The sequence below is a fragment of the Streptomyces aquilus genome, from assembly GCF_003955715.1.
Taxonomy (GTDB): Bacteria; Actinomycetota; Actinomycetes; order Streptomycetales; family Streptomycetaceae; genus Streptomyces; species Streptomyces aquilus.
The window spans coordinates 4,448,190-4,505,041 of the sequence record NZ_CP034463.1 but is presented as its reverse complement, the minus strand read 5'-3'; the positions used below and the strand labels follow the sequence as shown (position 1 = coordinate 4,505,041).

Sequence of the window (56,852 nt, the reverse complement as noted above, 5' to 3'; positions counted from 1 at the left end):
TCGTCCCCGGGCCTGTCGCGGGCCTTCGCGCGCGGAGCCGCCGCCCAGGGCGTCGACGTGACCGAGATCGGCCTGTGCTCCACCGACCAGCTGTACTACGCCTCCGGCGCGCTGAACCTGCCCGGCGCGATGTTCACGGCCTCGCACAACCCCGCGCAGTACAACGGCATCAAGCTGTGCCGCGCGGGCGCTGCCCCGGTCGGCCAGGACACCGGGCTCACCGAGATCCGCGAACTGGTCGAGCGCTGGACCGACACGGCCGCCCCGGCCCCGGTGGAGACGCAGGGCACGATCACGCGGCGCGAGACGCTGGACGACTACGCGGCGCACCTGCGAGGCCTGGTCGACCTGACCTCGATCCGCCCCCTGAAGGTCGTCGTCGACGCGGGCAACGGCATGGGCGGGCACACGGTGCCGACGGTCTTCGCGGGCCTCCCCCTCGACCTTGTCCCGATGTACTTCGAACTCGACGGCACGTTCCCGAACCACGAGGCCAACCCCCTCGACCCGGCGAACCTCGTGGACCTCCAGAAGCGCGTCCGCGAGGAGTCCGCCGACCTCGGCATCGCCTTCGACGGCGACGCCGACCGCTGCTTCGTCGTCGACGAGCACGGCGACCCGGTCTCCCCGTCGGCCATCACCGCCCTGGTGGCCGCGCGCGAGCTGGCCAGGAACGGCGGCGCGGGCGTGATCATCCACAACCTGATCACGTCCTGGTCGGTCCCGGAGGTCGTCAAGGAGAACGGCGGCACCCCGGTCCGCACGCGCGTGGGCCACTCCTTCATCAAGGCCGAGATGGCGAAGTCCGGCGCGATCTTCGGCGGCGAGCACTCCGCGCACTACTACTTCAAGGACTTCTGGAACGCCGACACCGGCATGCTGGCCGCCCTCCACGTCCTCGCCGCCCTCGGCGGCCAGGACGGCCCGCTGTCCGGCCTCGTGGCCGCGTACGACCGCTACACGGGCTCCGGCGAGATCAACTCCACGGTCGCCGACCAGGCGGACCGCCTCGCCGCGATCCGCTCCGCGTACGAGGGCCAGGAGGGCGTCACGCTCGACAACCTGGACGGCCTCACGATCACGACCGCCGACTGGTGGTTCAACGTCCGCCCGTCCAACACGGAACCCCTGCTGCGCCTGAACGCGGAGGCGAGGGACGAGGCGACGATGACGAAGGTCCGGGACGAGGTATTGGCGATCATCAGGGCGTGAGGTGGGTCGGGGTGCTGCCGCGCGCGTCCTCCACCCGCACATGACGCCGCCCAGCACCGAACCCCGGTTATCCACAACCCCGGCACCCGCCTCCCACCGGCGGTACGCTGACCAGGCACATCCGCGCAAGCAGCCGTACCGCCCCCGAAGGGAACCCCTCATGCCGCTCGAAGCCGGCCTCCTGGAGATCCTCGCCTGCCCGGCCTGTCACGCCCCCCTCAAGGAGCAGGACACCGAGCTGATCTGCACCGGCCAGGACTGCGGTCTGGCGTACCCGGTCCGCGACGGCATCCCCGTCCTCCTCGTCGACGAGGCCCGCCGCCCCGCGTAGCCCCGCGCCCGACGGGGCCGCGCGCGTAACCGACGAACCCGGCGATCGGAGGAGTCTCCCGCCCATGCTCGACGAATCGCTGCTCGACACCCCAGAGGCGCTCTCGGAGGCCGACCGCCGCGGCCTGCTGCGCGGCGCCGCCGAGGCAGGCGCCCGCGTCCGCACCGCGGCCCGGCACGCCGCCGAGGCCGGTGTCCACGACCTCAAGCCCGACGGCCGCCCCCGCGCGGTCCTCATCGCGGGCCCCGGCGCCGCCGCCACCGGCGTAGCCGACCTCCTCGGCACGCTCGCCGGCCCCGGCAGCCCCGTCATCCGCCTCGCCCCCACCGGCGTAGCCCCCGCCGCGGGCGCCCTGCGCTGGGAGCTGCCGGGCTGGACCGGCTCGGTCGACCTGCTCCTGATCGCCACCCCGGACGGCACCGAACCAGGCCTGTCCCTCCTCGCCGAGCAGGCCTACCGCCGCGGCTGCACGGTCGTCGCGGTGGCCCCCGCCGGCACCCCGCTCACCGATGCCGTCGAGGGCGCCCACGGCCTCTTCGTACCGCTCGCGACCGCCCCGTACGAGCAGGACGAACAGCAGCTCACCGCGTCCGCCCCGGGCATCCTGTGGGCGCTGTTCACCCCGCTGCTCGCGATCCTCGACCGCACCGGCCTGCTCGCCGCCCCGCCCGACGCCCTGGAGAAGGTCGCCGACCGGCTCGACCACATCGCCGAACGCTGCGGGCCCGCCATCGCGACGTACAGCAACCCGGCGAAGACCCTCGCCGCCGAGCTCGCCGACGCGCTCCCGGTGATCTGGACGGAGGGCGTCTCGGCCGGTCCGGCGGGCCGCCGTTTCGCCGCCGCGCTCGCCGAGCTCTCCGGCCGTCCCGCCCTGGTCGCCGAACTGCCCGAGGCGCTCGCCGCCCACAGCGCCCTGCTCGCCGGACCGCTGGCCGCCAGCGCCGACCCCGACGACTTCTTCCGCGACCGCGTGGAGGAGCCTCCCGCGCTCCACGCGCGCGTGGTGCTGCTCCGCGACCGCCCCATCGGCGGCCTCACCGCCGCGCCCGCCGCCCGCGACCTGGCGCTGAGCCACGACACCCCGATCAGCGAGCTGGAACCGGAGGAGGGCGCCGAACTGGAGACCCTCGCGGAACTGATCGCCATCACGGATTTCGCCGCGGTTTACCTGGCGCTCGCCTCCGGAGCCTGATCATGCCCGGGACTCCCCGACCGTCGTACGGATCGACCCACGGACCGACGTACGGGACGCCCTGACCGTCGTACAGAAAGAACCCGATGGACCGCCTCGACAACACCATCCGCCCCTACGCCTGGGGTTCCACCACCGCCATCCCCGAGCTCCTGGGCGTCGCACCGAGCGGCGAGCCGCAGGCGGAGATGTGGATGGGCGCCCACCCCGGCGCGCCCTCGCGCACCGCGCGCGGCACCCTCGTCGAGGTCGTCGAGGCCGACCCGGAACGCGAGCTGGGCGCGGCGGCCGTCGCGAAGTTCGGCCCGCGCCTGCCCTTCCTGCTCAAGATCCTCGCCGCCGGTGCCCCGCTGTCGCTCCAGGTCCACCCCAACCTCGCGCAGGCGAAGGAGGGTTACGAGGACGAGGAGCGCCGCGGCATCCCCGTGGCCGCCGGACACCGCAACTACAAGGACGCCAACCACAAGCCCGAACTCATCTGCGCACTCACCGAGTTCGACGGCCTGTGCGGCTTCCGCGACCCGAACCAGGCCGCCGCACTGCTGGCCGGCCTCGGCGTCGACTCCCTCAAGCCGTACGTCGACCTGCTGCACGCCCACCCCGAGGACGCCGCCCTGCGCGAGGTCCTCACGGCCGTCCTCAGCGCCGACCCCGAAGAGATGGCCCGTACGGTCACGGAGGCGGCCGCCGCCTGCGCGCGCCTCGGCGGTGAGTACGCGCCGTACGCGGACATCGCCCACCACTACCCCGGCGACCCGGGCGTCATCGCGGCCATGCTGCTGAACTTCGTCCGACTTCAGCCCGGCGAGGCCCTGTTCCTCGGCGCCGGCATCCCGCACGCCTACCTCAGCGGCCTAGGCGTCGAGATCATGGCCAACTCCGACAACGTCCTGCGCTGCGGCCTGACCCCCAAGCACGTCGACGTCCCCGAACTCCTGCGCATCGTCCGCTTCGAGGCCGCCGACCCCGGCGTGCTGCGCCCGGAGGCATCCCCCGACGGCGAGGAGGTCTACGAGACCCCCATCGACGAGTTCCGGCTGTCGCGCTACGTCCTCCCCGAGGGCGGCACCGCCCACGACCTGACCCGCGCGACCCCGCAGATCCTGCTCTGCACGGCGGGCTCGATCCGGACGGGGGAGCACGAGCTGAGCCCCGGCCAGTCGGTGTTCGTCCCGGCGGGAGAGAAGGCCGAGGTGTCCGGGACGGGCACGGTCTTCCGGGCAACTGTGATCGTATGACCGGGCCTGTGGACACCTGACGAGGCGACACCCGGAGAGGCTGCAACAATGGCCCACCGGCAAAGCACGGGCAAAGGCGGAGAGGGCCGCGCCCGGCACGGCGTACGAAGGGACAACGCGAACACATGAGCGCGTCAGGCGGCACCAAGGCGATCGTGGCGGCACTCGGCGCCAACCTCGCGATCGCGGCATCGAAGTTCGTGGCGTTCGCGTTCAGCGGTTCCTCGTCGATGCTCGCCGAGGGCGTCCACTCGCTCGCCGACTCCGGCAACCAGTTCCTGCTCCTGGTCGGCGGTAAGAAGGCCCAGCGCGAGGCCACCCCGCAGCACCCGTTCGGCTACGGCCGCGAGCGCTACATCTACGCCTTCCTCGTCTCCATCGTCCTGTTCTCGGTCGGCGGCATGTTCGCCATCTACGAGGGCTACGAGAAGATCAAGCACCCGCACGAGGTCGAGCACTGGTACTGGCCGGTCGGCGTCCTCGTCTTCGCGATCATCGCCGAGGGCTTCTCCTTCCGGACCGCCATCAAGGAGTCCAACGAACTGCGGGGTTCCCAGACCTGGTCCCAGTTCGTCCGCCGCGCCAAGGCGCCCGAGCTGCCCGTCGTCCTCCTGGAGGACTTCGGCGCCCTGATCGGTCTGGTCCTCGCCCTCGGCGGCGTCGGCCTGGCCCTGATCACCGGCGACGGCGTCTGGGACGGCATCGGCACCCTCTGCATCGGCATCCTGCTCATCCTGATCGCGCTCGTCCTGGCCGCCGAGACCAAGTCCCTGCTGCTCGGCGAGGCCGCGGGTACCGACGAGGTCAAGAAGATCGAGACGGCGATCGTCGACGGCGACACCGTCACGGGCATCATCCACATGCGCACGCTCCACCTCGGCCCCGAGGAACTCCTGGTCGCCGCCAAGATCGCCGTCCAGCACGACGACACGGCCACCGAGGTCGCCAACGCCATCAACGCGGCGGAGGCCCGCATCCGCGAGGCCGTCCCGATCGCCCGGGTCATCTACCTGGAGCCGGACATCTACAGCGAGGCCGAGGCCGCCAAGGGCCCCGACCGCGAGGCCACGCCCGGGGGACCGGCCCAGCAGCCCACCGCCGGACACTGACGACCGAGGGCCCGCCGCATGCCGGCAGGCCCTCAGTCACTCCTCGCCCCTCACACCTGCATCGCCCACGGCGGCGCAGGCGGCACAGCGGCCCGTGCCCTGCGCCGTACGACGAAGGCGGCGATCCCCAGTCCGACACCCACCAGCACCATCACGGCACCGGCGATGATCACCACGCCCAGCACCCCCAGCGCGGTGTAGCCGTCGAGGACCCGCCCCTTGATCGCGGATGCCGGGAGCGTCCCGCCGTGGTCGGCCAGGAACGCCCGTGAGTCCGCGGCGCTCGCGCGATGATCGCCCAGCAGAAACAGCCGCCCCTCGGGCACCCGCACGTCGTAAGGCAGGGGGTACCCGCCGTACACGTCCCCGTCCTTCAGGTAGGGCTCCTCCAGCGGCTTCCCGTTCACGGTGATGCGGGCCCCCGGCCCGTCCCCCGTACAGCACTTCACCCGGTCACCGCCCACACCGATGACCCGCTGCATCACCAGACCGTCGCTGTGGTACCGGTCCGGCGCCGAGAGCATCACGACATCCCCGCGCCGCACCTCGCCTCCGCCGACCCGCTCGTACAGCACCCGGTCGCCCGGCCCGTACGTCGGCGTCATGCTCTCGCTCGACACAGTGGCGGCACCGAACGCGTGCCGCGCATAGCCGACACCCCCCAGCGCCAACAGCAGCCCCACGAGCCCCACCACGATGGCTGCGATCCCCAGCCCTCGCCCCTTGCCGGACATTGCGTTCCTCTCCTGGCGGCCCCTCCGCGCGCGCAGAGCGTAGCGGGCGTCTGTGAAGGGGAGGTGCCAGGGTGACAAGGGCATGGAGGGCATGGAGCGACGGGTTAACTGACCTCGCGCAACACCTCAAGCACCGCCGACTCGTCGACCGCGGCCGAGAGCCGCTCCCGGAACCCGGGGTCCATCAGCTTCCGTGACAGCAGCGCCAGAATCCGCAGATGTTCGTCTCCCGCGGCCGCCTCCGGCACCGCGATCATGAACACCAGCTTGGCCCGCGTACCGTCCAGGGACCCCCACTCGATCCCTTCCGCGGACCGCGCGAACCCGACGACGGGCGCGGTCACCGCATCCGTCTTGGCATGCGGGATCGCGATCTCCTCACCGAGCCCGGTGGTGCCCTGCTCCTCCCGCCGCAGCGCGGTCGCCACGAGCTCGTCCACATCCGCGACCTTGCCGCTCCGCGCCAGCAGCCCGGCCATCTCACGAATGGCGGCCTCCTTGTCGCCCGCGCCGAGCCCGACGCTCACGGTCTCCTCGGTGAGATACCCGGAGAGCACCTCGACATCGGCCGAAGCGGCGGGCTCGACTGACTCAGCGGGCTGGACCGAAGCAGCAGGCTCGACCGGCGCGGCAGACGAGGTGGTCGGCGCCGGAGCTGTGGCCACGCTCCTTTGCGCCACCACGCCGACGGCGCCCGGCGCCACGCCCGCACCCACCAACACCGGCTCGCGCCCGGCCGCCGATGTCCCGACGCCCGACTCCCCGTGCCGCCTCCGCTCGCTCAGGTCGACGAGGACGACCGTGCTCAGCGCGGTGACGACCGTGCCGATCACCACGGCCACGAAGAACATCGGCACCCCGCTCACCGCGCCCAGCACCGCCACGATCGGCCCGCCGTGCGGCACCGCGTCCTCGACCCCGGCGACCCCGGCGATCGCACCGGCCACCGCCCCGCCCAGCATGTTGGCCGGAATGACCTGCGCGGGCCGCGCCGCCGCGAACGGGATCGCACCCTCGGAGATGCCGAAGCAGCCCATGAAGAGCGAGGCGAGCCCGGTCTCCCGCTCCTGTTCGGTGTAGAGCCGCTTGCGGATCAGCGTCGCGAGCCCCTGACCCAGCGGCATCACCGGGATCGCGGCGGCACACATGCCCATGACCGTCTGGTTGCCGGTCGCGATGAGGCCCGCGCCGAAGAGGAACGCCGTCTTGTTGACCGGCCCGCCCATGTCGAACGCGATCATCAGCCCGAGGATCGCGCCGAGCAGGATCGCGCTGGTGCCGGTCATGCCGCTGAGCCAGTCGGTCAGGTGCTCGAACACCCAGGAGATCGGTTTCCCGAGGACGTAGATGAAGAACAGCCCCAGTGCCGTGGTCGCCACGATCGGGATCACGATGATCGGCATGATCGGCTGCACGAACTTCGGGACCTTGACCTTCTTGATCCACAGCACCAGATATCCGGCGAGGAAGCCGGTCACGATGGCCCCGATGAACCCGGCGCCCGCCTTGGAGTCGTAGAGCGAACCGGTGTTGGCTATCCAGCCACCGATCATGCCGGGGACGAGAGCGGGGCGGTCGCCGATGGCGTACGCGATGTATCCGGACAGGATCGGCACCATCAGCGTGAAGCCGATGACGCCGATGTTGTTCACGTCCATCCAGAAGGAGTCCTTCGGGATGACCAGACCGCCGGACGGGTCCGTGTGCCCGCCGAGCGAGAGCGAGATCGCGATCAGCAGCCCGCCGACCACCACGAACGGGATCATGTAGCTGACCCCGTTCATCAGCGCCTTGTACCCGACGCTGCGCTCCTTGCCGCCGGACGACGACGACGCCACCGCCGCCGCTCCGCCGGGCTGGTGGACCGGCGCCGACCGCACCCGCTCGATCAGTTGCCCGGGATCGTGGATGCCCTCCGCCACCCCGACCTTGAGGACCCGCTTGCCGGCGAAACGGCTCAGGTCCACGTCTTTGTCCGCGGCGACGATGACGCCGTCCGCCGCTCTGACATCGTTGTCATCGAGAACGTTTTCGGCCCCGATCGATCCTTGCGTCTCCACCTTCATGTCGATGCCGCGGCTCTCGGCGGCCTGTTGCAGCTTCTCCGCCGCCATGTACGTGTGCGCGATGCCGGTCGGACACGCGGTCACCGCGAGCAGCCTCACCCTCTGCTGCTCGCCGCTGCCGCTGCCCGTGGGGGGAGGGCCGGCCGGACTGGTCACGTCGATCTCCTAACGCCTTTGTCATACGGAACGCCGTCCCGGACGCCCCGCGCGATCGATCAGCTGGTCCCGATCTCTTCGCATCCTTCACCACGCACCGGGCGGGCCCGAGGAGGCAAAAGTCCCTGTTCGCCCCTGTCTGTAGGCCCCTGTTCCATCTGTAGACCCCTGTTCCGGCGATCGTGGGTGTCCTGTTATCGCTGTCCCGTCCACCGCTTCCCATGCCTGAACATTCCTTGAACGACGCTATGGGTTCGGAGGTGGACTGGGGGCGGCCGGTCGTACCGGTGTAGCTTGGGACGAAGCCAGACGTCGCTGCTGATGGCGGTCGGGCGGTCCCACCGCGGACCGGCCGAGGGAGAGAGGGCCTCCGACGGACTGCGCTGCGCGCACGCGGGCATGCCTGTGTCCTCTTTCGGGCACCCCTGTGTCCGCCGCCGCGCAGACCAGCCCTACCCACCTCGCCCCAACCCCGAGGAGCAGCTCGCAATGACGACTGTCGACAACCGACAGGACTTCAAGGTCGCCGACCTCTCCCTGGCCGAGTTCGGCCGCAAGGAGATCACCCTCGCCGAGCACGAGATGCCCGGCCTGATGGCGATCCGCAAGGAGTACGCCGAGGCACAGCCGCTGGCCGGCGCCCGCGTCACCGGCTCCCTGCACATGACCGTGCAGACCGCCGTCCTCATCGAGACCCTGGTCGCCCTGGGCGCCGAGGTCCGCTGGGCCTCCTGCAACATCTTCTCCACCCAGGACCACGCGGCCGCCGCCATCGCCGTCGGCCCGAACGGCACGGTCGACAACCCGCAGGGTGTCCCCGTCTTCGCCTGGAAGGGCGAGACGCTGGAGGAGTACTGGTGGTGCACGGAGCAGGCGCTGACCTGGCCGAACACCCCCACCGGCGGCCCGAACATGATCCTGGACGACGGTGGCGACGCCACCCTCCTCGTCCACAAGGGCGTCGAGTACGAGAAGGCCGGCAAGGTCCCCTCGGTCGACACCGCCGAGAACGAGGAGCACCGCGTCATCCTCGAGCTCCTCAACCGCACCATCACCGAGGGCTCCCAGAAGTGGACCCAGCTCGCCTCGGAGATCCGCGGCGTGACCGAGGAGACCACGACCGGTGTCCACCGCCTGTACGAGATGCAGCGCGACGGTCAGCTGCTCTTCCCGGCGATCAACGTGAACGACGCCGTGACGAAGTCGAAGTTCGACAACAAGTACGGCTGCCGCCACTCCCTGATCGACGGCATCAACCGCGCCACCGACGTCCTGATCGGCGGCAAGACCGCGGTCGTCTGCGGCTACGGCGACGTCGGCAAGGGCTGCGCGGAGTCGCTGCGCGGCCAGGGCGCCCGTGTCATCGTCACGGAGATCGACCCGATCTGCGCGCTGCAGGCGGCGATGGACGGCTACCAGGTGACCACGCTGGACGAGGTCGTCGACAAGGCCGACATCTTCATCACCACGACCGGCAACAAGGACATCATCATGGCCTCGGACATGGCCAAGATGAAGCACCAGGCGATCGTCGGCAACATCGGCCACTTCGACAACGAGATCGACATGGCCGGCCTGGCGAAGATCCCCGGCATCGTCAAGGACGAGGTCAAGCCGCAGGTCCACACCTGGAAGTTCCCTGACGGCAAGGTCATCATCGTGCTGTCCGAGGGCCGTCTGCTGAACCTGGGCAACGCGACCGGCCACCCGTCGTTCGTCATGTCCAACTCGTTCGCGGACCAGACGCTGGCCCAGATCGAGCTGTTCACCAAGCAGTCCGAGTACCCGATCGGCGTGTACACGCTGCCCAAGCACCTGGACGAGAAGGTCGCCCGTCTCCACCTGGACGCGCTCGGCGTGAAGCTGACGACGCTCCGCCCGGAGCAGGCCTCCTACATCGGCGTCGACGTCGAGGGCCCGTACAAGCCGGACCACTACCGCTACTGAGGCACTCTCACCTCAGCGGCAGAACCTCCGAGGCAGGCCCCCGCACCCCCGTGCCGGGGGCCTGCCCCTTTGGCCGCCGTGGCCGGACAGCCCGCGCCGCCACGCCCGGACCAGCCCGTCACAACCCAGGACCCCCATGCCCCGCGGCCGTTATTCGCTCCACGATCCGCACGATCACACCCCCCTCGCGGAAGAGCACTTCCACTGCGCCCCCGGCCCGTCCGGCTGGCGCTACGTCTCCCAACTGACCACCCCCGCGGGCGATCACGCGGGCTCCGTCGACCTCGCCCTCGACGAACTGGGCCGCCCCATCCGGCTGGAACTCCACGCCGCCGCCTGGCAGGTACGCGGAGCCGCCCTCGACGGCGTCACCTGGGTTCGCACCGACCCCACGGGGACGTACGCCACGGAAGGCAATGTCCGCGCGCACGCCTTCACCGGCACATCCCCCGCGTTCCTCGTCGCCACCGCCCGTCTCCTGCGTCTCACCCCTTCCTCCTCAGCCACCCGCGTACGGCTCGTCGCCTTCACGGATCCGGTCCTCGCCCCGCGCAGCGTGGACCAGTCCTGGGCACTGAGGAAAAGCGAAGCACACGCCACTGACAACGGCCCCCTGACCGTGGACGAATACCAGGTCACAGCCCTGGACACCGGCGAGCAGCACACCGTGCACATCGCCGGCGACGTGGTTCTGTCGGCCCCCGGAATCGAACTCGAAGACCTGGAATCGCCGCCGTCTGTGTTCCCCTGAGACCGAGCCCGGCCGAGGCGGCACGAAAGAGGTCAGGCGGGCGGAGCAAACCCGGTACGGGGAGCCTCGGGCGACGGCACTTCGCCGGGCTCGGACTCACGCACGACGGCAGCGTGAGGGGCTGTGACGGCAGGAGGCGGAGGCACCTGGGCAGGCGCAGACGCCTGGACCGGCGAAGGCCCGTACGCCCCCGGCGCCCCGTAGCCCCCCGGCGCCCCGTAGGCCCCAGGCGCAGCGACCACGGGAGCAGCCACCCCGCCCGCCGCTGCCGGACCGTTCGCGAAGGCCCGCCGAGCCTCCCGGGCCTGTCGCTCCTGCACCACGGCCGCCAGATACGCCGCCGCCGGAACCCCGTACGGCGCCGGCGTGCCCGTGCGCGCGACGAGATCGGCGGCCAGCCGCTCGGCCATGGCCGAGCCCACCTGCGGATCGAGCTGCCGCATCCGCACCAGGTACTGACGAATGGCAAGCCACAGCCCGTCGGGAACCGCCGACAGATCAAGCCCGGAGAACCGACCGGCCAGCCAGGGCGGCGGAGGAGGCAGAAAGCCGGAGGGCGAGACAGGCACGCGTTCCCGTACGACGAGAGTCCCCGCGAACACGTCCCCGAGCCGGCGCCCCCGCGCGGACACGAGGGAGGCGACACAGGCGACGACCCCGAACGTCAGCAGGATCTCGATCACCCCGATCCCACCCCGCACGAGAGCATGCCGGAACCGGATCGGCCCGCCGTCGTCCCGCACCACCCGCAGCCCGCACGCCATCTTCCCGAGCGAACGACCGTGGCTGAGCGTCTCGACCGCGATAGGCCCGCCCACCATCACGAGCACGAACGCGGCGAGAGACACCGCGAACTGCGCCGCCTCGTCCAGCGAGGCCGTCGAAGTCACCAGAGCGACGGTCACGACGATGTAGACGACAGTGGCCACCACCAGATCGAGCAGCACGGCCAGCGCCCTGCTCGGCAGCCGCGCGGGACGCAGTTCCAGCGCCACCGCCTCGCCCGTCACCAGCTCACTCACGCCCGCCGTCCTTCCCTGGCCCACCCCGAGAACCGCCAGTCTGCCAAGCTGAAGGCGCATCGCGCGCCAGTACGACAAGCTGACACCACGACGAGCCGCCGACGACCAGCCGAGGAGCAGCCGAACCGATGGACCTCGACGTCTTCGTCTCCGCCCACAGGGCGGAGTGGGACCGCCTGGACGCCCTGCTCCGCCGTCAGCGCAGACTCACCGGCGCCGAGGCCGACGAACTCGTCACCCTCTATCAACGTACGGCGACCCATCTCTCGCTGATCCAGTCCAGCGCCCCCGATCCCCAGCTGACGGGCCGACTCAGCCAACTCGTGGCACGCGCGCGTGGCGCGGTGACGGGAACCCGCCGCGCCTCCTGGCGCGACGTGACCCGCTTCCTGACGTACGGCTTCCCGGCAGCGGTCTACCGGGCGCGCCACTGGTGGGTCCCCACCGCGCTCATCTCCACGGCGGTGTCGATCCTCCTGGGCTGGTGGATAGGCACGCATCCCGATGTGCAGTCCTCCATCGCGGCCCCCAGCGAGCTGCGCGAGCTCACCCGCCCCGGCGGCCAGTACGAGACGTACTACTCGAGTCATCCCGCGGCCTCCTTCGCCGCCCAGGTCTGGACGAACAACGCCTGGGCCGCCGCTCAGTGCCTGATCCTGGGTGTCTTCCTGGGGCTCCCGGTCCTCTGGATCCTCTTCCAGAACATGCTCAACCTGGGAGTCGGCTTCGGCCTGATGTCCTCCGCCGGCCGCCTCGACACCTTTCTGGGCCTCGTCCTGCCCCATGGCCTTCTCGAACTGACCGCGGTCTTCGTCGCCGCGGGCACGGGCCTGCGCCTCGGGTGGACGGTCATCGACCCCGGCCCCCGCACCCGGCGAGCCGCCCTCGCGGAGGAAGGACGCGCCGCGATCGGAATGGCGATCGGCCTCGCCCTGGTCCTCTTCGTCTCCGGCGCGATCGAGGGCTTCGTCACCCCCTCCGGCCTGCCCACATGGGCCCGCATCACCATCGGGATCGCAGCCGAAGTCGCCTTTCTCGCCTACGTCTACGTACTGGGTGGCCGTGCGGCCCGCACCGGTGAAACGGGCGACGTCGAGGCCGCGGAACGCAGCGCCGCCGTGCCCATGGCCGCCTGATGTGCGAGTGGGGCTGCTGAGCTGCTAGTCTCCTCTTCGCCCCACGGGAGCCGTTGACACGGAGCTTGCGGGGAGGTAGATTCGAACAGTTGCCTGGAACTGGATATGCTCCGGTCGGCGACAGTGAGTGTCTGTCTGCTTCTCGAAACGTCGTTTTCGGAGAAGCCCCTCCCGATGAATTCGGAAATGAGCAGCCGGTCAGACCGGCGCGAAACTTCTGATAAAGTCGGAACCGCCGGAAAGGGAAACGCGAAAGCGGAAACCTGGAAAGCACCGAGGAAATCAGAACCGGAAACGATCTGATAGAGTCGGAAACGCAAGACCGAAGGGAAAAGCCCGGAGGAAAGCCTGAGAGAGTCTCTCGGGTGAGTACAAAGGAAGCGTCCGTTCCTTGAGAACTCAACAGCGTGCCAAAAATCAACGCCAGATTAGTTGATACCCCGTCTCCGGCCGGTCATCGGTTGGGGCGAGGTTCCTTTGAAACAACACAGCGAGGACGCTGTGAACCATCGGATCATTCCTCCGGTGGTTCCGCTCTCGTGGTGTTCATCCCGATTACGGGAAAACATTCACGGAGAGTTTGATCCTGGCTCAGGACGAACGCTGGCGGCGTGCTTAACACATGCAAGTCGAACGATGAACCACTTCGGTGGGGATTAGTGGCGAACGGGTGAGTAACACGTGGGCAATCTGCCCTTCACTCTGGGACAAGCCCTGGAAACGGGGTCTAATACCGGATACCACTTCCACTCGCATGGGTGGGGGTTGAAAGCTCCGGCGGTGAAGGATGAGCCCGCGGCCTATCAGCTTGTTGGTGAGGTAACGGCTCACCAAGGCGACGACGGGTAGCCGGCCTGAGAGGGCGACCGGCCACACTGGGACTGAGACACGGCCCAGACTCCTACGGGAGGCAGCAGTGGGGAATATTGCACAATGGGCGAAAGCCTGATGCAGCGACGCCGCGTGAGGGATGACGGCCTTCGGGTTGTAAACCTCTTTCAGCAGGGAAGAAGCGAAAGTGACGGTACCTGCAGAAGAAGCGCCGGCTAACTACGTGCCAGCAGCCGCGGTAATACGTAGGGCGCAAGCGTTGTCCGGAATTATTGGGCGTAAAGAGCTCGTAGGCGGCTTGTCACGTCGGGTGTGAAAGCCCGGGGCTTAACCCCGGGTCTGCATTCGATACGGGCTAGCTAGAGTGTGGTAGGGGAGATCGGAATTCCTGGTGTAGCGGTGAAATGCGCAGATATCAGGAGGAACACCGGTGGCGAAGGCGGATCTCTGGGCCATTACTGACGCTGAGGAGCGAAAGCGTGGGGAGCGAACAGGATTAGATACCCTGGTAGTCCACGCCGTAAACGGTGGGAACTAGGTGTTGGCGACATTCCACGTCGTCGGTGCCGCAGCTAACGCATTAAGTTCCCCGCCTGGGGAGTACGGCCGCAAGGCTAAAACTCAAAGGAATTGACGGGGGCCCGCACAAGCAGCGGAGCATGTGGCTTAATTCGACGCAACGCGAAGAACCTTACCAAGGCTTGACATACACCGGAAACGGCCAGAGATGGTCGCCCCCTTGTGGTCGGTGTACAGGTGGTGCATGGCTGTCGTCAGCTCGTGTCGTGAGATGTTGGGTTAAGTCCCGCAACGAGCGCAACCCTTGTCCTGTGTTGCCAGCATGCCCTTCGGGGTGATGGGGACTCACAGGAGACCGCCGGGGTCAACTCGGAGGAAGGTGGGGACGACGTCAAGTCATCATGCCCCTTATGTCTTGGGCTGCACACGTGCTACAATGGCAGGTACAATGAGCTGCGAAACCGTGAGGTGGAGCGAATCTCAAAAAGCCTGTCTCAGTTCGGATTGGGGTCTGCAACTCGACCCCATGAAGTCGGAGTTGCTAGTAATCGCAGATCAGCATTGCTGCGGTGAATACGTTCCCGGGCCTTGTACACACCGCCCGTCACGTCACGAAAGTCGGTAACACCCGAAGCCGGTGGCCCAACCCCTTGTGGGAGGGAGCTGTCGAAGGTGGGACCAGCGATTGGGACGAAGTCGTAACAAGGTAGCCGTACCGGAAGGTGCGGCTGGATCACCTCCTTTCTAAGGAGCACTTCTAGGCAGCCGCAAGGCTGTCCAGAGGCCAGTACATCGGCGAACGTTCGATGCTGGTTGCTCATGGGTGGAACGTTGATTATTCGGCACTCTCAGTCATCTCGGGCTGCCAGTACTGCTCTTCGGAGCGTGGAACGCTGATCACGAGTGGCGAGGGTGTCGGGCACGCTGTTGGGTGTCTGAGGGAATGAACCCCCTCGATGCCGGCCCCGGTGAAGCACCGCGTGAGTGGTGTGTGACGGGTGGCTGGTCGTTGTTTGAGAACTGCACAGTGGACGCGAGCATCTGTGGCCAAGTTTTTAAGGGCGCACGGTGGATGCCTTGGCACCAGGAACCGATGAAGGACGTGGGAGGCCACGATAGTCCCCGGGGAGTCGTCAACCAGGCTTTGATCCGGGGGTTTCCGAATGGGGAAACCCGGCAGTCGTCATGGGCTGTCACCCATACCTGAACACATAGGGTATGTGGAGGGAACGCGGGGAAGTGAAACATCTCAGTACCCGCAGGAAGAGAAAACAACCGTGATTCCGGGAGTAGTGGCGAGCGAAACCGGATGAGGCCAAACCGTATGCGTGTGAGACCCGGCAGGGGTTGCGTATACGGGGTTGTGGGATCTCTCTTCCACGGTCTGCCGGCCGTGGGACGAGTCAGAAACCGTTGATGTAGGCGAAGGACATGCGAAAGGTCCGGCGTAGAGGGTAAGACCCCCGTAGTCGAAACGTCAGCGGCTCGTTTGAGAGACACCCAAGTAGCACGGGGCCCGAGAAATCCCGTGTGAATCTGGCGGGACCACCCGCTAAGCCTAAATATTCCCTGGTGACCGATAGCGGATAGTACCGTGAGGGAATGGTGAAAAGTACCGCGGGAGCGGAGTGAAATAGTACCTGAAACCGTGTGCCTACAAGCCGTGGGAGCGTCGGAACACAGCTTGCTGTGTTCTCGTGACTGCGTGCCTTTTGAAGAATGAGCCTGCGAGTTTGCGGTGTGTTGCGAGGTTAACCCGTGTGGGGAAGCCGTAGCGAAAGCGAGTCCGAATAGGGCGGTTTAGTAGCGCGCTCAAGACCCGAAGCGGAGTGATCTAGCCATGGGCAGGTTGAAGCGGAGGTAAGACTTCGTGGAGGACCGAACCCACCAGGGTTGAAAACCTGGGGGATGACCTGTGGTTAGGGGTGAAAGGCCAATCAAACTCCGTGATAGCTGGTTCTCCCCGAAATGCATTTAGGTGCAGCGTCGTGTGTTTCTTGCCGGAGGTAGAGCACTGGATAGGCGATGGGCCCTACCGGGTTACTGACCTTAGCCAAACTCCGAATGCCGGTAAGTGAGAGCGCGGCAGTGAGACTGTGGGGGATAAGCTCCATGGTCGAGAGGGAAACAGCCCAGAGCATCGACTAAGGCCCCTAAGCGTACGCTAAGTGGGAAAGGATGTGGAGTCGCACAGACAACCAGGAGGTTGGCTTAGAAGCAGCCACCCTTGAAAGAGTGCGTAATAGCTCACTGGTCTAGTGATTCCGCGCCGACAATGTAGCGGGGCTCAAGCGTACCGCCGAAGTCGTGTCATTGCAGCAATAGGGCCAACGCCTGCTGTGATGGGTAGGGGAGCGTCGTCTGCCGGGTGAAGCAGCCGCGGAAGCGAGTTGTGGACGGTTGACGAGCGAGAATGCAGGCATGAGTAGCGATTCACACGTGAGAAACGTGTGCGCCGATTGACTAAGGGTTCCTGGGTCAAGCTGATCTGCCCAGGGTAAGTCGGGACCTAAGGCGAGGCCGACAGGCGTAGTCGATGGATAACCGGTTGATATTCCGGTACCCGCTGTGAAGCGTCAAACATCGAATCCAGTGATGCTAAGGCCGTGAAGCCGCCCCGGAGCCTTCGGGCAAAGGGGAGTGGTGGAGCCGCTGACCCGATCTGGTAGTAGGTGAGTGATGGGGTGACGCAGGAAGGTAGTCCATCCCGGGCGGTGGTTGTCCCGGGGTAAGGGTGTAGGCCGAGTGGTAGGCAAATCCGCCGCTCATTAAGGCTGAGACCTGATGCCGAGCCGATTGTGGTGAAGTGGATGATCCTATGCTGTCGAGAAAAGCCTCTAGCGAGTTTCATGGCGGCCCGTACCCTAAACCGACTCAGGTGGTCAGGTAGAGAATACCGAGGCGTTCGGGTGAACTATGGTTAAGGAACTCGGCAAAATGCCCCCGTAACTTCGGGAGAAGGGGGGCCACGCTTGGTGAGAGGACTTGCTCCTCGAGCTGGGGGTGGCCGCAGAGACCAGCGAGAAGCGACTGTTTACTAAAAACACAGGTCCGTGCGAAGCCGTAAGGCGATGTATACGGACTGACGCCTGCCCGGTGCTGGAACGTTAAGGGGACCGGTTAGTCAAGATTCGTCTTGGCGAAGCTGAGAACTTAAGCGCCAGTAAACGGCGGTGGTAACTATAACCATCCTAAGGTAGCGAAATTCCTTGTCGGGTAAGTTCCGACCTGCACGAATGGCGTAACGACTTCTCGACTGTCTCAACCATAGGCCCGGTGAAATTGCACTACGAGTAAAGATGCTCGTTTCGCGCAGCAGGACGGAAAGACCCCGGGACCTTTACTACAGTTTGATATTGGTGTTCGGTTCGGCTTGTGTAGGATAGCTGGGAGACTGTGAAGCTCGGACGCCAGTTCGGGTGGAGTCGTCGTTGAAATACCAGTCTGGTCGTGCTGGATGTCTAACCTGGGTCCGTGATCCGGATCAGGGACAGTGTCTGATGGGTAGTTTAACTGGGGCGGTTGCCTCCTAAAGAGTAACGGAGGCGCCCAAAGGTTCCCTCAGCCTGGTTGGCAATCAGGTGTTGAGTGTAAGTGCACAAGGGAGCTTGACTGTGAGACCGACGGGTCGAGCAGGGACGAAAGTCGGGACTAGTGATCCGGCGGTGGCTTGTGGAAGCGCCGTCGCTCAACGGATAAAAGGTACCCCGGGGATAACAGGCTGATCTTCCCCAAGAGTCCATATCGACGGGATGGTTTGGCACCTCGATGTCGGCTCGTCGCATCCTGGGGCTGGAGTCGGTCCCAAGGGTTGGGCTGTTCGCCCATTAAAGCGGTACGCGAGCTGGGTTTAGAACGTCGTGAGACAGTTCGGTCCCTATCCGCTGTGCGCGTAGGAGTCTTGAGAAGGGCTGTCCCTAGTACGAGAGGACCGGGACGGACGAACCTCTGGTGTGCCAGTTGTTCTGCCAAGGGCATGGCTGGTTGGCTACGTTCGGGAGGGATAACCGCTGAAAGCATCTAAGCGGGAAGCCTGCTTCGAGATGAGGACTCCCACCCACTTGATGGGGTAAGGCTCCCAGTAGACGACTGGGTTGATAGGCCGGATCTGGAAGCACGGTAACGTGTGGAGGTGACCGGTACTAATAGGCCGAGGGCTTGTCCTCAGTTGCTCGCGTCCACTGTGTTGGTTCTGAAACCACGAACAGCCCCGCGCCTGGTCACGGCGTGGTGTGGCAGTGTTTGACAGTTTCATAGTGTTTCGGTGGTCATAGCGTGAGGGAAACGCCCGGTTACATTCCGAACCCGGAAGCTAAGCCTTACAGCGCCGATGGTACTGCAGGGGGGACCCTGTGGGAGAGTAGGACGCCGCCGAACAAATTTTAGAAAAGGCCCACGCCATTAGGCGTGGGCCTTTTTTGTGTTTCTAGCGGGGCGAAAACCCTCCTTTTCGGGCCCTTTGAGTTTTGAGTTCTGAATTACAGGCGCCCTGCCGTCTTGAGGGCCAGGTATGCGTCCGCGAGTGCCGGCGCCAGATCATCGGGTGTTGCGTCGACGACGGTCACGCCGTGTCGGCGGAGTTGGTCTGCGGTGCGATGACGTTCGCTCTGTGACTGTGCGGCGGCCGCGGCTTCGTAGACGGCGTCGGTGTTTCCGCGAGATGCCGCCATGCGGGAGACGTGGGGGTCGGCCACCGAGGCCAGGAGAACCGTATGGCGCTGGGTGAGTTGGGACAGGACGGGGAGCAGGCCCTCCTCGACAGGGGCTGTGTCGAGAGTGGTCAGTAGCACGATCAGGGAGCGGCGGGGGGCCGTCCTGAGTGCCGTGGCCGTAAGACCGCGTGCGTCTGTTTCGACCAGTTCCGGTTCGAGTGTGGCCATCGCGTTGACCAGGGACGGGAGGACGTCCTTCGCAGCGCGGCCCTGGACCAGGGCGCGGACGCGGCGGTCGTAGGCGAGGAGGTCGACGCGGTCGCCGGCTCGGGAGGCGAGTGCTGCCAGGAGCAGGGCCGCGTCCATGGAGGCGTCGAGGCGTGGGGCGTCGCCCACGCGGCCTGCGGAGGTGCGGCCGGTGTCGAGGACGACGAGGATGTGGCGGTCGCGTTCGGGACGCCAGGTGCGTACGGCGACTGACGACTGGCGGGCTGTGGCGCGCCAGTCGATGGAGCGGGTGTCGTCGCCGGGGACGTACTCGCGCAGGCTGTCGAATTCTGTGCCTTCGCCGCGGGTGAGGACGCTGGTGCGGCCGTCGAGTTCGCGGAGGCGGGCGAGTTTGGACGGGAGGTGCTTGCGGCTGGTGAAGGGGGGCAGGACGCGTACCGTCCAGGCGGCCTTGTGGGTGCCTTGGCGGGAGAAGAGGCCCAGTGGGCCGTAGGAACGGATCGTCACTCGGTCTGTCTGGCGGTCGCCTCGGCGGGTGGGGCGCAGGCGGGTGGTGACGCGGCGGCGTTCGCCCGGAGGGACGGTGAGACGGTGGCGGGAGGCTTCGACCTCGGTGCCGGGGAGCCAGCTGCTGGGGGGCCAGGCGTCGCGCAGGTGGGCGCGGAGGGGGCGGTTCGACGGGTTGGTGACCGTGAGGGTCACGTCGGCCGGCTCGCCCAGGCGGACGGAGGTGTCGCCGGAGCGGGTCAGGACCAGGCGTCGTACGGGGGCCGCGAGGGCGAAGTCGCAGGCGCAGGCCACCGCCAGTGGGGCGTTCACGGCGAGGAGGCCCGTCCAGCCGGGGTCCCAGATGCCGACGGGGATCGAGCCCAGAGCCGCGAGGAGCGCGGTGCGTCCGGTGAGTGCCATCAGCGGGGGACGGGGACGTGGGCGAGGATCGCGTGGATGACGGAGTCGGCTGTCACGCCTTCCATCTCGGCCTCCGGGCGCAGTTGTACGCGGTGGCGGAGGGTGGGGAGGGCGAGGGCCTTCACGTCGTCCGGGATGACGTAGTCGCGGCCGGTGAGCCACGCCCACGCGCGGGAGGTCGCGAGGAGGGCGGTGGCGCCGCGGGGGGAGACGCCGAGGGTGAGGGAGGGGGACTCGCGGGTGGCTCGGCAGATGTCGACGACGTAGGCCGTGATCTCGGGGGAGATCGTTGTCTTGGCCACGGCCGCGCGGGCCGCTTCGAGGTCCGCCGGGCCCGCTACCGGGCGTACGCCGGCGGCTTGCAGGTCGCGGGGGTTGAAGCCTTCGGCGTGGCGGGTGAGGACGTCGATCTCGTCCTGGCGGGAGGGGAGGGGGATCGTGAGTTTGAGGAGGAAGCGGTCCAGCTGGGCTTCGGGGAGGGGGTACGTGCCCTCGTACTCGACCGGGTTCTGTGTCGCCGCCACCAGGAACGGGTCGGGGAGCGGGCGGGGGGTGCCGTCGACCGTGACCTGACGCTCCTCCATCGCTTCGAGGAGGGACGACTGCGTCTTGGGGGGTGTGCGGTTGATCTCGTCCGCGAGGAGGAGGTTGGTGAAGACCGGGCCGGGCTGGAAGGAGAACTCGGCGGTGCGGGTGTCGTAGACGAGGGAGCCCGTCACGTCGCTCGGCATGAGGTCGGGGGTGAACTGGACGCGCTTGGTGTCGAGTTCGAGTGCGGAGGCGAGGGCGCGGACGAGCAACGTTTTGGCGACTCCGGGGACTCCTTCGAGTAGTACGTGCCCGCGGCAGAGGAGGGCGACTACGAGGCCGGTCACGGCGGGGTCCTGGCCGACCACGGCTTTGGCGATCTCGGCGCGCAGGGCTTCCAGGGAGGCCCGGGCGGCGCTCGGGTCCCCGGGGTACCCGGCGTTGTCAGTGGTCGGGGCCATCATGGACGGCGTACCTCTCTTTCGAGGGCGTCGAGTTGGTCGGCGAGGGAGACGAGGGCGGCGTCGTCGCTGGGCGGCGGGCCGAAGAGGAGGGCGTGCAGGGTCTGTCCGTCGCCGCGGAGGTGGGCGGACAGGGCGGGGAGCAGGGCCTCGGGCGCGTGCGCCTGGGTGACGGGGACGCCTACGAGGGGGGCGAGGCGGGTGCGGGTGGTGGAGCGAAGAGCGATGGCCGCGCGGTCACGGGCGTTGGCCTTGCGGTAGAGGCGGGCGCGGCCTTCGACGGTTTCGGAGGCGCGGATCGCCACGGGGAGTTTCTCGGGCACCAGGGGGCCGAGTCGGCGTGCCCGCCACAGGGCGGCGAGGGCTGCGGCGAGGAAGAGCTGCAGGGTGCCCCATTTCCAGCCCGGGGGAAGCAGGTCGAAGAAGCCGCGTTCGTCGTCCGTGCCTGTGGCCGACGCGTCGGAGAGCGAGGGGAGGTACCAGACCAGATGGGGGCGGGAGCCGAGGAGTTGGAGGGCGAGGGAGGCGTTGCCCTGCTCGTCGAGGCGGTCGTTGTAGAGGATGTCGGGCGCGCCGAGGACCACGGTGTCGCCACCTCCGGTCGCCGGGACGCGCAGCAGGGTGGCCAGGCGTTCGCTGGGGTAGCAGGCGTCGGCTTCGAGGTGGGTGGTGCTGTAGCGGATGCCACCGGTTTCGGCAGTGCCGGCGCGCTGAGCGGCGGGCAGGCCGCAGTCCGGGGCGAGGGCCGAGTTGATGCTGGTGGCGGGGTCCGCGGTGACGTCGGGGGCGAGCCGGCCGACGGACCAGCTGCCGGGGGCGACGAGGACGGTTCGGCCGCCGGATGCGGCGGTCGACGAGTGCAGCAGGGTCTGTTGACGGTGCGTCAACAGGTCGGGGGCGGCGACCAGGAGGGTGGTGTCCGGGCCGGCTGCGGCGCGTGCCTCGTCCAGCGTGGTGACCAGGCGCGTGGACACCCCTCGGTCGGCGAGGAGTTCGGCGACGGCGCGGCTGCCGAGGTCGTCGACGGAGCGCGGGTCGAGGGTGCCGTGACGGGCATCGGAGCGGATCACGGCGATGACGACGGCCGCGGCCACGAGGAGGACGGCGGCGAGTGCGATGCCTCGCGAGCGGGTCCAGACCTGGCGTGCGGTGGGCGAGACCGAGGTGGGCGGGAGCGTGGCCTCGGTGGTCATTCGGCGGCTCCCTGGCGGGTGTTGTGGGCCGCGCTGGGGATGCTGCTCGTGAGCTGGGGCTTGGTGCGTTCGAGATCGCGGTCGAGTTCGGTGATGCGTCGGTACGACTGCTCGCTCGCCCTGCGGCCGCCGTATGTGACGTCGTCGAAGTCGCCGGCGGCGGTGCGCAGGCGGTCGGTGTGGGACGGCAGGGTGCGGCCCGCTTCCGCGGCGGCCTCATCGGCGGTGCGGCCGGGGCGGACGTCGAGAAGGGCGCGTTCCTCCAGGGCGCGGACGATGGCGCGCATGCGTTCCTGGACGGCCTGGTTCCAGTGGCCCTGGGCGGCGTGTGCCTCGGCGGCCGCGCGGTGTTCGGCGGCGCTGCGGGGGCGGTCGTCGAACAGGGCGGCGGCGGAGGCGGGTTCGCGGCGTGGGGTGCCCAGGCGCCACCACAGTGCGCCCAGGACCGCGAGGACGGCCAGGACGATGACGACCAGGCCGAGCGTTCCTCCGGGGGTCGCGGTCGCGGCCGTGTCGAACAGCTCGCCGACCCACTTCCAGAATGCGTTGAGGGCGCGCTGGAACCAACTGGGGTCGTTCTCGTGGTACATGCGCTTGGACAGCTCGCGTCGAGCCGCCTCCCGCGCGGGGTCACGCGGGACGGTCACCGGCGGTTCGTCGCCGGAGCGTGCCGACGACAGCAGGACCGTGTCGCCGACGCGTACGACCGCGCGGGACAGCAGCGGTGCCGATGTGAGAACTCCCCCCGTCAGGCTCACCGCATCAGCCTCCGGCGGTGGGGCCGGGCGTGCCGGAGCCGTAGTCCTGGACGCCGGCCGCGCGGGCCAGTTCGAGGTCGAGGGCCTCGCGGCGGATGCGCTGGTCGATGTAGAGGAGCACCGTGACGCCGGCCGTGATCGGGAAGGTGATCATGGCGCCGATCACCGAGCCGATCCCGCTGACCACGAGGAACGTCCAGCCGAGGTCGCCGCCGCTGTTGAGGAACCCGGTGAAGCCGTCGCCGCTGAGGGCGGCGGCGAGGAAGGTGAAGGGGATGACGACGATCGACGCGACGACGTTGGCGATGATCGTGGCGAGCAGCTGAATGCCGAAGACGCGCCACCAGGAGCCGCGGACCAGCTTCGTGGACCGGCTCAGCGACTTGACGATGCCCTGCTTCTCCAGCATCAGCGCGGGCGAGGCGAGGGAGAAGCGGACCATCAGCCACAGGGCTACGACGCCGGCACCGAGGCCGCCCAGGACCGCGAGGGCGGCCCCTCCGTCACCCGATCCGGCGAGGGCCACGAGGATGCCGGGCAGGGTGCCGCCCGCGACGACGCCGAAGGCGATGAGCATCAGCAGGAAGATCAGGCCGAACAGCTTGGCCACTTGCGGGCGGGCGTCGCGCCAGGCTTCGCCGGTGGTCACCGACTTGCCGAGGACCGCGCGGCTGGTGACGGTCGTGAGCAGGGCGGTCGCGGCGATCGTGCCGACCAGCGAGATGAGGAAGACGACGCCGGAGCTGAGCATGGCGTCGCCCATGGCCCGGGTGAGTTCGTCGAGGGTGGCGCTGGGGTCGTCGAGGGCTTCGGTGCTGGCGTCGTTGAAGACCAGCCCCTCGAGGAGGATGACGAGGATCTGCGTGACGACCGCGACGGTCAGCGAGATGCCCAGGACCGTGCGCCAGTAGGTGCGCATGGTGGAGACCGCGCCGTCGAGGATCTCGCCGACGCCAAGGGGGCGCAGCGGGATCACGCCGGGCTTGGCCGCGGGCGGCGGACCGCCCCAGCCGCTGCCCCAGCCGCCGCCGTAACCGCCGTATCCGCCAGGCCCATTGGGGCCGGACGGGGGGCGGTTGCCCCAGCCCGGGCCGGGCGGTGGGGGTGGCGGGGTCTGGCCGGGGGCCGGGGGGCCGGTCGGGGCGGACCACTGCGCGGGGGGCGGCTGCTCCTTGGACCACTTCGAGCCCTGCGGGTCCTGGCCGGGCTGCTGCGCGGGGTCGGGGCGGTCCGCCGGGTCGGCAGGGCCGGAGGCACCGGGCTCCTGCCCGTCGGACGGGGCAGATCCGGGCGAGGCCCAGCCCGGAGTGTCTTTCATCGTCGCTCCTTCACGGTGCCCGTCCGCGGTCGCGGCGGCAGGTTGGCAGCCATCGTGCCATGGGGTGGTCACCGGGGGACCGGCCGCGGTATCGGCTGCGCACCTTCAATTGTCCGCCGGATACGGGGCAGACTGACCGCATGGCTGATCAGTACGCGCAATCCGGCGAGGACAACCGGCCGACCGAGATACCGGCGATCCGCTGGGACGAGCCACCAGAGGGGCCTGTGCTGGTCCTGTTGGACCAGACGAGGCTGCCGGCAGAGGAGGTCGAACTGGTCTGTACGGATGCGCCCGCGCTGGTGGAGGCGATCCGGTCGCTCGCCGTGCGCGGGGCGCCGCTGCTCGGGATCGCGGGCGCGTACGGGGTCGCGCTCGCCGCCGCGCGCGGCTTCGACGTGGACGACGCCGCGAACGCGCTCGCGGGTGCCCGGCCGACCGCGGTGAATCTGGCCGTCGGCGTGCGCCGGGCGCAGGCCGCGTACCGGGCCGAGCTCGTAAGGAGCGGGGACGCCGGGGAGGCCGCGGTGGCGGCGCTGGCCGCGGCGCGGGCGCTGCACCGGGAGGACGCCGAGGCCAGCGCGCGGATGGCGGAGCGTGGGCTGGCGCTGCTGGACGAGCTGCTGCCCGGTGGCGGGCACCGGATTCTCACGCACTGCAACACCGGCTCGCTGGTGTCGGGCGGTGAGGGGACGGCGTTCGCGGTGGCGCTGGCCGCGCAGCGGGCGGGGCGGCTCAGGCGGCTGTGGGTGGACGAGACGCGTCCGCTGCTGCAGGGCGCCCGGCTGACGGCGTACGAGGCGGCACGCACCGGGATGGCGTACACGCTGCTCACCGACAACGCGGCGGGCTCGCTGTTCGCGGCGGGGGAGGTGGACGCGGTGCTGATCGGGGCGGACCGGATCGCGGCCGACGGGTCGGTGGCGAACAAGGTGGGGAGCTATCCGCTGGCGGTGCTGGCGCGGTACCACCATGTGCCGTTCATCGTGGTGGCGCCGCTGACCACGGTGGATCCGGACACGCCGGACGGGGCGGCCATCGAGGTGGAGCAGCGACCTGGGCACGAGGTGACCGAGGTCGCGGTGCCGCAGGCGCCGGCGACGGGCGCGGGTGGCGGGGTGCCGGTGGCGCCACTGGGGACGCAGGCGTACAACCCGGCGTTCGATGTGACGCCGCCCGAGCTGGTGACGGCGATCGTCACGGAGGAGGGCACGGTGTCGCCGGTGACGGCCGAGGCGCTGGCGGAGCTGTACGGCAGGGCGCGGCAGGTGACGATCGGCTGAGAGGGGCCGAGTTTCCGCTTCGGTGGGAGCGGGGTTTTCAGCGTGAGGGGGAGGCGCGTGACGGAGCGGGGCTGGGACGACGACGGTGAGTACCGGCGGGCGGTACGCGGGGCGTGGGGCATGGTGGCGCTCGCCTCGTGCTGCTCGCTGCTGGTCGTGGCGCTCGTCGTCCTGGCCGTGCTCGGTGCGGGTGTGTTCGTGTTCCTCGTCGAGGCTCTCGGCGGGTAGCCGGGCGGTCACTCGCAGCGTGGGCAGACAGTCACCGCCCGGTACGACTAAGGTCACTGGCCGGTGACCTATCTCACCACTGCCTTCGCCACTGTTATGAGAATGGGATGCTCCCACTCTGATCAACGGAAACGGCCCCTCTACCTGCGGCGATGAGCCGGGTGAGGGGCCGTGACATCCAAGCTCTACATCAAGCGGCGGTTTCCAGGCCCGCCGAAGCCTCCAGTTCCCGGATGCGCGCCGGTTGCCGAAGCAGCCGATCGAGCTGTCCCACTGCCTCGATCACGTCGGGGTCCAGAGCCTCAGCGTAGATGTCCAGGGTCGTCGAAATCCGGCTGTGCCGCAGCACCGCCTTCACGATCCTGGGGTGCACCCGAAGGTGGACCAGGAGCGTGCCGCAGGACTTGCGGAGGCCCTTGGGGTTCATCTTGCCGAGCCCTTCCAGCCTGATGATCCGTTGGAGATCCAGGTAGAGGTGATCCGGTGTGAGCGGTCGGCCGGTCCGGGTCACGAACACGTGCGCCTCGGGGTCCTCGAACCAGGGGCGCCCGTTGCTGACCGCGCGCTCCCGCAGCATGGCCGTGCGCATGCGCGTCCAGCGCAGGGGAGCGATGCACTGAGCAGGCAGCGGCAAGGGCGCCTTGGAGGTCTCGGTCTTGAGTCCCGCGTCGTCGATCGTGCCCGAACTACTGCGCTGACGCTGCTGTTCCACCCAGACAACCCGGTTGTCGAAGTCGATGTTCTCCCAGCGCAACCCGCACGCTTCAGCCCGGCGCAGGCCGAGGAGGCAGATCAGCAGGAACACCGGGTAGTACACGGTGAGACGCCGAGCCGCCGACAGGAAGCGGAGCACCGTCACCGCGTCCCAGCTCTTGCCGCTGTCCGTGGTCGCGCGGACGTGGACGAGCTTGGCCACGTTGCGGGTCAGCCCGATGTCCTCGACCATCGCGGCCGTGAGCGCCGCTGAGAGGACCCGGAGCGCGCGCTTGGCTGTCTTGACCCCTTGGTCCTGTGCGAGCGCCTGCATGGCCCCTCGCAGTTCCTTGACGCCGAGCTTCAGCATGACCTTCGAGCCCAGACGCGGGCGGAGGTGGTGCCGTACCGCTGTCTCGTACGCCCGGTAGCTGTTCCCGGCGAGGTTGGGCTTCACGATCACCTCAAGCCAGTAGTCGAACCACTGACCAAGCGTCATGTCCCGCGTGGGCGTCGGGATGCCGCCCTTGGCACGGTCGATCAGCTCCCGGCGCTTTCGGTCGCACTCCTCGAAGGTCGCGCCGTACGCGTACTTCCGCTTCGTGGTGCCGTCCGGTTGCGGGACGTACACGGCAGCTTGGTAGCGGCCGTCTGAGCGCTTCGTGACCGTGCCCGAACCGTTGGGGTTCCGCTTGCGGGGAGGCATCAGGCAGCCTCCTCAAGCTGGGTGCGGATGTACTCCTCAAGCGCGCTCTCGGGAATCCGGCGGCATCGTCCCTCCGTGAAGGAAGCGAGCCGCTTCGAGCGGATCAGGTCGTAGACCTTGCTCCGTCCGTACTTCAACCGCGCCATGACCTCTTTCACGGTCAGCAGCTCCACATGGGCCGTTGTCATGCGGCAGCTCCTTCCGCGTCGAGCAAGGCGGGTAGTTCCTCACGGGCGGTTTCGCGGTTGTGCTCGATGTCGCGGCGGATGTTGGCGGCGAGCCAGGATTCGCCGGGGGTGTGGCCGTGTCCGGCGTAGGTCCAGTGGGCGAGGGTCAGGGTGGTTGCCTCCGGGGTGTCGTCGGGGTCGGGCAGGCCGAGGGCTTGGCGTTGCTGGGCCGCGCGGTAGTCGGCGCGGACCTGGCGGAGGGCGCCGAGGGTGGTGGAGTAGCGGCGGGATTTGGTGGAGAAGTGGCCTCGGAAGCCGAGCATGTGGGCCCAGTCGCGCAGCTTGCGGTCCGGGTAGAGCGCATGGAGGTCGAGGCATGCCGCGATGAGCCGGGCGGGATGGTCGGGCACGTCGAGCAGGACCAGGGCCTCTTTGTTGCCGATCCGGCGGTCCACGGTCCCGGTCGTCTCGGCAGCCTTGGTGGCGTACTTGGCGACGTAGGAGGCAACGGCCGCTTCGGTGATCTCTTCGCCATGGCCGAAGGCGCCGATCGTCTGTACGTCGAGCTGTGTGCCCCAGCGCAGGGTGCGGGCCGGCTGGTCCCCGGCCGGGTCGACGTCGACCGCGACGCGGGCAGCAGCGGCATGGATCGCATCGGTGAGGAGATCGAGGGTCGCCCAGGCCGGCGGCGGATCGTCGGGCCCGCCGGGTCCGTCGAAGCGGACCACGGCATGGAAGTGCACCGCACCGCGCTTCTGGTACTCCGCGACCTTGCCGAAGGCGACCCTCGACTGTTCGCGGGCGGCTTTCTGGGTGAGGCCGGCGCGGCGGGCGATCTCCCGGCGGAGGTAGATCGTGAAGTAGCGCCACAGCTCCGAGGCGTGGTTGTTCCACAGCACCGCGCCCGCGTAGTCGTACGCCTCGGGGTCGAGTGGGGTGCCGAGTTCGGGTGCGTCCTCGCCGTGGCGGACACCGCAGCGGCAAGGCCGGTTGCCGGGCCGGTTGTGGACCGGGCCGAACGAGGGTGCGGTGAGGGTGGCGAAGACGCGAGGGTGATCCCGGATGGTCTCGGGGGTGCCCTTGGCGGGGTCGCCGACGAGTCCGGCCCGGATCAAGTGGTAGGTGTCGCCGGCGTACGTCCAGGCACAGGCCGGGCAGCGCGAGGCACGACGGTTGCCGCAGGCGACGCGGAGCATGCCGCCCGGCTCGTGCTCGGTCGTGTAGGCGTGCAGCACGGTCTTCGTGGCCGGGTCGATGGTCTTGGTGCCGCCCATGAGGCGGATCGGGTCGGAGCAGCCGCCGGTGCGGCGGATCTGCTCTTGCCAGCGGTCGAAGTCGGCGGAGCCGGCCACCCTCAGCACGTCGGTGAGGGTGGCCGCATCCAGGCCCGCCAGGGTGGCGGTGTCCGTCACGCGAACACCTCCTGCCGGGCGGTCAGGAAGGCGGTGCCGATCCAGGTCGTGTAGGCGGGCGGGATCGCCTCGGTCAGTTCCTCGGGGACGTCGGTCCAGGTGATGCCCATGGCCGTCTGCATCTCGGGCACGGTGGCCTTGCCGCCGCCGTCCCCGTACGCGGCGACGTAGGGGCCGTCGCGGTAGACGCCGTGGCGCCAGCCGCGTACGTAGCCCCGGTGGCGGGGGTGAGCGGGCCGGGCGGTGGACCAGCGGCCGAGTTCGAAGTTGCGGTGGCGCAGCACGCCGAGGCCGAACATCTCCCCGCACAGGCTCAGGTCTTTGCGGATCTCGGCTCGGCCGTTGGGTTGCTCGATCACGTACGGCAGACCGGAGGCGTCGAGCAGTTCACGGGTGGGGGCCACGAGGTCTTCGTGCGTGCCGCCCCAGCCGCGAGAGGTGTTGGTGCCCACCGTCAGGGCGCAGCCGGCTTGGCAGGGCGGGGAGGCGTGCACGAGGGTGTACCGCTCGATCTCGCCGGTGGTGATCAGGTGGGCCAGGTATTCGAGGGCATCGCCCCGATGCTGGGCGAAGGGGTAGTTGGGGCGATCGGCGATGTCGCAACCGTCGACCGCGAACCCGGCGAGGTGATAGCCCCAGGCGGCCCCGCCGGCGCAGGAGAAGAGATCGAGCACACGCCGCGTCATCGCCTGCCCCCACGGTGTGCGGGGCCGTGGTTGGCGGTGTAGTCGTCGACCAGGGCTTTGACGTCGGTGTCGCCGTTGGCGTGGTCCTCGGCACCGCAGCCGCCGCACACGTAGTCACCCTGCGAGCGGCTGTACTTGGTGCCGCCCTTGACGCGCAGGCCGGGGCTCTCCTCAGTCGGGGTGAGGCTGGCGGGGAGCTTGCGGAACATCCCGGTCACCTCCCGGCCTTCACGAGAGCGGCACGGTGGGTGTGGCCGGTGCCCTGGCAGGCGAGGCAGACGACGCGGAGCAGGACGCGGGAGCCGTCCCCGTGGCGGGCGCCGGTCGTGATCGAGACGACGGGGAAACCGTCGCAGTTGCGGCAGACGGGCATGTTCGAGGCGCGGACAGGCATGATGAGTACAGCCCTTTCAGATTGGAAGATCGGGAAGAGGCGAGCCGTCCGGGGCGGCGGATACTTGGCGGTAGAGGCCGCCCCGGAGGGCACTACTTGCGGTAGCGGCTCCGAGACCGGACGGGCCGGGAGCGGACCGGATGCTTGCGCGGCGAGCGGGAGCGCCGGCGGGTACCCGCGCGGGATAACTCCCGCTTTTTCGACGTGCGGTTGATCGTGTAGCCGAGCCCGCCCGTGGCCGACAGGACCGCGACCGCCGAGGCCGCGATGACCTGCGCCACGAACGCGATCACCAGGAGCACGGCGATCGAGCCGGCGATGATGAGCAGGGTCAGGGCAATCGGGCCCTTGTAGGAGCGGGGCGCTTCCTGGACGATCACGACCTTGCGTAGGTCGGTGCCGCCCGGGATCTGCCGGTAGAGGTCGGCGGGGATGTGACCGGCGCGAAGCTGGTCCTCGGGTAACTGCACGGGACGGCCCTCCAGATCAGGTGCAGCGGTGGGTGCGGGCGGCGAGTTCGGCGGCCGAACGGTCGCGGTGCTCGGTGGAGAACCCGCAGTTCGGGGCGGTGCAGGCGGCGGTGTGTCGGGTCTGGCCGCGTCCGTTGTTAAACGTGCCGACCCGGACGGGGCCGATGCGGATCACGTCGTAGAAGCGGTTCGGGCGCATGGGGCGAACCTCCTTGTCTGCTAGGCGAGTTGGGCGGCGATCGCGCCGGCGAGGTCTTCCGGGATGCCGAGGCGGGAGCGCAGCGTGGCGGTGTCGATGTCGGAGCCGGTGCGGGTGCGGTGTTCGGTGGCGACCTTCCGGGCGTGATCCACGAGCGCCGGGGGCACTGCCACGGCCGGGGCCGCTTCGGGTAGTGCCGGGGCAGGCTCGGGCGGGGTGATCTCCGGTGCCGGGGTGGGTGCCTCGGGCCGGTCGACCACGGCCACGGGCCGGGGCTCAGGTGCCGGGGCCGGGTCGGGTGTGGTGGGTTGGTGGGCGAGCAGGGTGCCGCCGAGGAAGGCCAGGGCGGGCCAGCCAGCGACCAGGATGCGCAGCCAGTCCGGCACGTGATCGAGGTCGAGGAGTCCGGCGGTGGCGACGTTGGCGCCAAGCGAGGCGACCAAGGCGACCAGGAACCAGAACCAGGCCAGCTTCGAGCGGTCGGTGCGCAGTCGGCGCCACACGGCGACCAGCAGCAGGTCGACGGAGACGGGGTAGGCCCAGGCCTTCCAGCCGGTTTGGCCGGCCGCTTCGGCGAGGTCGTGCAGGTGGGCGAAGGACAGCGCACCGGCGATCACGGCCTGAACGAGCACGGCGTCAATGCGGATCGAGCGCATGTCCTCACCTCCTTCGAGGAGTTGGGCCGGAGGCGGGGCGGGGATCGGTGTCCGGCCGCCCGGCCCCGGCGGTTCAGTCGTCGGCGGGGATCTCGCCGGCGCCCATGCAGTTCAGGCAGAGGCCGGTTTGCTGTCCGGCGACCCGCTGCTTGCGGCCGACGCGGACCGGGCGGGAGACCTCACCGGTGCCCTTGCACGGCGGGCACTGCTTGGGGCGGGGCTGCGTGGTCTTGGACGCAGACACGGCGGTCAGTCGCGGTGCGCAGCGTTGGGGACAGGTACGCCATCGCACGGCTTGGCTGCCCACTCGAAGTTCGTGGACGGCCCGACCACCACCTTGAAACCGTCACCAGCACAGCCGCCGCAGGACTGGCGATGGCTGGGCACCTCGGAAGGGTCGGACGGCACGGGCATACCGGTGTCTTTGTCGGTGTGGAACTTCATGTGGATCAACTCCTTCTGGGTTTTGGGCATGGCTCGGGCAGGGACCTGGCGCGAAGCGGTCACGCCGACCGTGGAGCGAGAGGGGGTTACTCCGTGACGGGCCGGGGCCGGACCACCGGCGGGGCGGCGGGCATCGGCGGCACGATGATCTGGCCGACCGGCCGGAACGGAGCCAGGAACGGCAACTCCGGTGCCAGGTGGGCGAATTCGCGGCACACGGCCGCCGCCTCATTCGGGGTGATCTCGGGGGTTCGGATGCGGGACCAGTACCCGGAGGCGTCGCCGGCCACGGCCACGCCGGGGCGGTCTGCCTGGATGCCGGTCACGGAGACCACCGCGTCCGGGGCGATGTCGCCGAGGCCCATTTCGGCGGTCTGCTTGTCGTTGACCCGGTGCACCACACGCCCGGTGAGCTGGGCGCGTAGGGCGGTTGCGCCACGGCCGAGGTCGGAGCCGAAGCGCTGCCCGCACACCTCCAGGTAGATGCCGATCGCGCGGGCCATCTGCCCGAGCCTCACCAGTTGCATGACCATGTGGTCGCGGGCCGGTTCGTCCTTCTTGGACATCACCAGGAACAGTTCCGCCACCTCGTCGATCAGTACCACCAGCGGCACCGGCCGGACCTGATCCGGCAGTTCCCACAGGTCGGAGACGCCGTAGAGCGCGAGGAGGTCGAAGCGCTCTTCCATCTCGGCAACGAGGGCATTGACCAGGTGGCCGGCGCTCTCGCGATCGGTGGCCAGCGCCGACAGCCGGGGCGCGTAGCGGGACTGTTCAACACCGCGCTTGCAGTCGATCCCGACCAGGCCTACCGGCAGTTGCGCCAGTCCCTTGATCAGGTTGCGCTGATACATCGACTTACCGGAGCCGTTGGCACCCAGGGTCAGGGCCATGGGCATCTTGCGGTAGTCCCGCTCGAAGACCGAGCCGTCCTCCCGCAGCGCCACCGGCACCACCAGGTCGTGAGGCTGTGCCTTGCGCGGCATCTTCACCCGACGCAGTACGTCGTAGCCGGTCATCCGCAGCTCAACATAGCCGGGCTTGGTCTCCCGCACCGTCACCGAATGCACCCCGAAGGCGTGCCGAAGCCGCTCCGACGATGCCGCGATGTCGGCGGGTTCGAGGCCGGCGGGCAGGCGCAGGGTGATGCGCAGGCCGGTCGCGGTCGGGGCGACCCGGCGGACCTTCGGGGGCACCGGCCGGACCTCGCTGCGGGCCAGGTTGCGCCGGACGAAGGCGCCGAAGCCGGAAGGCTGCACCGTCAGCCCGCACACCTCCATCGTCGACCGGTAGGTCCAGGTGAACCGGCCCCAGGTGACCGGCAGACCCACCAGCGACCAATACACGCGCGGTGCCCGGTACTTCGTGTAGCCGATGCCACCGGCGCCGGCCGCTAAGCCCCCTACCTCCAGGTAGGTAGCGAGGTCGGTCATGGTCAGGCCCCGGCCGTGATCGCGACCGCGCGGAACGAGATCCCATGCCGCTTCTGGCCGTTGAACTCGTTCTCCCAGTCGCGGGCCTTGAGGCCGATCACCCGAACCGGAGTACCCGGGGCGAGGCCCTCGGGGAGTCCGGTCTCCGGCACGGTCACCTGGTAGAGGTTCCCCTCCCCCTCGTCCGAGATGAGCAGGCCCACCGTGGACAGGCCCGCGTTCGTCTCCCGGTCCACAGCCCGCTCACCGGTCTGCTTGTTGACCAGCTTCGGCACGGGCGCAGTTGCCACGAACACCACAGCGGTCGAAACGTCGATCTTGAAGGACGGCATTATGGAGTCTCCCTTTAGGGAAGAGCCCCGGGCTGCGTTGTGATCTTGGCGGATGGCACGCAGTCCGGGGCTGCTTGTTCTTCCGACACGATCGAAGCTACTCGCAGAAAAACTGCGAGTCAACAGAAAACCTGCGACTAGTAGTAGTTCTTCGAGTCTGCGAGACTGAGTGCGACGACAGGGAGGCAGAAATGAACCACTTTGGGCTTTTTGTTCGGTTCACCTTGCGCGAGGGTGCGGGCGAGGCGTTCGACGCACTGATGCAGGAGACGACCGCCGGCATCCGGGCGCACGAGCCCGGCACCCTGGTCTATGCGTGCCACAAGGTTGAGGGCGCACCCAATGAGCGGATCTTCTTCGAGATCTACGCCGACCATGCCGCCTTCGAGGAGCACGAGCGCCAGCCGCACACACGGCACTTCCTCACGGAGCGCGCCAAGTACGTCGAGAAGACCGATGTGGACCGCCTCCAGCCGTACGCCGGCAAGTACCCGACCGAGGCCGAGAAGTGACGAGTTCCGACGCCAAGTCCTTCGGCCAGAAGGTCAAGGATCTACGCCGCGAGGTAGGCATGTCGCAGAGCGACCTTGCCGCCGCGATGGGTCGCTCCGAAAGCTGGGTGTCACAGGTCGAGAGAGGCGTGCAGCCTGTCGAGCGCCTGTCGGTCCTTCAGGCTCTTGCCGATGCGCTCAAGGTGTCCGTGCGCGACGTACGCCCCGAGGCCGCTCCCGCGGAGGAGGTAGAGCCCGAGGCACAGCAGCCGGGTACCGACCTGGATGGACTGCGCGTAGCCCTCACCGGACATCCGGCGCTCAGCAGTTTGTTCGAGCAGCAGTCGACCGAACCCGCCCCGTCCCTTGCGGAGTTCCGGCGGAGCGTAGAGGAAGCCTGGACTCTTACCCACGCGTCGAGCTATGCGGCGTTGAGCGATCTCCTTGCCAGACTGCTGCCGAGCATCGAGGCCGCCGTACGCCACGCGCCGGCAGGTGAGCGCGCGGAACTCCACGCTCTCCGCGCCAAGGCCTATCAGGCCGCCGCATCGAGCTTCACGCGGCAGGATCAGGCGGATGCTGCCTGGATCGCGGCAGACCGAGCACTACAGGCCGCCGAACTCGCGGGGGAGCCGCTGGAAGTGGTCGCAAGCCTCTTCCGCATGGCCCACGCGTTCATGCGTCAGCAGCACATGGAGCAGGCCGAGCAAGCGGCAAGTTCGGCAGTGGCCGTCTTGGACCCAAGGGCAGCGGCCGCGACATGCCCGCCTGAGGAACTGTCCCTTGTGGGCGCTATGAACCTTGTCCTCGCAGTGATCAACGCGAGGGAGGGCAACCGAGCACGCACCCATGAGCACATCGACCGGGCGCGCGAGATCGCGGCACGGTTGGGCGAGGACCGGAACGACTTCGACACGGAGTTTGGACCGACGAACGTCGAGATCCACGCCATGAGTACGGCGGTCGAGTTGGGCGACGCCGGCCTTGCTCTGGAAGTGGCCCAGCAGGTGGACGCGTCAGGGCTTTCGCCTGAGCGGCAGGCCCGTTTCCTGCTTGACGTGGCGCGAGCGCACGCGCAGCGGCGACACGTCGGGGAGGCCACAGCCGCACTCCTGGAGGCCGAGGCATTGACACCCGAGCAGATCCACGATCACCACTTGGCCCGCGGGGTCATCCGTGACCTGATCCAGCTCTCAGGCACTCGCGTTCCTGACGCGCTGCGCGACTTGGCCGAGCGGAGCGCGGTCGGCTAGGCGATGTTGTTACAGGTTTCTCTACCTCATCAAGCCCCGCCGTTCCGGCGGGGAGGGGTGACCCCTGGGACCACGGCCCGCATGATCCAACGAAGCCCAAGCCGTCGCGCACCTTGGAATAACAGGACTCGACAGCTCACCCATGGGAACCTCAGCGCTCCCATGCTTCACGGACCCCAGGACTTCAACCTCTATCCCCGGCGGTCATTGGCCTACGGCACCATGGTGCCTTGGTCGGGGGGCTCTTGCCTTCGGCATCCGGTCGCGCTGGCCCTATCGGCTTCCGGTCGTCGCTGCGTTGATCACACCCCACCGGCCCGCACTGCGGGCCGGCGCGGGCTCGGGGCTCGGGGCTTCGCTCCTGCCTTCGGCCCGCGCCGCCCCGGCCCCGGCCCCGCGCCACTCACGATGTCCCGGGGTGATCACGCTTCACGCTCTGATCCCGCCTAGGGGCTGATGCACCGGACCGATCCTGATTCCCCTCCCTGGCCCCACATCGCCAGGCCCGATCCTGGGGGAGACGGCATTGCCCACAGGCCCGCACGCCAGGTGCGGCCACGGACCCAACAGACGCTTTGTGCTCCACAAGCAGGTGCGCGACGGCTTGGGCTTCGTTGGATCATGCGGGCCGTGGTCGGGGGGATCGTGGGTGGCTGGGGCGGTCGGCTCCGCGACTTTAGCCAGCCACTTTGGGGGGAGCCTCGAAGATCATGGCCCCAACGTCGTGCTTTAACGGGCAGGTCCACAGACTGCCCGACTCGCCGGAAGCTTACGGGGCCATGATCACTCCCCCCAAAGCAGCTCCCGGCCAAAGTCGCTACGCCGACCGCGTGGGCAACTCCTGCGACGGGTTCAGAGGATGGTCAGCCTTTCAAGCGGTGCGCCCTTCGATGGCCGCAGATAGAGGCCGCCTCCAGCGTCTACGGCGTTCTCAACCATCGCGTAAAGCTGCACGGCGCGGTTGATGATGTCGGTTCGAGTCTCTTTGTGGATCTTCTCCACCTGCTTGATGGCCTCGACGGAACGCGGATTGAGCCTCAGCGTCACCCTCACCCCTTCACGGAGGCCGCGAGCCTCGCCTTCGTTGAGACCGTTTTCACCTTGAGATGTGGCCATCGCCGTGTCTTCCGTCCGTTGGGCTAACGCGTAGTCGCACCCAGTATGCCGATCGAATGCCTGATGTGCATCTAAAAAGCATACGCGAAGCGCCTTCGGCGGGTAGCGAAAGGATCTTTATGTGACTATAGGTGCATATTGGATGACACTGGGGAGCGTGCATGGCTGACGAGGAGTGGAAGCTGGATGATGAGGGCGCTGACCTGAAGTACAAAATGGAGAAGGCAGGTCTGCGGTGGACCCTCCCCGACAAACTCGGAGCTGTGGATTTTGTGACTGAGACCGACAAGGGCTCCACGCTCAACCGCGCCGTTGTCTCTTTCACGATCTTGATCGCAGCGTTCGTGGTTGCGCTGATGGTGGCGGTGATCTGCTGGATGGCCGGAGCTGTGTCGGAGTTGAAGATTGCCCTCCCGCTCTTCTTCTTCGTGGTTGTCGCTGTCGCCGGCTACGTCTTCGTCGTTCGGCGCGTGAGTGGCGGAAGCTCCCCAGGACGGTAAACGTTCATGGCGCCGGAGGCTCTGCGACAGCGACCGCAGCCTGTCAGGCGCGGACAGCGGCGGTCTGGGTCGCACATGCGCATGCGCGTGACAGCCATCAGTGAGCCCTGGGCGTGCTGCCCTTACGGTGAAGCCACACCAGAACCGGGGCGGCAATCGTGGCTATACCAACGAGCATGAAGAAGGCGCGGCCGAACGCGTCTAGATCGTCCGTCCAGCCCTCTGGGAAGAGCGCCTGATAGATGAGCCATCCAGCTATGAGGACGGCGCCTCCAAGGAGCACCATGCCCGCGCCATCCGTGATGTCCCTGCGGTAGTGGTTCTCGAAGAGCCAGTTGATCCCGAGCAACAGCAAGACGGCTGGGAAGAGCCCGATGTAGCAGGAGATCCCAAACAAGCCGATGTTGGTGAGCAAGGCGCCCACGCCTCCGGCATCCTTCACGAACCCGATGAGTGTTGACCCTGTGGCGATGACCCACAGGACGTTGTCCAACGCGTTCTTCACGCTCTCGAAGGCGCCAGAGCTGGAAGCCGGTGCGGGAGAGCCAGTACGGTCCGTCATCTCGTCACCTACTTGCCCCCTATCTCCGGTTTACGCCCGCAGGACCTTCGGCGCACCTTGAGCGATCTCCCATCGCTGGGGACCTGAGAGGGAGGCGGCGCGTCGCGAGTCATCACGGCTGACATCCATGGCTGACATCAACGTCGGCGGACGAGGGCAGACAGTGACCGCCCGGTACGACTAAGGTCACTGGCCGGTGAGCTATCTCACCACTGCCTTCGCCACTGTTATGAGAATGGGATGATGTCGTTTATGAAGGGACGAGTCCTTGTCGTCGACGACGACACCGCACTGGCCGAGATGCTCGGCATTGTGCTGCGTGGTGAAGGTTTTGAGCCGTCTTTCGTAGCCGACGGCGACAAGGCGCTGGCCGCGTTCCGGGAGAGCAAACCCGATCTGGTGCTGCTGGACCTGATGCTGCCCGGTCGGGACGGCATCGAGGTGTGCCGGCTGATCAGGGCCGAGTCGGGTGTGCCGATCGTGATGCTGACGGCCAAGAGCGACACCGTGGACGTGGTGGTCGGGCTGGAGTCCGGCGCCGACGACTACATCGTGAAGCCGTTCAAGCCGAAGGAGCTGGTCGCCCGGATCCGGGCGCGGCTGCGGAGGTCGGAGGAGCCGGCGCCGGAGCAGCTCGCCATCGGTGACCTGGTCATCGACGTGGCCGGGCACTCGGTGAAGCGGGACGGGCAGTCGATCGCGCTGACGCCGCTGGAGTTCGACCTGCTGGTCGCGCTCGCGCGCAAGCCGTGGCAGGTGTTCACGCGCGAGGTGCTGCTCGAGCAGGTGTGGGGATACCGGCACGCCGCCGACACCCGGCTCGTGAATGTGCATGTGCAGCGGCTTCGCTCCAAGGTCGAGAAGGACCCGGAGCGGCCGGAGATCGTGGTGACCGTCCGTGGTGTGGGATACAAGGCAGGACCCAGCTGACATGTCCGGAGACAGTGCCGCTTCGTCGCCCGGACGGACCGGGGCGAGTGCGGGGCGGCCTGTCGGGCGGAAGACGGGCGGCTCCCGCTGGGGGCGCTTCTTCGAGGGCGGGCTGCTCCAGGGCGGTGTCCAGGGCAGCCCGGTCCTGCGGTTGTTCATGCGCTGGGTACGGCGGCCGCTGCTGCCCGTCATGCGGCTGTGGCGGCGCAACATCCAGCTCAGGGTCGTCGCCACGACCCTGCTGATGTCGCTCGGTGTCGTCCTGCTGCTCGGATTCGTCGTCATCGGCCAGGTGCGCAACGGCCTGCTGGACGCCAAGGTGAAGGCCTCGCAGAGCCAGGCCACCGGTGGTTTCGCGTCGGCCAAGCAGAAGGCCGACACGGCGTTCACCGCGAACGGGGACGACAGCGCGGACGACCGCGCCAACCAGAACGTCAGCTCATGGATGGGCGACCTGGTGGAGTCGCTCTCCAGCGGCGGCCAGGGCGCCTTCGACGTCGTCACGCTGCCCGCGGCCGGTGACGACAGCGGCGGCCGCGGACCGCGTGCCTCCGGCGAGGTCGACCCCACCGCGAGCGTCCCCGAGGACCTGCGGGAACGCGTCGACAGCGACAGCAGCCTGGCGGCCCAGAAGTACACCCGCATCCAGTACACCAACGGCGACGAGTCGCAGCCGGCGCTGATCATCGGCAAGCAGGTCGACGACCCGAACGACGACCCGTACCAGCTCTACTACCTCTTCCCGCTCACGCAGGAGGAGAAGTCGCTGAGCCTGGTCAAGGGGACGCTGGCGACCGCCGGGCTCTTCGTCGTCGTCCTTCTCGGGGCCGTCGCCTGGCTCGTGGTGCGGCAGGTCGTCACGCCGGTGCGGATGGCGGCCGGGATCGCCGAGCGGCTCTCCGCGGGGCGTTTGCAGGAACGTATGAAGGTCACCGGTGAGGATGACATCGCCCGCCTCGGTGAGGCCTTCAACAAGATGGCGCAGAACCTCCAGCTGAAGATCCAGCAGTTGGAGGACCTGTCGCGGATGCAGCGGCGGTTCGTCTCCGACGTGTCGCACGAGCTGCGGACGCCGCTGACCACCGTACGGATGGCCGCGGACGTCATCCATGACGCGCGCGAGGACTTCGATCCGGTGACCGCGCGGTCGGCGGAGCTGCTCGCCGACCAGCTGGACCGGTTCGAGTCGCTGCTCGCCGACCTGCTGGAGATCAGCCGGTTCGACGCGGGCGCGGCGGCGCTGGAGGCGGAGCCGATCGATCTGCGGGAGGTCGTGAAGCGGGTCGTCAGCGGTGCGGCGCCGCTCGCCGAGCGCAAGGGCACGCGGATACAGGTGCTGGGCGACCAGCAGCCCGTCGTCGCCGAGGCCGATGCGCGGCGTGTGGAGCGGGTGCTGCGCAACCTCGTCGTCAACGCCGTCGAGCACGGCGAGGGCAGGGACGTCATCGTCAAGCTCGCCTCGGCGGGCGGCGCGGTCGCGGTCGCTGTGCGCGACTACGGAGTCGGGCTCAAGCCCGGCGAGGCCACGCGCGTGTTCAGCCGCTTCTGGCGGGCCGACCCGGCACGCGCGCGTACCACCGGCGGTACGGGCCTGGGGCTGTCCATCGCCCTGGAGGACGCGCGGCTGCACGGCGGCTGGCTGCAGGCCTGGGGTGAACCCGGTGGCGGATCGCAGTTCCGGCTGACGCTGCCGCGGACCGCGGACGAGCCGCTCAGGGGCTCGCCGATACCGCTGGAACCCAAGGACTCACGTCGTAACCGTGGACTTAATGACGCCGGACTGCCGCGCGGGGCGGGCGACGGGGAGAAGCGCGCCACCGTACCGGTGCAGCCGGCGGGTGAACAGGCGCCCGCGCGGGCGCCGCTCGCGCCCCGGCTGAACGCCGCGCCCCCCACCGCCGACCCCACCGCGCTGCCGGGCAACGGCGCGCGCGTGGTGCCGCGGCCCACCGGGGGCGCACGCCCGGCGGACGACAGCGCGACGGACGCGCCCTCGCAGGGCGAGTCCTCGCAGAACGCGCCGGCGCCCGAGGCACCAGCTCCCGACGCCCGGAACGCCGGGTCGCAGGACCGCAGCAAGCAAGGGGAGGCCAGCCGTGGGCGCTGACCGTGTGGGGGGCGGCCGGCGGCGGAAGCCGGTGCGCACGGTGGCGTACGCCGTCTGTGGCGCCGTACTGCTGGCGGGGTGCGCCTCGATGCCGGACAGCGGGGATCTGCGCGACGTGGAATCCACGCCCCGGCAGGACACACAGGTGCGGGTCTTCGCGCTGCCGCCCCGGGAGAACGCCGGCGCCAGGGAGATCGTGGACGGCTTCCTCGAGGCGCTGACCAGCGACGATCCCCAGTTCGAGACGGCGAAGAAGTATCTGACCGGCGACGCCGCGAAGGCGTGGAAGCCCGAGGCGTCCTTGACCGTGCTGGAAGAGGGGCCGGGGGCGACTCCGGAGGGCGTGAACGGCCGGGACACGCAGTCCGAGTCCTCGTTCCGGCTGTACGGCGACAAGATCGCCACCGTGGACGGGCAGCAGACGTACGCCCCCGCCGCGGGCACCTACGACAAGCCGCTGCACCTCATCCGGGAGAAGAAGAGCCATCAGTGGCGCATCGACGCGCCGCCGCCCGGTGTCGTGATGGGCAAGTCGGACTTCCTGCGCAACTACACGTCGGTCAACAAGTACTACTTCGCCTCGAACACGCCCTCCGCCACGGGCGGGCAGCCGGTGGCCGTCGCCGACCCCGTGTACGTCCGCAAGAAGGTCGACCCGATGACGCAGACGGTACGGCTGCTGCTCGCGGGTCCCTCGCGCTGGCTCGACCCGGTCGTCAGGTCGAGCTTCCCCACGGGGACGAAGCTGAAGCTGCGCAAGGGAGTCACCTCGCTGACGCCCGACGAGCAGAACCGGCTGACGGTGCCGCTGAACGCCAGGGCGAACCGGGTCGGCGCGGGCCGGTGCCAGGAGATGGCCGCGCAACTGCTGTTCACGCTGCGGGATCTGACCCCTGCGGGTGTGGACGACGTCGCCCTCCAGGGCTCCGACGGCACGCAGCTGTGCACGGCCACGGCGAGCGACGCCGAGAACGCCGTGGTGCACGGGGTGGGCAAGAACGAGTACCAGTACTTCCTCGACGGCAAGCACCGGCTCGTGCGGCTGCCGAGCGAGAGCAGCAACCCGGACGTCACGCCGGTGCCCGGCGCGCTGGGCGAGGGGGCCAAGGAACTGCGCTCGGCCGCGGTGTCGCGGGACGAGCGGATGGCGGCCGGGGTCACGCTCGACGGCAGTGAGCTGTACGTCGGGTCGCTGGTGTCGGGCGCCTCGCTCGGCGATCCGGTGCTGCACAGCGACGGCAAGACGCAGAAGGACCGTCTCACCACGCCCAGTTGGGACGGCGACGGCAACCTGTGGGTGGCCGACCGCGATCCCGACCGGCCCCGACTGCTGTTCCTGAAGGACGGCGCGGGCGAGCCGATCGAGGTCTCGACCCCGGGGCTGGACGGGCGGATCGACGCGGTGCGGCTGGCCGCCGACGGGGTGCGGATCGCGCTCATCGTGGAGAAGGACGGCAAGAAGTCCCTCTCCATAGGGCGGGTCGAACGGGACGACAAGACGGACGAGGGTGCCGTCTCCGTGGTCGAACTGCGTTCGGTCACACCGCAGTTGGAGGAGGTCACCGCGATGTCCTGGGCGGGTGACAGCCGCCTGGTGCTGGTCGGGCGCGAACGCGGTGGCGTGCAGCAGATGGCGTACGTCCAGGTCGACGGCTCCACTCCGGTGGGGTCGCCGCCCGCCGCGCTGACGGGGGTGAAGGCCCTCGCCGCGTCCGAGGAGGAGCAGCTGCCGCTGGTGGCGTACTCCGAGGAGGACGGCATCGTCCGGTTGTCGTCGGGGTCGAAGTGGCAGCAGGTGGTCAAGGACGGGACGGCGCCGGTTTATCCCGGGTAGACCGGCTTATCCCGGGTAGGCCGACCTGACGTGTCTGTGCGTGCGGTGGTGGGTTGTCCACAGAGAGTTATCCACAGGGGTGGCCCGGGGGCTCGGGCGTGGGCACAGTGGTGGGCATGCGGGGGTGGTGGCGGGACCTCAAGGATCTGGTGCTGCCGGCCGAGTGCGGGGGCTGCGGGACGCCTCGTGCGGTGCTCTGCCCGGAGTGCCGCGCCGTTCTGAGCGGGAGCACACCGCGCCGGGTGCGACCGGTGCCGGAGCCGGTGGGGTTGCCTTCGGTGCACGCGGCGGCGCCGTATGCCGACGCGGCGCGGGCTGTGCTGCTGGCCCACAAGGAACGCGGCGCGCTGGCGCTTGCCGGGCCGTTGGGGAGGGCACTGGCGGGATCGGTCCGGGCGGGGCTGCGGGCGGCGCAGACGCGGGGGCAGGGGGCTTGGGAGGGGCCTGGAGAGGGTTTGGCCGGGCGAGATGGGGGGCGTCTGGCCGGGGGCGCGGCGTGTGGGCTTGCTGGTGCTGGTGCTGGTGCGGGGCTGTTGCTTGTGCCCGTTCCGTCCGCGCGTGCGGCTGTGGCCGCGCGTGGGCATGACCCGGCGCGGCGGATCGCGCTGGCCGCGGCCGCGGAGCTGCGGCGGGGCGGGGTGCCGGCGCGGGTCCTCTCGGTGCTGCGGCAGCGGCGTGGAGTGGCTGACCAGGCGGGGCTCAACTCCCGGGAGCGGCTGGACAATCTCGCCGGCGCGCTCTCCGTGGTACCCGGCGGTGGGCGGCTGCTGCTCGGGGGTCCGGTCGTGCTGGTCGACGACGTCCTGACGACGGGGGCGTCCCTCGCGGAGGCCGCGCGGGCCGTGCGGGCGGCGATGGCCGAGGAGGACGGTGACGCGGTTGAGGGGTTCGGGGGGAGGCGCGCGTATGGGGGAGAGGCGGTTGTGCGGCGTCGGGGGGTGGGTGGGTGTGGAAGTGGTGTGACTGCCGTGTACGGGGCCGTGGGTCGGGAAGGCAGAGGGGGAGAGGACGGATCGGTGCGGGCGAAAGCGGGTGAGCAGGGCGGACGGGCGGGAATGCGGGGTGCGGGGCTCGCGGGCGGGCGTGGTGACGTCGTCTGCGCGGCGGTGGTCGCTGCGTCGCCGGATGCTTTCGAAATAAACCGGAACTGACTGTGCACTTGCATCGTTGCAGGTAATGAGAGGACCAATTCACCTGAACGGAGGTACGCCGCGGTAGAGGGTGACGACATCCGTCCGGGCGAGATATGTTCGGTTGTGAGGAAAGGCCCAGGCCACGCCTCTCATATCCGATTGCCGTGCTGCGGGTTTTTCACAATCACCCGCGCTGGTGGAGTGGAGATCTTGCCCGCGGGGGAGGAGGTGGAAGTCACCGAGTCCGAGGTTCCGGGACTCACCGGAGCCTGGTGCAAAAGGGAGATGCTCCGCCGTCGCAGCGGAGTGATCCGGGAACGGAGTTCTGCGTGGACATCGTCGTCAAGGGCCGCAAGACCGAGGTGCCCGAGCGGTTCCGCAAGCACGTGGCCGAGAAGCTGAAGCTGGAGAAGATCCAGAAGCTCGACGGCAAGGTGATCAGCCTCGACGTCGAGGTGTCCAAGGAGCCCAACCCCCGACAAGCCGACCGCTGTGACCGAGTGGAGATCACGCTCCGCTCCCGCGGTCCGGTGATCCGGGCGGAGGCGGCGGCAAGCGATCCGTACGCGGCGCTGGACCTGGCGGCGGAAAAGCTGGACGCCCGCCTGCGCAAGCAGCACGACAAGCGTTTCTCGCGCCGCGGTGCGCGCCGGATCTCGGCAGCCGAGGTCGCCGACCACGTCCCGGGCGCGGCCACCCTCAACGGCAACGGCGTCCCCGTCCATGACGAAGAGCCGGACGGCGTCCCCACCAAGAAGATCGGCTCGCTGGAAGTGAAGGGCGAAGGCCCCCTCATCGTCCGCGAGAAGACCCACGTCGCCTCCCCGATGACCCTCGACCAGGCGCTGTACGAGATGGAGCTGGTCGGGCACGACTTCTACTTGTTCGTCGATTCCGAGACGAAGGAACCGAGTGTCGTCTACCGACGGCACGCCTACGACTACGGCGTCATCCACCTCAGCACGGACCCCATGGTCGCCCAGGCGCAGCCCCCCGCGGCCGGTGGCACGCTGGGTGGCTGACCGCCCGGCCTGACGGCTGAGCCGGTGCCCCTGGAGCGCGTGTGCGCCCCCAGGGGCACCGGTGTGCGACCACTTCGCGCCCCGCTCGGTCACCGCGGTGTCGTCCGGGCATGAAATCATGGCCGCACCGGCCCAACCGCTGGGCCGTTGCCTTGGGTTGGCGATGGCACAGGACCAGCCACAGCCTTCAGGGGGAGGAACGATGGCGGACAGCTTCGGACCGATGCAGGACGGAGACGCCGGCGACGGCGTCACCGACTTGGGCCCGGACACGGGCTCACCACGCAAGGAGCCGATCCGTGTCCTGGTCGTGGACGACCATGCCCTCTTTCGGCGGGGACTGGAGATCGTGCTCGCGGCCGAGGAGGACATCCAGGTCGTGGGCGAGGCGGGCGACGGCGCCGAGGCCGTCGACAAGGCCGCCGACCTGCTGCCCGACATCGTCCTGATGGACGTACGGATGCCCAAGCGGGGCGGTATCGAGGCCTGCACCTCCATCAAAGAGGTGGCCCCCAGCGCGAAGATCATCATGCTGACGATCAGCGACGAGGAGGCCGACCTCTACGAGGCGATCAAGGCGGGCGCGACCGGATATCTCCTCAAGGAGATCTCGACCGACGAGGTGGCCACCGCGATTCGCGCGGTCGCCGACGGACAGTCGCAGATCAGCCCGTCCATGGCGTCGAAGCTGCTCACCGAGTTCAAGTCGATGATCCAGCGGACGGACGAGCGGCGGCTCGTGCCTGCGCCGCGGCTCACCGACCGTGAGCTGGAAGTCCTCAAACTCGTCGCCACCGGAATGAACAACCGCGATATCGCCAAGGAGTTGTTCATCTCCGAGAACACCGTGAAGAACCACGTGCGCAACATCCTGGAGAAGCTTCAGCTGCACTCCAGGATGGAGGCCGTCGTCTATGCGATGCGGGAGAAGATCCTAGAGATCCGCTAGCGCCTTGATCAGGGGCGCGCGCAGTTCGGGCGCGTCCACCCGCTCCACGCGTACGTCCGTGCAGTCCACCCAGCTCGCCGCCCCGACCAGTGCCTGGGCGACCGCCGGGACCGCCTTCGGGCCGTCCAGCGTGACCTGCCGGGCCACCAGGGTGCGGCCCTCCCGCGCGGGGTCCACGCGGCCGACGAGACGGCCGCCGGCCAGGACCGGCATCGCGAAGTAGCCGTAGACCCGCTTCGGCTTGGGGACGTAGGCCTCCAGGCGGTGGGTGAAGCCGAAGATCCGCTCCGTGCGCGCACGTTCCCAGATCAGGGAGTCGAACGGCGACAGCAGCGTCGTACGGTGGCGGCCGCGCGGCGGAGTCGCCAGGGCCTGCGGGTCGGCCCAGGCGGGCTTGCCCCAGCCCTCGACCGTGACCGGGACCAGGCCCGAGTCGGCGATCACCGCGTCGACCTGCTCGGCCTTGAGGCGGTGGTAGTCGGCGATGTCCGCGCGGGTGCCGACGCCGAGGGACTGACCGGCGAGGCGGACCAGGCGGCGCAGGCACTCGGTGTCGTCCAGCTCATCGTGCAGCAGGGCCTCCGGGACGGCGCGCTCCGCGAGGTCGTACACCCGCTTCCAGCCGCGGCGCTCCACACAGACGACCTCGCCGTACATGAGCGCGCGCTCCACGGCGACCTTGGTGCCCGACCAGTCCCACCACTCGCTGGTCTTCTTCGCGCCGCCCAGCTCCGTGGCCGTGAGGGGGCCTTCGGCGCGGAGCTGCTTGATGACCTGTTCGTAGGTGCCCTCGGGGAGGTCGTGGTTCCAGTGCGGGCGGTCGCGGTAGGCGCGGCGGCGGAACGCGAAGTGCGGCCACTCCTCGATGGGGAGGATGCAGGCCGCGTGGGACCAGTACTCGAAGGCGTGGGTCTCGGTCCAATAGGCGTTCTCGACGGTCTTGCGGCCGACCGCTCCCAGGCGGGCGTACGGGATGAGCTCGTGGGAGCGGGCGAGGACCGAGATGGTGTCGAGCTGGACCGCGCCGAGGTGACGCAGGACGCCGCGGACACCGGCCCGGCGGTCGGGGGTGCCGAGGAAACCCTGGGCGCGCAGGGCGATGCGGCGGGCTTCGTCGGCGGTCAGTTCGGTCGAGGGACGCGGGCTCGTCATGAGGGGGACGATAGGCGGTGGCACTGACAACGGGGCGTGAGCTGCGCGATCACTACGAGAGCTCCACGCGCGCCGGCAGATACGGCGCCGTCGACGGCAGCCCCAGGTCCGACGGCAGCAGCGAACCCACCCAGCAGTCCCGCCGTACGCCCTGGTTCACGATCCCGGAGCGCAGGACGCCCTCGACGGTGAAGCCGCAGCGTTCCGCCACCGCGCGCGAGGGGCGGTTGCCGACCTCCGCGCGCCACTCCACGCGGTCGATCGACAGCTGGGTGAAGGCCCAGCGGGACGCGGCGAGGACGGCCTCGGTGACGTAGCCGTTGCCGCGGTGCTCCTTCGTGCCCCAGAAGCCGACCTCGGCCGCGCTCATGGAACGCATGGACAGCCCGAGCATGCCCACCAGTTCCTCCCCTTCGGGGAGGAAGAGGCCCCACGTGAACATGGAGCCGTTCGCCCAGCCGTCCGGGACCAGTTCGCCCGCGAAGCTCTCGGCGTGCTCGCGCAGATAGGGCGAGGGGATGGTGGTCCAGCGCTGGATGTCGGGGTCCTGGGCGGCCTCGTACACGGTGTCGGTGTCCGGCGGGCCGACCGTGCGCATCAGAAGGCGGCCGGTGATGAGCGTGACGGGTTCCATCGGCCGATTCTGCTTGGGGATTCACGACAAGCGCCATCTTTTTGCGGTGCGTGAGCGCGCGGTCACCTTTCGCGCATTTCGTCGGCGGAACGCGGCACCATCCTCGACCCCCGGCCGTTGTCCCCTTTGACGGAGATTTGAAGCAGTGGACGGTCGGCGTCCCCGGCAGGCTCCCGGCGTGGCCATGTCCTCGCTTACGATGGCCGTTGCTCAGTCAAGTCAAATGGAAACCGACCGTCCCAGGCCCGACCGGCAAGGAGACCAACCCCCGTGTCCGTCCTCTCGAAGATCATGCGTGCAGGCGAAGGCAAGATCCTGCGCAAGCTGCACCGCATCGCGGACCAGGTCAACTCCATCGAAGAGGACTTCGTCGACCTCTCCGACGCCGAGCTGCGAGCCCTGACCGATGAGTACAAGCAGCGCTACACCGACGGCGAGAGCCTGGACGACCTGCTCCCCGAGGCGTTCGCCACCGTGCGCGAGGCCGCCAAGCGCGTCCTCGGCCAGCGTCACTACGACGTGCAGATCATGGGCGGCGCCGCCCTCCACCTCGGCTACGTCGCCGAGATGAAGACCGGTGAGGGCAAGACCCTCGTCGGCACCCTGCCCGCCTATCTCAACGCGCTGTCCGGCAAGGGCGTTCACCTGATCACGGTCAACGACTACCTGGCCGAGCGCGACTCCGAGATGATGGGCCGCGTCCACAAGTTCCTGGGCCTGGAAGTCGGCTGCATCCTCGCCAACATGACGCCCGCCCAGCGCCGCGAGCAGTACGCCTGCGACATCACGTACGGCACGAACAACGAGTTCGGCTTCGACTACCTGCGCGACAACATGGCGTGGTCCAAGGACGAGCTCGTCCAGCGCGGCCACAACTTCGCCATCGTCGACGAGGTCGACTCCATCCTGGTCGACGAGGCCCGTACGCCGCTGATCATCTCCGGCCCGGCCGACCAGGCCACCAAGTGGTACGGCGACTTCGCCAAGCTGGTCACCCGTCTGAAGAAGGGCGAGGCCGGCAACCCCCTCAAGGGCATCGAGGAGACCGGCGACTACGAGGTCGACGAGAAGAAGCGCACCGTCGCCATCCACGAGGCCGGTGTCGCCAAGGTCGAGGACTGGCTGGGCATCGACAACCTCTACGAGTCGGTGAACACGCCTCTGGTGGGCTACCTGAACAACGCCATCAAGGCCAAGGAGCTCTTCAAGAAGGACAAGGACTACGTCGTCATGGACGGCGAAGTCATGATCGTCGACGAGCACACCGGCCGTATCCTCGCCGGCCGCCGCTACAACGAGGGCATGCACCAGGCGATCGAGGCGAAGGAAGGGGTGGACATCAAGGACGAGAACCAGACGCTCGCCACGATCACCCTCCAGAACTTCTTCCGCCTCTACAAGCGCCACGACCACGACGGCAAGGAACAGCCCGGTCTGTGCGGCATGACCGGTACGGCGATGACCGAGGCCGCCGAGTTCCACCAGATCTACAAGCTCGGCGTCGTCCCGATCCCGACCAACAAGCCGATGATCCGCAAGGACCAGTCGGACCTGATCTACCGCACCGAGGTCGCGAAGTTCGAGGCGGTCGTCGACGACATCGTCGAGAAGCACGAGAAGGGCCAGCCGATCCTCGTCGGCACCACCTCGGTCGAGAAGTCCGAGTACCTCTCGCAGCAGCTCAGCAAGCGCGGCGTCCAGCACGAGGTGCTGAACGCCAAGCAGCACGACCGAGAGGCGATCATCGTCGCCCAGGCCGGCCGCAAGGGCGCCGTGACCGTGGCCACCAACATGGCCGGCCGTGGTACCGACATCAAGCTCGGCGGCAACCCCGAGGACCTCGCCGAGGCGGAGCTGCGGCAGCGCGGCCTCGACCCCGAGGAGCACATCGAGGAGTGGGCGCAGGCCCTGCCGGCCGCTCTGGAACGTGCCGAGCTCGCCGTGAAGGCCGAGAAGGAAGAGGTCGAGGACCTCGGCGGCCTCTACGTGCTGGGCACCGAGCGGCACGAGTCGCGTCGTATCGACAACCAGCTGCGCGGTCGTTCCGGTCGCCAGGGCGACCCGGGCGAGTCCCGCTTCTACCTGTCCCTCGGCGACGACCTGATGCGCCTGTTCAAGGCCCAGATGGTCGAGCGCGTGATGTCCATGGCCAACGTGCCGGACGACGTGCCGATCGAGAACAAGATGGTCACGCGCGCGATCGCCTCCGCCCAGTCGCAGGTCGAGCAGCAGAACTTCGAGACGCGCAAGAACGTCCTGAAGTACGACGAGGTCCTCAACCGCCAGCGCGAGGTCATCTACGGCGAGCGCCGCCGCGTCCTGGAGGGCGAGGACCTGCACGAGCAGATCCAGCACTTCATGGACGACACCATCGACGCGTACATCGCCGCCGAGACCGCCGAGGGCTTCGCGGAGGACTGGGACCTCGACCGGCTGTGGGGCGCCTTCAAGCAGCTCTACCCGGTGAAGATCACCGTCGAGGAGCTGGAGGACGCGGCCGGCGACCGCGCGGGTCTGACCGCCGACTTCATCTCCGAGTCCATCAAGGACGACATCCACGAGCAGTACGAGGCCCGTGAGGCACAGCTCGGCTCCGAGATCATGCGTGAGCTGGAGCGCCGGGTCGTGCTGTCGGTCCTGGACCGCAAGTGGCGCGAGCACCTCTACGAGATGGACTACCTCCAGGAGGGCATCGGCCTGCGCGCGATGGCGCAGAAGGACCCGCTGGTCGAGTACCAGCGCGAGGGCTTCGACATGTTCACCGCCATGATGGAGGGCATCAAGGAGGAGTCCGTCGGCTACCTGTTCAACCTGGAGGTCCAGGTCGAGCAGCAGGTCGAGGAGGTCCCGGTCGAGGACGAGAAGCCGTCCCTGGACAAGCAGGACGCGGTGCCGGCGCAGGCGGGCGCCCGCCCGGAGATCCGCGCCAAGGGCCTCGACGCCCCGCAGCGCCGGGATCTGCACTTCTCCGCGCCGACCGTGGACGGCGAGGGCGGTGTCGTCGAGGGCGAGTTCGCCGACGACGACGAGCCGGTGCGCTCCGAGGCGGACGGCCTCACGCGCGCGGAGCGGCGCAAGCAGTCGCGTGGTGGGCGTCGTCGTAAGAAGTGACGGTGTCTGCGACGCCGTAGCGGATTGAAGGGCCGGGTCACCTGGGGTGACCCGGCCCTTCGCGTGCCGGTGGGGCCGGCTCGGTCGTCCCGGCTGCTTCGGGTCGCGTAGGAGCGCCGTGGTGTGCCAGCCGTGGTGCCGGCCGGGGTGTCAGCCGTGGTGTCCGTGGTCGTCCGTGCGTCGGTCGCGGGGGCCGCCCAGTTCCACCGCGGTGCAGCGCCAGCGGCGGTCCCGGCCGAGTTCCACGCGGAAGGCCATGGCGCGCAGCTGGTCGCCGGCGCCGATGCGGGCGAAGGCCTCGAAGGCGCCGGGGCGCGGGACGTAGTAGCCGATGTCGCGGACCACGGGGCGGGTGCCGCGGGCGCGGAGGGGGCCGCGTTCGGCGAGCTCGGCGAGTTCGTCGTAGGCGCGGCCGACGGTGTGCCGGAGCATCGAGTGGACCGGGCGCTGACCGCTGAGGACCAGCACGAGGAGTTCGGCGATGTGGTCGGTGGGGTGGAGCTGGGGGACCGGGACGGCGGGCCTGGGCGGGGCCTGGGCGGCGCGGGGGCCCGGGTGGAGGGGCGTGGCTCCGCCGCGCGTGGCGGGGCTTGTGGTCGCCGGTGGGCGGTTGTCCGTGGGCCTGGTGCGGGTGGTGCCGTCCGGGGAGCCCGGCGGGCGGCCGTCGTCGGGGGTGGCGCGGGGCGTTCCGCCGACCGGGGTGCGGGGCGGGGTGCCGCCGGGGCGGCGGGAGTCGCGGCGGCTCGGCGGGCGGGTGCCCGGGCGGAGCTGCGACCTGGTCATGACCTTGTTCATGGAGATCCCCGTTCGCGAAGCCCGGAGCGGAGCGGTGCGATGCGCTGCGTACCGGGCGGTAACTTCGGTGGTTGGGGATCTTGTACGGGGTTGAGGGCGACGGCGGCAAGGAAGCGCGGGGGGTGCGGCGAGGGCGCGGAATGTTCGCTTATCCGGGTGATCCGCGATGCCGGAAGCCCGTGACCGCGGGGGCGTGCCGGGTGAGTTTCCGGACGGGGGTGGACGCCCCCACGGGGCCGGGCAGGGACTCGAAAGGGGACGCCCGCACGTATCCTGAAGGCCCTTCGGGAGGTCGTCACCGCTCTGCCGGGAGCCTCCGCGGAGCCCTCGTCCACGCTCTCCGACCACGAAAGCGGCAACCATGCGCGTCTACGTCCCCCTGACCCTCTCCGGTCTCGCCGAGGCGTACAAGACGGGCGAGTTGGGGCCCGGCCCGCTCGTCGCCTACGCCGTGACGCCCGCGTTGCGCGAGTGGTACCTCTCCGACGACATCGAGGAACTCGAGTACGCGGCGCTGAACCGGGCCGCGCACGCCTCGCTGCGGCTGCTGGCGGCGGACGCGGGCGCGGTGCGGCGCCGGGTCGTGGTCGCGGTCGACGTGCCCGACGGTGCGGCGGTCGCCGACCCCGACCGGGGGCTCGATCCGGCGGCGCTCGGTGAGGTGCGGGTCGCCGGGGGCGTGGCGCTGGCCAAGGCGGCCGCGGTGCATGTCGACGCGGATGACGCGGAGGCGGACGTGGCCGCGGGGGCGGAGGCGCTGGCGGCGGCGGACGCCGGGGACGACGACGCGCAGTTCGTTGTGGACGGGACCGAGGACCACGAGCTGCTCTGGTACGCCACGCAGGAGATCCCTCATCTGGTCGGGCTGGGCGGCTGAGGCTGCCGGCGCCCGCCCGTTGTGGCGTTTGAGCTGCGGGTCTCTTGATTGTCAGTGGGGGCGGGTACGTTTTTGGCATGGGGAAGCACAGGGGCGCGCACATCGTCTGGGACTGGAACGGGACGCTGTTCCACGACAATGACGCGATCATCGGGGCGACGAACGCGGCGTTCGCGGAGCTGGGGCTCGCGCCGATCACGATGGAGCAGTACCGGGCGTTGTACTGCGTGCCGGTGCCGAAGTTCTACGAGCGGTTGATGGGGCGGTTGCCCACCGAGGCCGAGTGGCTGGTCATGGACGAGACCTTCCACCGGTACTACACCGAGCACCGGGTGGGGTGCGGGCTCACGGTCGGGGCGACGGAGCTGCTCGTCGGGTGGCGGTCGGCGGGGCGTAGTCAGTCGATCCTCAGCATGTACGGGCATGACGAGCTGGTGCCGTTGGTGCGGGGGTTCGGCATCGAGGCGCACTTCGTGCGGGTGGACGGGCGGGTGGGGCCGTCCGGGGGGAGCAAGGCGGAGCACATGGAGCGGCATGTCGCGGCGCTTGCCGGGGTGGATCCGGCTCGTACGGTGGTGATCGGGGACGCTGCCGATGATGCGGTGGCGGCGTTGCATGTGGGGGCGCGGGCCGTTCTGTACACCGGGGGGTCGCACGGGCGGGCCAGCCTGGAGGAGGTTGGTGTACCGGTTGTGGACACCTTGGCCGAGGCCGTTGCGGAGGCGGAGCGAATAGCTGCGTAGGGCGGGCGCGAGCCGGTGGGTTGCCCGGCATGGGGGTGCTGTCGCGGGGTGTCGCTCGCCCCGCGCTGGCGGGGTGCCGCTGCGCCCACCCGTGCCGCCCCAGCGGCACGACTGCCCGCAGCGAGGGCAGCACAAAGAGCGCCCGCCCTCCCCGCCTACGTAACCGGCGCCTTGGCCCGCAGTACCGTCAAGAACTCCCGCATCCACGCCGAGTGGTCCGGCCATGCCCTTGAAGACACCAGGGTGCCGTCGACGACCGCCTCCGTGTCCTGGAAGGTGGCGCCCGCCGACTGCATGTCGGGTTCCAGGGCCGGGTAGGCCGTGACGCGGCGGCCGCGGAGGCCGTCGATCGCGGCCGTGAGCAGGGGGCCGTGGCAGATCTGGGCGACCGGCTTGTCGGCGTCGAAGAAGGACTTCAGGATCTTGCGGAGTTCCGGGTCGTTGCGGAGGTACTCCGGGGCCCGGCCGCCGGGGATGACGACCGCGGCGTACTCGCCGGGGTCGACGTCGGCGAAGGCGAGGTCGGCCGGCCAGGTGTAGCCGGGCTTCTCGGTGTAGGTGTCGAAGCCGGGTTCGAAGTCATGGACGACGAACTGAAGCTTCTTGCGGGTCGGGGCCGCGATGTGGACGTCGTAGCCCTCCTCGCGAAGGCGCTGGTAGGGGTACAGGACCTCGAGCGACTCCGCCGCGTCACCGGTGACGATCAGGATTTTGGCTGTCATGTCGGCAACGTGCATGCGAAACCAGCACTTGGCAAGAGGGTGGGGGACAGTACCGGGACTGTGCAGAACGTCAAAGTTCGGACCCTGGTTTTGTACACATACGGCTCATGACGGGGCCCCTGTAAGGAGCGATAGCCTTGGTGGCGTGATCAGCGCGATAGTTCGCGGGGGCACTGTCGCCCCTGCCCTGCGCCCGGTGAGCACGGACGACATCCGTGTCCGGGCGTCAGTCGCTGGTCCGCGCGGGCGGGACGGAGGTGCGGAACCCTCCAGGGCGCCGCGCACACCTCATGACAGGGCCTCCCAGAGATCAGCGTCACACCTTTCGAAGGCGTCGACATTGGCTGATATCACCCCGCCCATCTCACCTCGCGGCATAGCGTCGGAGCGGACCGGACACCCCGGGCCGTGGCGTAGAGCCGCAGAGGGAAGAGACCGTACTTCCTTCTACGTCACGCAACGGCGCGCGACAGGAGCCAGAGGACAATGCAGACCAAGCTGGACGAAGCCAAGGCCGAGCTGCTCGAGAGGGCTGCCCGGGTAGCTGAGAACAGCCCGGTCGGGGGGCGCCTACCGACCGGGACGACGGACAAGGGCACCCCCGACCGGGAATCCGTGCTCGCGTTCCTCCAGCGCTACTACCTGCACACCGCCCCGGAGGACCTCACCGACCGCGACCCGGTCGACGTCTTCGGAGCCGCCCTTTCGCATTACCGGCTGGCCGAGAACCGGCCACAGGGCACGGCCAATGTGCGGGTCCTCACGCCCACGGTGGAGGAGAACGGCTGGGCGTGCAGCCATTCGATCGTCGAGGTCGTCACCGACGACATGCCCTTCCTCGTCGACTCGGTCACCAACGAGCTGACCCGGCAGGGACGCGGCATCCATGTCGTCATCCATCCGCAGGTCGTCGTCCGGCGTGATCTGACCGGACAGCTCATCGAGGTGCTCCCGCAGCGCCCCGCCGACGACCGCAGCGAGCTTCCGCACGACGCGCACACCGAGTCGTGGATCCATGTGGAGATCGACCGCGAGACCGACCGCGCGGACCTCAAGCAGATCACCGCCGATCTGCTGCGGGTGCTGTCGGACGTCCGCGAGACGGTCGAGGACTGGGAGAAGATGCGGGACGCGGCGCTGCGGATGGCCGAGGAGCTGCCCGCCGAGCCCGTCGCCTCCGATCTGCGCGAGCAGGAGATCGAGGAGGCCCGTGAGCTGCTGCGCTGGCTGGCCGCGGACCACTTCACCTTCCTCGGGTACCGCGAGTACCAGCTCCGTGCGGACGACTCCCTCGCCGCCGTGCCGGGCACCGGCCTCGGCATCCTGCGCTCCGACCCGCATCACGCCGAGGACGAGAGCCACCCCGTCAGCCCCTCCTTCGAGCGGCTGCCCGCCGACGCCCGGGCCAAGGCGCGCGAGCACAAGCTGCTGGTGCTGACCAAGGCCAACAGCCGCGCGACCGTGCACCGGCCGTCGTACCTCGACTACATCGGCGTGAAGAAGTTCGACGCCGAGGGCAACGTCGTCGGGGAGCGGCGCTTCCTCGGGCTGTTCTCGTCCGCCGCCTACACCGAGTCCGTGCGCCGGGTTCCCGTCATCCGCCGCAAGGTGGACGAGGTGCTCCGGCGTGCCGGGTTCTCGCCCAACAGCCACGACGGGCGCGACCTGCTCCAGATCCTGGAGACCTACCCGCGCGACGAGCTCTTCCAGACCCCGGCCGACGAGCTCCAGTCCATCGTCACCAGCGTCCTCTACCTCCAGGAGCGGCGCCGGCTGCGGCTGTACCTGCGCCAGGACGAGTACGGGCGCTACTACTCCGCCCTCGTCTACCTGCCCCGCGACCGGTACACCACCGGTGTCCGGCTGCGGATCATCGACATCCTGAAGGAGGAGCTCGGCGGCACCAGCGTCGACTTCACCGCCTGGAACACCGAGTCGATCCTGTCCCGGCTGCACTTCGTGGTCCGCGTCCCGCAGGGCACCGTGCTGCCCGAGCTCAGCGACAGCGACAAGGAGCGCATCGAGGCCCGCCTCGTCGAGGCCGCCCGCTCCTGGGCCGACGGGTTCGCCGAGGCGCTCACCGGCGAGCTGGGCGAGGAGCGCGCCGCCGAACTGCTGCGCCGCTACGGCAGCGCCTTCCCCGAGGGCTACAAGGCCGACCACACCCCGCGCGCGGCCGTCGCCGACCTGTGCCACCTGGAGCAGCTCAGCGAGGAGAACAACTTCGCCCTGAGCCTGTACGAGCCGGTCGGCTCGGCGCCCGAGGAGCGCCGCTTCAAGATCTACCGCAAGGGCGAGGCGGTCTCGCTGTCCGCCGTCCTGCCGGTGCTCAGCCGCCTCGGCGTCGAGGTCACCGACGAGCGGCCGTACGAACTGCGCTGCTCGGACCGTACGACGGCCTGGATCTACGACTTCGGTCTGCGCATGCCCAAGTCGCAGAACGGCGCCGGGGACTACCTCGGCGACGACGGCCGTGAGCGCTTCCAGGAGGCCTTCGCCGCGACCTGGACGGGCAAGGCGGAGAACGACGGCTTCAACGCCCTCGTGCTGAGCGCGGGCCTCGGCTGGCGGCAGGCGATGGTGCTGCGGGCGTACGCCAAGTACCTGCGCCAGGCGGGCTCGACGTTCTCGCAGGACTACATGGAGGACACCCTCCGCAACAACGTCCACACCACCCGGCTGCTCGTCTCCCTGTTCGAGGCGCGGATGTCGCCGGACCGGCAGCGCGCCGGGCACGAGATCGTGGACGCGCTGCTGGAGGAGGTCGACGCGGCGCTCGACCAGGTCGCCAGCCTCGACGAGGACCGCATCCTGCGCTCCTTCCTCACCGTCATCAAGGCGACCCTGCGCACGAACTTCTTCCAGGAGGCGGCGGGCGGCAAGCCGCACGAGTACGTGTCCATGAAGTTCGACCCGCAGGCCATCCCCGACCTGCCCGCGCCGCGCCCGGCGTTCGAGATCTGGGTCTACTCCCCGCGCGTCGAGGGCGTGCACCTGCGCTTCGGCAAGGTCGCGCGCGGCGGTCTGCGCTGGTCCGACCGGCGTGAGGACTTCCGGACCGAGATCCTCGGCCTGGTCAAGGCGCAGATGGTGAAGAACACCGTCATCGTGCCGGTCGGTGCCAAGGGCGGCTTCGTCGCCAAGCAGCTGCCCGACCCGAGCGTGGACCGGGAGGCGTGGCTGGCCGAGGGCATCGCCAGCTACAAGGTGTTCATCTCGGCGCTGCTCGACATCACCGACAACATGGTCGCCGGTGAGGTCGTCCCGCCCGCCGACGTCGTACGGCACGACGAGGACGACACCTACCTGGTCGTCGCCGCCGACAAGGGCACCGCCACCTTCTCCGACATCGCCAACGGGGTCGCGGAGTCGTACAACTTCTGGCTCGGCGACGCCTTCGCCTCCGGCGGCTCGGCCGGTTACGACCACAAGGGCATGGGCATCACCGCGCGCGGCGCCTGGGAGTCCGTCAAGCGGCACTTCCGGGAGCTGGGCGTCGACACCCAGACCGAGGACTTCACGGT

At 69.0% G+C, this 56,852-nt stretch carries 50 protein-coding genes and 3 rRNA genes (2 of these 53 cut by a window edge); 26 read left to right on the top strand and 27 right to left on the bottom strand.

Annotated features, from left to right (window positions below; translation table 11 throughout):
- The 5 genes from EJC51_RS20695 to EJC51_RS20675 all read left to right on the top strand — a co-directional run.
- Positions 1-1,212, top strand: partial view of a phosphomannomutase/phosphoglucomutase gene (locus EJC51_RS20695; RefSeq protein ID WP_126272451.1) — the 3' portion only. 153 nt of this gene lie to the left of the window's left edge; 1,212 of the gene's 1,365 nt are visible here — the last part of the coding sequence; its start codon lies off the left edge, out of view; it ends in the stop codon at positions 1,210-1,212.
- Positions 1,213-1,372: 160 nt separating this feature from the next.
- Positions 1,373-1,543, top strand: a complete 171-nt coding sequence (locus EJC51_RS20690; RefSeq protein ID WP_007382472.1) for a Trm112 family protein — start codon at positions 1,373-1,375, stop codon at positions 1,541-1,543.
- 64 nt (positions 1,544-1,607) lie between these two features.
- The gene (locus EJC51_RS20685; protein WP_126272450.1) at positions 1,608-2,738 is read left to right on the top strand and encodes an SIS domain-containing protein; all 1,131 of its coding nucleotides are present in this window, start codon (positions 1,608-1,610) and stop codon (positions 2,736-2,738) included.
- A gap of 86 nt (positions 2,739-2,824) precedes the next feature.
- Positions 2,825-3,976 carry a mannose-6-phosphate isomerase, class I gene (manA, locus tag EJC51_RS20680; RefSeq protein ID WP_126272449.1) on the top strand — a complete coding sequence of 384 codons (1,152 nt, stop codon included), beginning with the start codon at positions 2,825-2,827 and terminating at the stop codon, positions 3,974-3,976.
- Between the two features lie 125 nt (positions 3,977-4,101).
- Positions 4,102-5,085, top strand: coding sequence for a cation diffusion facilitator family transporter (locus EJC51_RS20675; RefSeq protein WP_126272448.1), 984 nt, complete (start codon positions 4,102-4,104; stop codon positions 5,083-5,085).
- 50 nt (positions 5,086-5,135) lie between these two features.
- On the opposite strand, the gene lepB is transcribed toward EJC51_RS20675, so the two are convergent.
- Positions 5,136-5,819, bottom strand: coding sequence for a signal peptidase I (gene lepB, locus EJC51_RS20670; RefSeq protein ID WP_126272447.1), 684 nt, complete (start codon positions 5,817-5,819; stop codon positions 5,136-5,138).
- A 104-nt stretch (positions 5,820-5,923) separates the two neighbouring features.
- Positions 5,924-8,041, bottom strand: a complete 2,118-nt coding sequence (locus tag EJC51_RS20665) for a fructose-specific PTS transporter subunit EIIC (RefSeq protein ID WP_126272446.1) — start codon at positions 8,039-8,041, stop codon at positions 5,924-5,926.
- Positions 8,042-8,530: 489 nt separating this feature from the next.
- Here EJC51_RS20665 and ahcY point away from each other — a divergent pair, with 489 nt between their 5' ends.
- On the top strand, positions 8,531-9,988 hold the full coding sequence (gene ahcY, locus EJC51_RS20660; protein WP_126272445.1) for an adenosylhomocysteinase: 1,458 nt from the start codon (positions 8,531-8,533) through the stop codon (positions 9,986-9,988).
- A 136-nt stretch (positions 9,989-10,124) separates the two neighbouring features.
- Positions 10,125-10,739, top strand: coding sequence for a hypothetical protein (locus tag EJC51_RS20655; protein WP_126272444.1), 615 nt, complete (start codon positions 10,125-10,127; stop codon positions 10,737-10,739).
- 32 nt (positions 10,740-10,771) lie between these two features.
- Here EJC51_RS20655 and EJC51_RS20650 read toward each other — a convergent pair whose 3' ends face one another.
- Entirely contained in the window at positions 10,772-11,761 is a 990-nt protein-coding gene (locus EJC51_RS20650; RefSeq protein ID WP_208870729.1) for an RDD family protein, read from the bottom strand.
- Between the two features lie 128 nt (positions 11,762-11,889).
- Here EJC51_RS20650 and EJC51_RS20645 point away from each other — a divergent pair, with 128 nt between their 5' ends.
- The 4 genes from EJC51_RS20645 to rrf all read left to right on the top strand — a co-directional run bounded on the left by EJC51_RS20645 (position 11,890) and on the right by rrf (position 18,624).
- Complete coding sequence (locus EJC51_RS20645; RefSeq protein ID WP_126272443.1) at positions 11,890-12,897, top strand: stage II sporulation protein M; 1,008 nt, start codon at positions 11,890-11,892, stop codon at positions 12,895-12,897.
- 568 nt (positions 12,898-13,465) lie between these two features.
- Positions 13,466-14,991: ribosomal RNA gene (locus tag EJC51_RS20635) — 16S ribosomal RNA — on the top strand.
- 301 nt (positions 14,992-15,292) lie between these two features.
- Positions 15,293-18,413 (top strand): 23S ribosomal RNA (locus tag EJC51_RS20630).
- Positions 18,414-18,507: 94 nt separating this feature from the next.
- Positions 18,508-18,624 (top strand): 5S ribosomal RNA (gene rrf / locus EJC51_RS20625).
- Together the 16S, 23S and 5S rRNA genes form the textbook arrangement of a ribosomal RNA operon.
- Before the next feature lie 101 nt (positions 18,625-18,725).
- On the opposite strand, the gene EJC51_RS20620 is transcribed toward rrf, so the two are convergent.
- The 5 genes from EJC51_RS20620 to EJC51_RS20600 are packed head-to-tail and all read right to left on the bottom strand — an operon-like array spanning position 18,726 to position 24,294.
- Entirely contained in the window at positions 18,726-20,036 is a 1,311-nt protein-coding gene (locus EJC51_RS20620; RefSeq protein ID WP_126272442.1) for a DUF58 domain-containing protein, read from the bottom strand.
- Positions 20,036-21,025: an AAA family ATPase gene (locus EJC51_RS20615; RefSeq protein WP_390897676.1), complete on the bottom strand. Its 990-nt coding sequence runs from the start codon at positions 21,023-21,025 to the stop codon at positions 20,036-20,038. Before EJC51_RS20615 ends, EJC51_RS20620 begins: the two co-directional genes overlap by 1 nt.
- Complete coding sequence (locus EJC51_RS20610; RefSeq protein WP_126272441.1) at positions 21,025-22,218, bottom strand: DUF4350 domain-containing protein; 1,194 nt, start codon at positions 22,216-22,218, stop codon at positions 21,025-21,027. Before EJC51_RS20610 ends, EJC51_RS20615 begins: the two co-directional genes overlap by 1 nt.
- Entirely contained in the window at positions 22,215-22,976 is a 762-nt protein-coding gene (locus EJC51_RS20605) for a DUF4129 domain-containing protein (RefSeq protein WP_126272440.1), read from the bottom strand. Before EJC51_RS20605 ends, EJC51_RS20610 begins: the two co-directional genes overlap by 4 nt.
- A 4-nt stretch (positions 22,977-22,980) precedes the next feature.
- Positions 22,981-24,294, bottom strand: a complete 1,314-nt coding sequence (locus tag EJC51_RS20600; RefSeq protein WP_126272439.1) for a DUF7847 domain-containing protein — start codon at positions 24,292-24,294, stop codon at positions 22,981-22,983.
- A gap of 140 nt (positions 24,295-24,434) precedes the next feature.
- Here EJC51_RS20600 and mtnA point away from each other — a divergent pair, with 140 nt between their 5' ends.
- Both mtnA and EJC51_RS47780 read left to right on the top strand, forming a co-directional pair.
- The gene (gene mtnA, locus EJC51_RS20595; protein WP_126272438.1) at positions 24,435-25,577 is read left to right on the top strand and encodes an S-methyl-5-thioribose-1-phosphate isomerase; all 1,143 of its coding nucleotides are present in this window, start codon (positions 24,435-24,437) and stop codon (positions 25,575-25,577) included.
- A 57-nt stretch (positions 25,578-25,634) separates the two neighbouring features.
- Positions 25,635-25,805, top strand: coding sequence for a hypothetical protein (locus EJC51_RS47780; RefSeq protein WP_166682884.1), 171 nt, complete (start codon positions 25,635-25,637; stop codon positions 25,803-25,805).
- A 190-nt stretch (positions 25,806-25,995) separates the two neighbouring features.
- Here EJC51_RS47780 and EJC51_RS20590 read toward each other — a convergent pair whose 3' ends face one another.
- The 13 genes from EJC51_RS20590 to EJC51_RS20535 form a co-directional block, all read right to left on the bottom strand.
- Complete coding sequence (locus tag EJC51_RS20590; RefSeq protein WP_126272437.1) at positions 25,996-27,204, bottom strand: tyrosine-type recombinase/integrase; 1,209 nt, start codon at positions 27,202-27,204, stop codon at positions 25,996-25,998.
- Positions 27,204-27,392 (bottom strand): helix-turn-helix domain-containing protein, encoded by a 189-nt coding sequence (locus EJC51_RS20585; protein ID WP_126272436.1) that lies wholly within the window; start codon positions 27,390-27,392, stop codon positions 27,204-27,206. The genes EJC51_RS20590 and EJC51_RS20585 overlap by 1 nt, the downstream gene beginning before the upstream one ends.
- Positions 27,389-28,783, bottom strand: coding sequence for a replication initiator protein RepSA (repSA, locus tag EJC51_RS20580; protein ID WP_126272435.1), 1,395 nt, complete (start codon positions 28,781-28,783; stop codon positions 27,389-27,391). The genes EJC51_RS20585 and repSA overlap by 4 nt, the downstream gene beginning before the upstream one ends.
- Positions 28,780-29,469, bottom strand: coding sequence for a DNA cytosine methyltransferase (locus EJC51_RS20575; RefSeq protein ID WP_126272434.1), 690 nt, complete (start codon positions 29,467-29,469; stop codon positions 28,780-28,782). The genes repSA and EJC51_RS20575 overlap by 4 nt, the downstream gene beginning before the upstream one ends.
- Complete coding sequence (locus EJC51_RS20570) at positions 29,466-29,678, bottom strand: hypothetical protein (protein WP_126272433.1); 213 nt, start codon at positions 29,676-29,678, stop codon at positions 29,466-29,468. Before EJC51_RS20570 ends, EJC51_RS20575 begins: the two co-directional genes overlap by 4 nt.
- A gap of 5 nt (positions 29,679-29,683) precedes the next feature.
- On the bottom strand, positions 29,684-29,863 hold the full coding sequence (locus EJC51_RS20565) for a hypothetical protein (RefSeq protein WP_126272432.1): 180 nt from the start codon (positions 29,861-29,863) through the stop codon (positions 29,684-29,686).
- Between the two features lie 92 nt (positions 29,864-29,955).
- Entirely contained in the window at positions 29,956-30,333 is a 378-nt protein-coding gene (locus EJC51_RS20560) for a hypothetical protein (protein WP_244362759.1), read from the bottom strand.
- A gap of 16 nt (positions 30,334-30,349) precedes the next feature.
- Entirely contained in the window at positions 30,350-30,532 is a 183-nt protein-coding gene (locus EJC51_RS20555; RefSeq protein ID WP_058916493.1) for a mobile element transfer protein, read from the bottom strand.
- A gap of 20 nt (positions 30,533-30,552) precedes the next feature.
- The gene (locus EJC51_RS20550; protein ID WP_126272431.1) at positions 30,553-31,188 is read right to left on the bottom strand and encodes a DUF2637 domain-containing protein; all 636 of its coding nucleotides are present in this window, start codon (positions 31,186-31,188) and stop codon (positions 30,553-30,555) included.
- A 73-nt stretch (positions 31,189-31,261) separates the two neighbouring features.
- Positions 31,262-31,432, bottom strand: a complete 171-nt coding sequence (locus EJC51_RS47775; RefSeq protein WP_425276799.1) for a hypothetical protein — start codon at positions 31,430-31,432, stop codon at positions 31,262-31,264.
- Between the two features lie 5 nt (positions 31,433-31,437).
- Positions 31,438-31,632, bottom strand: coding sequence for a hypothetical protein (locus EJC51_RS20545; RefSeq protein ID WP_126272430.1), 195 nt, complete (start codon positions 31,630-31,632; stop codon positions 31,438-31,440).
- Between the two features lie 86 nt (positions 31,633-31,718).
- Positions 31,719-33,065: an FtsK/SpoIIIE domain-containing protein gene (locus tag EJC51_RS20540; RefSeq protein WP_126272429.1), complete on the bottom strand. Its 1,347-nt coding sequence runs from the start codon at positions 33,063-33,065 to the stop codon at positions 31,719-31,721.
- A gap of 2 nt (positions 33,066-33,067) precedes the next feature.
- Entirely contained in the window at positions 33,068-33,397 is a 330-nt protein-coding gene (locus EJC51_RS20535) for an SCO3933 family regulatory protein (RefSeq protein WP_126272428.1), read from the bottom strand.
- A gap of 191 nt (positions 33,398-33,588) precedes the next feature.
- Here EJC51_RS20535 and EJC51_RS20530 point away from each other — a divergent pair, with 191 nt between their 5' ends.
- Both EJC51_RS20530 and EJC51_RS20525 read left to right on the top strand, forming a co-directional pair.
- Positions 33,589-33,909: a putative quinol monooxygenase gene (locus EJC51_RS20530; protein ID WP_126272427.1), complete on the top strand. Its 321-nt coding sequence runs from the start codon at positions 33,589-33,591 to the stop codon at positions 33,907-33,909.
- The gene (locus tag EJC51_RS20525; RefSeq protein WP_126272426.1) at positions 33,906-35,141 is read left to right on the top strand and encodes a helix-turn-helix domain-containing protein; all 1,236 of its coding nucleotides are present in this window, start codon (positions 33,906-33,908) and stop codon (positions 35,139-35,141) included. The genes EJC51_RS20530 and EJC51_RS20525 overlap by 4 nt, the downstream gene beginning before the upstream one ends.
- Before the next feature lie 852 nt (positions 35,142-35,993).
- Here EJC51_RS20525 and EJC51_RS20520 read toward each other — a convergent pair.
- A complete protein-coding gene (locus tag EJC51_RS20520; RefSeq protein WP_126272425.1) occupies positions 35,994-36,257 on the bottom strand; it encodes a hypothetical protein in 264 nt (87 codons plus the stop codon).
- A gap of 161 nt (positions 36,258-36,418) precedes the next feature.
- Between EJC51_RS20520 and EJC51_RS20515 the strand changes: the two genes are divergently transcribed.
- Complete coding sequence (locus EJC51_RS20515; protein WP_126272424.1) at positions 36,419-36,757, top strand: hypothetical protein; 339 nt, start codon at positions 36,419-36,421, stop codon at positions 36,755-36,757.
- 97 nt (positions 36,758-36,854) lie between these two features.
- Here EJC51_RS20515 and EJC51_RS20510 read toward each other — a convergent pair whose 3' ends face one another.
- The gene (locus EJC51_RS20510) at positions 36,855-37,319 is read right to left on the bottom strand and encodes a hypothetical protein (protein WP_126272423.1); all 465 of its coding nucleotides are present in this window, start codon (positions 37,317-37,319) and stop codon (positions 36,855-36,857) included.
- A 240-nt stretch (positions 37,320-37,559) separates the two neighbouring features.
- Between EJC51_RS20510 and mtrA the strand changes: the two genes are divergently transcribed.
- The 6 genes from mtrA to EJC51_RS20480 all read left to right on the top strand — a co-directional run bounded on the left by mtrA (position 37,560) and on the right by EJC51_RS20480 (position 45,294).
- Entirely contained in the window at positions 37,560-38,249 is a 690-nt protein-coding gene (gene mtrA, locus EJC51_RS20505) for a two-component system response regulator MtrA (RefSeq protein WP_187284748.1), read from the top strand.
- A gap of 1 nt (position 38,250) precedes the next feature.
- Positions 38,251-40,356 carry an MtrAB system histidine kinase MtrB gene (gene mtrB, locus EJC51_RS20500; RefSeq protein WP_126272422.1) on the top strand — a complete coding sequence of 702 codons (2,106 nt, stop codon included), beginning with the start codon at positions 38,251-38,253 and terminating at the stop codon, positions 40,354-40,356.
- Positions 40,346-42,190, top strand: a complete 1,845-nt coding sequence (locus EJC51_RS20495; protein WP_126272421.1) for an LpqB family beta-propeller domain-containing protein — start codon at positions 40,346-40,348, stop codon at positions 42,188-42,190. The genes mtrB and EJC51_RS20495 overlap by 11 nt, the downstream gene beginning before the upstream one ends.
- 116 nt (positions 42,191-42,306) lie before the next feature.
- Positions 42,307-43,341, top strand: coding sequence for a ComF family protein (locus EJC51_RS48765; protein WP_244363421.1), 1,035 nt, complete (start codon positions 42,307-42,309; stop codon positions 43,339-43,341).
- Positions 43,342-43,652: 311 nt separating this feature from the next.
- A complete protein-coding gene (hpf, locus tag EJC51_RS20485; RefSeq protein ID WP_126272419.1) occupies positions 43,653-44,345 on the top strand; it encodes a ribosome hibernation-promoting factor, HPF/YfiA family in 693 nt (230 codons plus the stop codon).
- A gap of 202 nt (positions 44,346-44,547) precedes the next feature.
- Positions 44,548-45,294: a response regulator gene (locus EJC51_RS20480; protein WP_059192166.1), complete on the top strand. Its 747-nt coding sequence runs from the start codon at positions 44,548-44,550 to the stop codon at positions 45,292-45,294.
- Here the strand turns inward: EJC51_RS20480 and EJC51_RS20475 are convergent.
- Together EJC51_RS20475 and EJC51_RS20470 are read right to left on the bottom strand one after the other, a co-directional pair.
- Complete coding sequence (locus EJC51_RS20475) at positions 45,280-46,446, bottom strand: winged helix-turn-helix domain-containing protein (RefSeq protein WP_126272418.1); 1,167 nt, start codon at positions 46,444-46,446, stop codon at positions 45,280-45,282. The genes EJC51_RS20480 and EJC51_RS20475 overlap by 15 nt on opposite strands.
- Positions 46,447-46,498: 52 nt before the next feature.
- Entirely contained in the window at positions 46,499-47,080 is a 582-nt protein-coding gene (locus EJC51_RS20470) for a GNAT family N-acetyltransferase (protein ID WP_126272417.1), read from the bottom strand.
- Between the two features lie 270 nt (positions 47,081-47,350).
- Between EJC51_RS20470 and secA the strand changes: the two genes are divergently transcribed.
- Entirely contained in the window at positions 47,351-50,191 is a 2,841-nt protein-coding gene (gene secA, locus EJC51_RS20465) for a preprotein translocase subunit SecA (protein ID WP_126272416.1), read from the top strand.
- A 150-nt stretch (positions 50,192-50,341) separates the two neighbouring features.
- Here the strand turns inward: secA and EJC51_RS20460 are convergent, their stop codons facing one another.
- Positions 50,342-50,986, bottom strand: a complete 645-nt coding sequence (locus EJC51_RS20460; protein ID WP_126272415.1) for an Rv3235 family protein — start codon at positions 50,984-50,986, stop codon at positions 50,342-50,344.
- A gap of 361 nt (positions 50,987-51,347) precedes the next feature.
- Between EJC51_RS20460 and EJC51_RS20455 the strand changes: the two genes are divergently transcribed.
- Together EJC51_RS20455 and EJC51_RS20450 are read left to right on the top strand one after the other, a co-directional pair.
- Entirely contained in the window at positions 51,348-51,863 is a 516-nt protein-coding gene (locus EJC51_RS20455) for a DUF6912 family protein (protein WP_126272414.1), read from the top strand.
- A gap of 77 nt (positions 51,864-51,940) precedes the next feature.
- Positions 51,941-52,606: an HAD family hydrolase gene (locus tag EJC51_RS20450; protein WP_126272413.1), complete on the top strand. Its 666-nt coding sequence runs from the start codon at positions 51,941-51,943 to the stop codon at positions 52,604-52,606.
- 155 nt (positions 52,607-52,761) lie between these two features.
- On the opposite strand, the gene EJC51_RS20445 is transcribed toward EJC51_RS20450, so the two are convergent.
- Complete coding sequence (locus EJC51_RS20445) at positions 52,762-53,328, bottom strand: DJ-1/PfpI family protein (RefSeq protein ID WP_126272412.1); 567 nt, start codon at positions 53,326-53,328, stop codon at positions 52,762-52,764.
- Positions 53,329-53,814: 486 nt separating this feature from the next.
- Between EJC51_RS20445 and EJC51_RS20440 the strand changes: the two genes are divergently transcribed.
- Positions 53,815-56,852, top strand: partial view of an NAD-glutamate dehydrogenase gene (locus EJC51_RS20440; protein ID WP_126272411.1) — the 5' portion only. The gene runs 1,903 nt beyond the window's last position; the window shows 3,038 of its 4,941 coding nt (coding positions 1-3,038); its start codon is at positions 53,815-53,817; its stop codon lies off the right edge, out of view.

What these genes read in the sequence shown, in the direction of transcription:
- EJC51_RS20690 (WP_007382472.1), top strand. Translation starts at nt 1,373, where the DNA reads ATGCCGCTCGAAGCCGGCCTCCTGGAGATCCTCGCCTGCCCGGCCTGT.
- EJC51_RS20685 (WP_126272450.1), top strand. Translation starts at nt 1,608, where the DNA reads ATGCTCGACGAATCGCTGCTCGACACCCCAGAGGCGCTCTCGGAGGCC.
- manA (WP_126272449.1), top strand. Translation starts at nt 2,825, where the DNA reads ATGGACCGCCTCGACAACACCATCCGCCCCTACGCCTGGGGTTCCACC.
- EJC51_RS20675 (WP_126272448.1), top strand. Translation starts at nt 4,102, where the DNA reads ATGAGCGCGTCAGGCGGCACCAAGGCGATCGTGGCGGCACTCGGCGCC.
- lepB (WP_126272447.1), bottom strand. Translation starts at nt 5,819, where the DNA reads ATGTCCGGCAAGGGGCGAGGGCTGGGGATCGCAGCCATCGTGGTGGGG.
- ahcY (WP_126272445.1), top strand. Translation starts at nt 8,531, where the DNA reads ATGACGACTGTCGACAACCGACAGGACTTCAAGGTCGCCGACCTCTCC.
- EJC51_RS20655 (WP_126272444.1), top strand. Translation starts at nt 10,125, where the DNA reads ATGCCCCGCGGCCGTTATTCGCTCCACGATCCGCACGATCACACCCCC.
- EJC51_RS20645 (WP_126272443.1), top strand. Translation starts at nt 11,890, where the DNA reads ATGGACCTCGACGTCTTCGTCTCCGCCCACAGGGCGGAGTGGGACCGC.
- EJC51_RS20620 (WP_126272442.1), bottom strand. Translation starts at nt 20,036, where the DNA reads ATGGCACTCACCGGACGCACCGCGCTCCTCGCGGCTCTGGGCTCGATC.
- EJC51_RS20615 (WP_390897676.1), bottom strand. Translation starts at nt 21,025, where the DNA reads ATGGCCCCGACCACTGACAACGCCGGGTACCCCGGGGACCCGAGCGCC.
- EJC51_RS20610 (WP_126272441.1), bottom strand. Translation starts at nt 22,218, where the DNA reads ATGACCACCGAGGCCACGCTCCCGCCCACCTCGGTCTCGCCCACCGCA.
- EJC51_RS20600 (WP_126272439.1), bottom strand. Translation starts at nt 24,294, where the DNA reads ATGAAAGACACTCCGGGCTGGGCCTCGCCCGGATCTGCCCCGTCCGAC.
- mtnA (WP_126272438.1), top strand. Translation starts at nt 24,435, where the DNA reads ATGGCTGATCAGTACGCGCAATCCGGCGAGGACAACCGGCCGACCGAG.
- EJC51_RS20590 (WP_126272437.1), bottom strand. Translation starts at nt 27,204, where the DNA reads ATGCCTCCCCGCAAGCGGAACCCCAACGGTTCGGGCACGGTCACGAAG.
- EJC51_RS20585 (WP_126272436.1), bottom strand. Translation starts at nt 27,392, where the DNA reads ATGACAACGGCCCATGTGGAGCTGCTGACCGTGAAAGAGGTCATGGCG.
- EJC51_RS20575 (WP_126272434.1), bottom strand. Translation starts at nt 29,469, where the DNA reads ATGACGCGGCGTGTGCTCGATCTCTTCTCCTGCGCCGGCGGGGCCGCC.
- EJC51_RS20570 (WP_126272433.1), bottom strand. Translation starts at nt 29,678, where the DNA reads ATGTTCCGCAAGCTCCCCGCCAGCCTCACCCCGACTGAGGAGAGCCCC.
- EJC51_RS20565 (WP_126272432.1), bottom strand. Translation starts at nt 29,863, where the DNA reads ATGCCTGTCCGCGCCTCGAACATGCCCGTCTGCCGCAACTGCGACGGT.
- EJC51_RS20555 (WP_058916493.1), bottom strand. Translation starts at nt 30,532, where the DNA reads ATGCGCCCGAACCGCTTCTACGACGTGATCCGCATCGGCCCCGTCCGG.
- EJC51_RS20550 (WP_126272431.1), bottom strand. Translation starts at nt 31,188, where the DNA reads ATGCGCTCGATCCGCATTGACGCCGTGCTCGTTCAGGCCGTGATCGCC.
- EJC51_RS20545 (WP_126272430.1), bottom strand. Translation starts at nt 31,632, where the DNA reads ATGAAGTTCCACACCGACAAAGACACCGGTATGCCCGTGCCGTCCGAC.
- EJC51_RS20540 (WP_126272429.1), bottom strand. Translation starts at nt 33,065, where the DNA reads ATGACCGACCTCGCTACCTACCTGGAGGTAGGGGGCTTAGCGGCCGGC.
- EJC51_RS20535 (WP_126272428.1), bottom strand. Translation starts at nt 33,397, where the DNA reads ATGCCGTCCTTCAAGATCGACGTTTCGACCGCTGTGGTGTTCGTGGCA.
- EJC51_RS20530 (WP_126272427.1), top strand. Translation starts at nt 33,589, where the DNA reads ATGAACCACTTTGGGCTTTTTGTTCGGTTCACCTTGCGCGAGGGTGCG.
- EJC51_RS20520 (WP_126272425.1), bottom strand. Translation starts at nt 36,257, where the DNA reads ATGGCCACATCTCAAGGTGAAAACGGTCTCAACGAAGGCGAGGCTCGC.
- EJC51_RS20515 (WP_126272424.1), top strand. Translation starts at nt 36,419, where the DNA reads ATGGCTGACGAGGAGTGGAAGCTGGATGATGAGGGCGCTGACCTGAAG.
- EJC51_RS20510 (WP_126272423.1), bottom strand. Translation starts at nt 37,319, where the DNA reads ATGACGGACCGTACTGGCTCTCCCGCACCGGCTTCCAGCTCTGGCGCC.
- mtrA (WP_187284748.1), top strand. Translation starts at nt 37,560, where the DNA reads ATGATGTCGTTTATGAAGGGACGAGTCCTTGTCGTCGACGACGACACC.
- mtrB (WP_126272422.1), top strand. Translation starts at nt 38,251, where the DNA reads ATGTCCGGAGACAGTGCCGCTTCGTCGCCCGGACGGACCGGGGCGAGT.
- EJC51_RS48765 (WP_244363421.1), top strand. Translation starts at nt 42,307, where the DNA reads ATGCGGGGGTGGTGGCGGGACCTCAAGGATCTGGTGCTGCCGGCCGAG.
- EJC51_RS20480 (WP_059192166.1), top strand. Translation starts at nt 44,548, where the DNA reads ATGGCGGACAGCTTCGGACCGATGCAGGACGGAGACGCCGGCGACGGC.
- EJC51_RS20475 (WP_126272418.1), bottom strand. Translation starts at nt 46,446, where the DNA reads ATGACGAGCCCGCGTCCCTCGACCGAACTGACCGCCGACGAAGCCCGC.
- EJC51_RS20470 (WP_126272417.1), bottom strand. Translation starts at nt 47,080, where the DNA reads ATGGAACCCGTCACGCTCATCACCGGCCGCCTTCTGATGCGCACGGTC.
- EJC51_RS20460 (WP_126272415.1), bottom strand. Translation starts at nt 50,986, where the DNA reads ATGAACAAGGTCATGACCAGGTCGCAGCTCCGCCCGGGCACCCGCCCG.
- EJC51_RS20455 (WP_126272414.1), top strand. Translation starts at nt 51,348, where the DNA reads ATGCGCGTCTACGTCCCCCTGACCCTCTCCGGTCTCGCCGAGGCGTAC.
- EJC51_RS20450 (WP_126272413.1), top strand. Translation starts at nt 51,941, where the DNA reads ATGGGGAAGCACAGGGGCGCGCACATCGTCTGGGACTGGAACGGGACG.
- EJC51_RS20445 (WP_126272412.1), bottom strand. Translation starts at nt 53,328, where the DNA reads ATGACAGCCAAAATCCTGATCGTCACCGGTGACGCGGCGGAGTCGCTC.